Origin of the sequence: Methylobacterium fujisawaense, assembly GCF_014138435.1 — a bacterium.
GTDB classification, from domain to species: Bacteria; Pseudomonadota; Alphaproteobacteria; order Rhizobiales; family Beijerinckiaceae; genus Methylobacterium; species Methylobacterium fujisawaense.
In genome coordinates this window covers 560,960-615,903 of sequence record NZ_JACJIM010000005.1, presented here as the reverse complement: position 1 = coordinate 615,903, position 54,944 = coordinate 560,960, and the positions used below count along the sequence as shown (strand labels likewise).

Sequence of the window (54,944 nt, the reverse complement as noted above, 5' to 3'; positions counted from 1 at the left end):
AGGACCCTCCGCGTATATGCCATCCCGCCCTTCGAGCGTCCCGCGACGGTGGTAACGGTCAGTCGTCCCTCGGGCTGCGCCTGGGCGAGCGCCTGATCACCGTTGACCGGCGAGACGGTCGTGTCCCTGTCTCCGTGGAAAACGATGGTCGGCACGGGATGCGCGGCCTGTACCGGCCGGAGCAAGGCACCCCGCCGCATCGTGGCGATGGCGGCCGACATCGAGCCGGCCGAACCGCACGCCAATCCAGAATGGATGCCGACCGCCGCGTAGAGGTCCGGGTACATCATCGCCATCACCGCGGCGGCCGCACCGCCCGAGGACAGGCCGGCGACATAGACCCGCGACGGATCGACGGAGAACTCGGCCATGATTGCGCATGTCAGACCGGCGATGATCGACGGCTCGCCCCGGCCACGTCTCTGGTCCTCATCCCGGAACCAGTTCCAGCTCTTGGCGAAGTTGGCCGACCGTGGCTGGTCGGGATAGGCGACGAGGAAGCCCTGCGCCTCCGCCAAAGCGTCCATTCCCGTACCGATGGCGAAGTCGCGCGACGTCTGCGAACAACCGTGCAGCATCACCACCAGCGGAAGCGGTGTCCCTGCATATCCGGACGGAACGAACAGGTCGTAGGCCCGGCTTCCGGCGGCGTTTCCGAACCGGCGCGCCAGCGCGCGCGGCCGGTCGATGGCCAGCCCCGACGGGCGTGTCAGGGCTGTCCCAAGGGACTGATTCATTGGGGTGCTCTCGTGGGTGACTGAACCTGCGGCAATCGGGTCGGGCTACGACAGCGTACCGATCATGCCCTTCACGGCGCGCCTGGTGTTCTCGCAGGACCGCCTGTCACCGAGCCGATCCGCGTCGGCGGCACGGACGATGAGGGTGTCGGCGTGCCCGACGCCCTCGGCCGTCGAGACCCGGGCGGGATCGTTCGGGGCATCGTGGCGGGTAGCCCGCATGCCCCCGGCTGATCCGGTCCGAAGGGTGAGTCCTGCTTGCAGGCCGAACACTTGGACGGCACCGGCGCGATCGAGACGCTGTTCGATGGTACCGATCCGCTCGGCGCCGGACGATGCCAGCGCCGGCAAAGGCGCGAAGGCGGCGGTCAGGATGGTGAGGGTGGCCAGGACGAGGCGCATCGGCGAACGGACTTTCCAAGGGTCGGCAGCATCCGGGATCCGCTCGGCGAGCGCATAATCCGATGCCATCCCTCACCGATCGAAGCGAGGGTAGCATCGAGACAATCCTCGCCTCGTCGTCTTGTTGCCTTGCGGCATGAAACGCGGGACAGGCCTGCGTCTGAGGGTGTAAGCAGCCAAAAATTTAGCCTTCGGACCACGTTATTATCGGCAGATCTGAGGAACAGATCGAAGATTGTCCAAATCATGGTCGAGTGCGAGTTCGATGAGCTTGTTTTTTGCGCGGTGTGACGGATTTAATCTATCGTCGTTCCATCATTTGATGGTGCGCTTGTCGATAGCAGCATCGTAATTATTCGATTGCTTCTGCGATCCGCCGGTTCAGGGTCGGCTTCGCCCCGGGGGCATAGCCATCACCCGCGTCCCGGCCTCGGCTCGCAAGCCTCGACACATGGAACGTCCTCTGGTGCGCGCGTTGGACGAGGTCGCGGAGACAGGGCGGCCGACCTGAGGCATTCGGGCGAGGCGCCCGTCACAGGACATTCCATGCAGACGGATCCGCCGTGCGGCGAGAGCCCGGCGCCGTGCCGAAAGATGGTTTCGGCTTGCCGTATTAATATTGCTCATCTGAATATGGACATAATGTAGCATGACCTATTTGCCCGACGGCGCGTTGTCGGATCGGAAGAAATATTTATCTTCGATTGGCAGGGCACGATGAAACAGACAATCCTGACGGCCGCCGTCGTCCTCGGGACGCTGGTGATACTTCCGGCGAGCGCCGATGCGCGCGGCGGCTTCGGTGGGGGCGGGTTCCACGGCGGCGGCTTCGGAGGCGGTGGGTTCCACGGGGGCGGGTTCGGCGGTGGCGGCTTCCGGGGTGGCGTAGCAGGTCGCGGCTTCGGCGGCGGGCTCGGCGGCAATCGCTTCGGCGGCGGTGCTCTCGCGGGTGGCGGCTTCGGTGGACGCGGGGGCCTCGGAGGCGGTGGGATCCGCGGAACAGGCTTCGCTGGCAACCGAGGGTTCGGCGGACGAGGCTACGGCCGACGCGGCTATGGCTATGGCTATGGCTATGGCGGCCTGGGGCTGGGCGTCGGTCTCGGCCTAGCTGGAGCTGGATTGGGCTATGGTTACGGCGGATTCGACGACGGATATTATGGCGGGGACTACGCGCCTGCCGGTTACGGCGGTTACGGGGGTGGCTATGCCCCAGCCGGATACGGGCAGGGTTACGGTGCCGTCGAGACGGAGGTGGCACCTGCCGGCGACTCGGTCAGCTACTGCGTTCAGCGTTTCCGGTCGTACGACCGTCGGAGCGGCACGTATCTGGGCAACGATGGTCAGCGCCATTCCTGCCCGTAACGATCTGCGCGGCCTCTGACGGGACCGCGGCACGACAGGCCCCCAGCCGCACGGCTGCGGGGCCATCTGCCCCACCGGGTTCCCGCTGCGGTCAGGTGAGAGAGCGGGGCATGCGCCCTTCGTGACGAAGGTCTTGCCGACCAGCCGGACGTGTCGCCCGAGTCTGCTTCTGCGAGGAACGGGCAGCGTTCACGCTCACTGTCGCAGTCCGCTGCCGATCTCCCGTTGCGGCGTCTGAACGCCCCCGCCCGAGCTCCCGCCTTCGGGCGGCGCCGGTCGTATGGCGAAGCGCGGACAGGCAATGCTCAATACTGCGGGCTTCCGACCGCTGGCCAGGGCCGTCCGCGGAAGCCATCCGTGTCCCCGCCGCCATCAGGGCGGCTGCTCACCCGTCGCGGTATCCCAGGCGGTTCAGGCGTGCCGGAGAGCGTACGAACGATCTCCTGGGCGCTTCCGCACCGGTCGACGCTTCAGCGCATCCGGCGTGAGGTCGCTCGCGTCTCCGAGCAGTCGTCGGCCGGAGGTGATCACCTGGAGGGTCTGGCGATCGGCGCCCGTTGTCCACGCGGCCTGTTCCAGGTGCTGTAACCGAGCAATCATATCCAAATGGCCTGCGGTCGCGTGACCGAGTTGTTTTGTCACCAAGTCTGTCACCAGGCGCTGTAGGATGCTCAATTCGTTCTGATCAAGCTGAGGAATGGTTGTCACGTCGCGCCTCCTTGGGGTTCGGCGATGCAACATGGCTCACGGCCACAGGTCGATGCTTCAACATAAATTGGATTGGATCGTCTTTTTGATCTGTCTTTTGATAGAAACTAGCAATACAGAGGCGGGATTTAGCGAAAAACGAAAGCAATCTGCATCGAAAGCCTCCGCGGCGCGGAACCTTGCGGCATGGGAGAGCTTCATCAAGAGCGGGAATTCGCACGGTCGGCCCGCTGCAGTCTCCGGCAAAAGAGTCCGCGGACTCGTCAACCCTACCGCCTCTACCGGATCTGTCCGCCCGCCGTTCGGATGGGGCGGCCGCTGCCGGTGCTTCCTGAATCGATAGGATCTCCCATGAAGCGACTGCTCCTCGCGATCGCGGCCATGACCGCGGCAGGACCGGCTTTGGCGCAAGACTCGTCTTATCGCGATCCTGGGGCGACGGGATCCATCATCTCGAATCAGCCCAACAACACGGGTGGCGGGGACGATTTCACGGAATCTCCAGGTGGGACCGGCGTAGACGCGTTCAGCAGCAGTTCGGCCGCGGGCGGCAACGCCAGCCGACCCGAGGTTGGTGCGCCCAACAGCAGCGGCGGCTCCAGCGGCAGCGGCGGCTAGACGGTTCGCTGCCGAAGAGGGCCGCTGATCCAGCGCCAGTGAGCACAACAGATCAAGACCTGGGGCTGTTCCTGCAAGCAATGCGATCGGGAGCAGCCCTGGCCTGCCGCGGTCAAAGCCTCAGTTCCGAGCACCAATATTCGGTGAAGTCATTGGAACTCACGCATGGGCGTGGCCCATGAAGCAAACAGAGCTTTTCCCGAGAGGCGAGTGTCATGCTGTTTCGATCCGAGGCCCCGCCGCCGCCCGGCAACCTGCGTGTGTCGGAGCTGGGCGCCTCCGACCGGCCGACCACGGCGATGCTGAAAGCCGATATCGACAGCGGCGCCACGGGGGACAAGATCGCCGTCTACGACCCGGGCCTGTCGTCGCTCGGGACCGATGACGAGGCGGCCGGCTCCGCACCGTCGCATCAGCGTATCGCGCTGGCGCGCGAGACCGAGGCGGCGTCCGCAAAGGTCAGGCGCGCCGCACGGTCGCCCAGCCTGGACACCTGGATCGTGCTGGGGTTCAGCGGGTTCATCGGTGCGATCGGGATCGTGCTGAGTGCCGCCATCTGGATGGGACACTGAGTTCGCTGGCGCGATCCATCGGACCAACGCGGCACGACCATCCTGAACCAGACCTTGTATGTCTTGCGCCGGCGGTGCGGAATGGCTCCCCCGAAGGATCCGGGCTTGGTCGCGACAAGCCACGCGCGCCGACGGCTGCGCGATCCGAGATACGGTGCCACCACGGTCGGCGAATTCAGGCCGGGCGGACCTATCCACCGGTCCCGGGGTTGCCTTCCGAAGTTTCGGCGCGGTCCGCGCGGTCTCCTGAACTGCGTGCGGGACCATGCAAGCGTAGACCGTCAGCGACGGGGTGCCGGCCTCAAGATCGTGGCTCCTCGCGGCGGCCCGCACCGGCGCGGACGGGGCCTCATCCGACCGCCCGATTCTCAAGCTGCAGGTATGTAGAGTCGAACTCGGAGACCCGCAGAAGCTCGTCCCATGCCTCGATCACCAGTGCGTTGCTGCGGAGCGTGATCAGGGTCTGACCGCGCATCTCCTTCAACACACGGTTGATGTGCACGGGTGTCAGTCCGAGTGCGTCGGCGAGATCGGTCTGGGTCATCGGGAGCGGGCAGCGGAAATTACCTGCCAGGCCCACCGCCTGCAGCTTCAGGTACAGCTCGCAGAACAGGTGCGCGACGTGCTCGAAGGCCGAGCGGCGGCCCATGCTGACGAGCCATTCGCGGAAGATGCCCGAATCGATCAGCGTGTCGCGCCAGAAGACCGCCGCGAGCCCGGGATGGCGCGCCGTCAGTTCCCGCAGGCTCTCGTGGGGGATGAAGGCAACGACGGCCTTGGTCAGAGTGGCGAGGCTGTGATCCATCGTGCGGACGTGCAGGCTCTGCAGATCCGGGATGTCGCCCGGAATGTGGAACGACATGATCTGCCGCTTGCCCTGACGGAGGAGCTTGTACCGGCAGGCCCATCCTTCGAGGACGAGGCAGCAATGCGTGGGCTGGTCGCCATCGCGTACGATGTCTTGCCGGGCGTTGAGATGGTGGATCCGCACCGGCAGGCCCTGGATGGCCTGACGTTCGGTGTCGGAAAGGGTGGCGATGCTCTCCAGCTTGCGGATGAGCATGCCCAGGGCATGCTGGTCGGGCGCTGATCTCATATTGTTCCACCATGGCATTGCAGGCGGAAGCGCGCGGCTCTCCCAGTCACCAGAGCCTGTACCAAATCGGCTGATGATATTCGCGAGACTAAACCAATGTCAGTTTCGTGTTCTGTCATAAGACAGATTCGCGAGTTGATTGATCATCGGTACCGCGCAGTTTCTGCCGGTCGACGCGGCTGCCGCTCTGCGACGACCCGAACGGCTGGCCTCTGACCGGCTGACCGAGAAAATCGGACCGGAGGCGGGTCATGACCGGAGCCGCCGGCCTCGAGGCTTGCGCCGGAGCGGGGCTCAGACCCGGCCCGGCGTCCGTTCAGCCTTCGGCGTATTCCAGCAGGGGAGCGATCACCCGGTCGCCGTCGGACCGGATCGTGACGGGGATGCCCTTGGCGGCCGGCGTCTTGCTGCCGATGGCATAGTGCCAGATCGGCATCAGGACGTTGCATTCCGGGTAATAGCCGCCGATGCAGCCGATCGGGATGTCGTAGGCCACCACCAGCAGGCCCGAGAGCGCCCGGTCGACGCCGTCCTTCGCCACGGTCCGCAGCGTCACCGCCTGGCCGACCTTCAGGCCCAGGCGGTCGATATCCGAGCGGTTCATCAGCACCACCTTCCGGGTGTTCTTGATGCCCCGGAAGCGGTCGTCGTAGCCGTAGACCGTGGTGTTGAACTGGTCGTTGCTGCGCAAAGTCATCAGGCGCAGGAAATCGTGCCCGACCTCGGGCATGTCGGCATCCTCGTCGAGGCCGGTCGGCGTGACGAAATTGGCCCGGCCCGTCTCCGTGTGCCAGTCCCGGCGCTTGGCCGGCAGGTCGCGCTGGAAGCCGCCCGGCTCCCACATGCGCCGCTCGTAGTCCCAGAAGGACTCCGGCAGCGTCTCGCCGATCTCCTTCCGGATCTCCGCGTAGTCGGTCCTGTAATCCTCCCAGCGGACCCGCGGGTTGGGCTCGAGCACCCGCTGCGCCAGTTCGCAGATCAGCCGGATCTCGCTGATCAGGTGCGGCGAGGCCGGGCGCCGCAGGCCGCGGTTGCCGTGCACGCAGGCCGAGGTGTCCTCCATGGACAGGACCTGCTGGCCCTTCGTGGTCTCGTCGATCTCCAGGCGGCCGATCACCGGCAGGATGTAGCTGACCGCGCCCGGCAGCAACGCGCTGCGGTTGAGCTTGGTGATCACGTTCACGGTCAGCCGCAGCCGCCGCCAGGCCGGCTCCATCTGGCCGTGGTCGGGAATGGCGCGGACGAAGTTGCCGCCCAGCATGAAGAAGGCCCGAACCTCGTCCCTGAGGATCGCCTCGCAGGCCTCCACGGTGTTGTAGCCGGCCTCCCGCGGCGGCTCGAAGCCGAACTGCGCGCCGAGCCGGTTCAGGGGGAACAGCTCGGGCTTTTCGGTGATGCCCACCGTGCGCTGGCCCTGCACGTTGGAATGGCCGCGCACCGGGCAGATGCCAGAGCCGCTGCGGCCGATATTGCCGCGCATCAGCAGCAGGTTGACCAGCATCTGCACGGTCTCGACCCCGGCCTGGTGCTGGGTCAGGCCCATCCCGTAGACCGCGACGGTCGCCTTCGCCGCGCCGTAAACCTTCGCGGTCGCCTCCATGTCGGCCCGGTGCAGTCCGGAGCGGCGCTCCAGCGCGTCCCAGTCCTGGCCGCGCAACCAGTCGGCGAAGGTCTCAAAGCCGTGGGTGTGCTCCCGGATGAAGGCCTCGTCGAGTATCGCCGGGCCGCCGGCCGCCAGCGAAGCGTCGTGCGCGTCCAGCACGGACTTGCAGATTCCCGCCAAAGCCGCGAGGTCGCCACCCGCCTTGACCTGATGGTACTGCGAGCTGATCCGGGTCTCCGTGCGGCTCAGCATCTCGGCGGGCGATTGCGGGTTCAGGAACCGCTCCAGCCCGCGCTCGCGCAGCGGGTTGTAGGTGATGATCGGCACGCCGCGCTGGCTGGCCTCCTGCAGCGGGTGGAGCATGCGGGGCGAGTTGCTCCCCGGGTTCTGGCCGAAGAACAGGATGCAGTCGGACTTGGCGAAATCGTCCAGCGAGACGGTGCCGATGCCCTGGCCGATGCTGACCGGCAGCGCCACCGAGGTCGTCTCGTGGCACATGTTGGACGAGTCCGGCAGGTTGTTGTTGCCGTAGAGCCGGGCGAAGAGCTGGTAGAGGTAACTGCCCTCGTTCGAGAGGCGGCCCGAGCTGTAGAAGACGGTGCCGGTCTTCCGGTCCTCCACGGCCAGGAGTTCGCGGGCGATCTCCTCGATGGCGTGGCCCCAGGAGACCGGCACGTACCTGTCGGTCGCCGCATCGTAGCGCAGCGGATGGGTGAGGCGGCCGGTCTGCTCGAGCTCGTACTCGTCCCAGTCCAGCAGCTCGGTGACCGTGTGCTTGGCGAAGAAGTCCGGCGTGCAGCGGTGGGCGGTGAGTTCCCAGGCCATGGCTTTCACGCCGTTCTCGCAGAACTCGAACGGCAGCGGGTTCGCGGGCTTCACCCAGGCGCAGCTGTTGCACTGGTAGCCGTCGACCTTGTTGTGGCGGGTCAGCGCGATCGGCCCGCTCGCCAGCACGCCTTCCTGCCGGAGGATGTTGCCGACCGAGCGCGCCGAGCCCCATCCGCCGGAGGGAAGGCGGTAGGGCCTGAATACGGGCTTGTCCAAGGGTAGAACTCCTGGCCTGAAAAACTTTGGGAAACACCGGCGCTCGGGACGCGTTTACATTTCAACACGCCGACGTATTAAATTGATCGCGAAAATAGTGTTCTTTAACGGAGGTTCGTTTGACCGTCACGAGAGATTACATGCTCAAGAAGTCCGAGGGGCCTTCGGAAGCGAAGCTGTTCTTCGACACCAGGGCGGTGCCGCTGGCGGCCAATCTCGCCGGCAGCCTCGAAGTCGCTCTGGAGCGCGCCTCCGTCCGCAGCGGCATCCGGCCCTCGCTGATCCTGGCGGCCTGCCTGGGCGCCGGCGTCCTGGGGGTGCTCGGTCTCGTCCGCAACGCGAGGACGGCGCAAAAACGCGTACCCTGACTCCCCTGCGCCGGGGCGCCGGAGCCGGTTGCCACCCAGATGTCCGCCCCGGATCAGCGACGTCCGCCGACCTCGTCCAGATGGTCCAGCAGATCGGCCGGATCCTCGTAGACGCGTATGGCCCCGGACCGCTCCAGCTCCTCGGTGCCGTAGCCGCCCGAGAGGAGGCCGACGCCGAGACCCCGGCAGCGGCGTGCGGCCAGCATGTCCCAGATCGAATCGCCGACGATCACCGCCGTCTCGATCGGCTTGCCCAGGCGGTCGGCGGCCGCCAGGAACAGGTCCGGGTCGGGCTTGGCGTATTTGACCATGTCGCGCGTCACGACCGGGACCCGGTCCGGATCGACGCCCAGCGCATCGAGATTGACCCGGGCCGTCTCCATCCGGCCGCTCGTGGCGATCGCCCAGGGGATCCCGGCCGCCGTCAGGGTGTCGAGCAGTGCCTTCGCCCCGGGTAGCGGCCGGATCTGCCCCGAGAGCCGTCCGTAGGCTTCTGCATGCAGCCGGCCCAGCTTGGCGACATGTGCGTCGCTGATCTCCCGCCCCGTCTCCCGCAGGAGCTGGTTCGTGAACAGGCCGCCGCTCATGCCGATCTTCCGGTGGATGCGCCAGACCGAGAGGGAGATCCCCTCCGCGTCGAGCGCCTGATTCCAGGCGAGGACGTGCTGGTAGACGCTGTCGACGAGCGTGCCGTCGAGGTCGAACAGGAAGCAGGTTTCGATCCGCATGGCTGCGTGCTCCTTCAGGCCGCCGGACGGATCCGCTCCGACGCGCGCTCTACGGCCGCGACGACACGCTCGGGTGCGAGATGATGGATCATGTGGCCCATGCCGGGCACGATCACGAGCTCGCTGCCGGGCACGTCGTGGTGGAGCCGCCGCGACTGGCGGCCGACATCGGCGATCTGGTCGTCCCCACCGGTGATGATCACGACGGGCAGGTCCAGATCCCCGTAATGCGCCTGCAGCTCGACCGTGACGGGCGTCATCATCGCGGCATCTTCCGCCGAGGCGCGCAATTGCAGCGGGCGCAGCATCATGGCCGTCGGAAAGCTGCGCGCGAAGCGCTCGGGGATGGCGGCCGGGGCGAACAGCCCCTTGATCATGGCCGGCATCATGAGGCGTCCTGCGAGCGGCGAGACCGTGTGGCGCAGCAGGTCGCCGATGCCGGGGATCGCCACCGGCGAAGCCAGGATCACGTCGGCGCGCAGCGTCGGATAGTAGTAGCCCGAGGCCAGCACGAGGCTGCGCACGAGCCGCGGTGCCTGAAGCGCGAGAGCGACCGCGACCAACGTGCCCCAGGAATGGCCGAGGACGACGGCCTGCGTGACGCCGAGCTGTTGCAGCGCCTTCTGGAAGAGCGTGGCGTGGGCGCGGGGCGTCCAGAAGCCGCGCGGCCGGTCGCTGTAGCCGTAGCCGGGGCGATCGAACACGATGACCCGGTGGCGCTTGGCGAGGTCGTCGACGATGCCGCTGACCAGGAAGTCCTGGATCAGGGTGCCGTTGCCGTGGATGAGCACCAGCGGCTCGCCTTGGCCGCGCTCCAGGTAGTGGAGGCGGACACCATCGACGGTCAGGAATGAGCCGACGGGTGGCGTTTCCCGTTCCGCCCGGCGTGTCATCGTCGCCGCGTAGAGCGCGGACGCGCCCAGGGCCGCGGCCGATCCGAGCAGCGCCGGAACGAGCCATGTGCGGGAGTCGGTGCGTCGCGTCATGCTGTGAGCCTTACGAGTGAGAGGACGTGCGCCGCGATCAGCGGGATCGATCGGAAGCGGCGCGGCCCGTGTCGCGGGGCGAGTCGGTTCCGAGTGGAAGGCGCGCCGCGCGCGGGTCCTCGGCGCATGCGTCGTGATGGCGTCGGATCGCAGGGGGATGACGCACTGCAATATGCCAACACCGGAGTTCAGCGTTCGATCCCGATCCTATGAATAAATAATCGGCAACGTAACTTGCCGGAATGAGGTGCGGAATTATCCGGATCATTCGACGTGAAATGGCGGTTGATTTCAGAACGCCGCTGTTTGGCGATGGAGATATTTGCGATGAAAGCACTCACCTGGCAGAGCCGCGGAACGATCACCTGCGAGACCGTGCCCGACCCGAAGATCGAGGAGGGGCGGGACGTCATCATCAAGGTGACCGCCTGCGCCATCTGCGGCTCGGACCTGCACCTCATGGGCGGGTTCATGCCGACCATGGAATGCGGCGACATTCTCGGCCATGAGACGATGGGCGAGGTCATCGAGGTCGGGCGTGACAACCGGAAGCTGAGGGTCGGCGACCGCATCGTCGTGCCGTTCACGATCTGCTGCGGCGAGTGCCGGCAGTGCAAATGGGGCAACTGGAGCTGCTGCGAGCGCACAAACCCGAACGGCAAGCTCCAGGCGCAGACCTACGGCTATCCGCTCGCCGGCCTGTTCGGCTTCTCGCACATCACCGGCGGCTTCGCGGGCGGCCAGGCCGAGTATCTCCGCGTGCCCTACGCGGATGTCGGCCCCATCGTGGTTCCCGAGGGCCTCAGCGACGAGCAGGTCCTGTTCCTCAGCGACATCTTCCCGACGGCCTACCAGGCCGCGGAACACTGCGACATCGGCCCGGAGGACACGGTCGCGATCTGGGGCTGCGGCCCGGTCGGCGTGCTCGCCGTGAAGTGCTGCTACCTGCTCGGCGCCAAGCGCGTCATCGCCATCGACAGCGTGCCCGAGCGGCTGGCGCTGGCCCGTGAGGCCGGTGCCGAGACCATCGACCTCGGCCATCAGAACGTGCAGGACACGCTGATGGAGATGACCCACGGCCTGGGGCCCGATTCCGTGATCGAGGCCGTCGGGATGGAATCCCACGGGGCAGACACGACCCTCCAGAAAGTGTCCTCCGCCATCATGGAGCACACGGTGAGCCTGGAGCGGCCCTTCGCGCTCAATCAGGCGATCCTGGCGTGCCGTCCCGGCGGCAACGTCTCGATGCCGGGTGTCTTCGCCGGTCCCGTCGGACCGGTGGCGCTCGGCGTCCTGATGAACAAGGGTCTCACCCTCAAGACGGGCCAGACCCACATGGTCCGCTACATGAAGCCCCTGCTGGATCACATCCAGAACGGGGATATCGATCCGTCCTTCATCATCAGCCACCGTTCCACCAATTTGGAGGAAGGTCCGGCGCTCTACAAAGCGTTCCGGGACAAGACCGACAACTGCACGAAGGTCGTGTTCAAGCCGCACGGCTGACATCGGGCGCGGCGGCCGCACCGCCGCGCCTGTTCCCCGAGACACGGGCGGGCGGCCCTCTTGTGCGTGTCGGGCGACCGAAGCCGGCCGCGCAGACCGGGTCCGCCCGGCGCGCGGCATCGGCGCGAGCGTCAACCGGTCACCATCGAGACCAACGCGGCCGATCCGCCGAGCGCCACAGCGCCGATGCCTCCGAAGAAGGCGAGATTCGAACCCGCGACCTGCTCGGAGACCGAAGCGCCGGAATCCGTCACCAGGGATAGGGCGCCCCCGGCGGCTGCCACGGCCAGGGCGACGGACATCATGAGCGACATGGTTCGATCCTCAAGTTCCGGCCATCACGACGGAGGCCTCTCCGCAGTATGAGGTCAAATGAATACCCGATAATGATCATTTGACATTTTATGCAGTAAATACTTGAAATAACAGGCTCATAACGTCACACGGCTAGAACTTCGGTCACACATCGCACGTTGTTCGCCCAGGCTCGACAGATTCGAGCCAGCGAGGTTCACGTGTGTCAGACAATATTTCCGGACAGGACAGCCGCCAGGGCAAGCGCGGTCGGCCCGCCCTCTACGTCCTGATCGTCAGTGTCGGCCTGATGCTGACGTCCCTGGCGGGGCTGATGATCTGGCAGGGGGCGACCGCACCGCCGGACTATGCCAGCCAAAGCCAAGCGGCCTCGCGCAAGCAGATCACCGGCACCGAATCCGGCAAAGCCGACACTCCGTCATCGGCCAACAGCACGGGCGTGCCGGGCGGGAATCCGGCGTACCCGCAGCCTGCCCTGCGCAGCGTCAATCCATGACCGCGGCTGAGAAGGCGAACGACGATCCGGTCGAGGCTGCGGTGCTCGAACGCGCGCAGCGCAACTTCCTCGACAACGGGCCGGGCGACCGGATGTGGTCGGATCCTGATCCTATGGCGGGATCCACGATGAGCGCCGGTTTCGCGCTGAGCGTGGACCAGCAGGCCGCGTTCATCGCCGCGGCGCGGACGGAGATCGCGTCCGAGGGCCATTCGGCCGCTCAGCCGGAGGAGCCCCTCCCCTCGCGGGAAGATGCGACCGCGAAGTTGGGAATTTTCGCGCTCTATGAGAGCCGGAGAAAGGCACAGGCCGCGACAGCCACGCTCGTCGCGGCCGGCATCCCCGAGCAGGCGATCCGGCTCGTGGTCGATCCTCCCGATCCGGATGCCGACCATGCCGAGGCGGACGCGCCGGATACCGGCGGGGGCCAGGCCCTCCAGGATCGGCTCGAGACGTATGGCGTGCCTCCTGAGGCGCTGGACGCCTGCTGCGCGCAGCTGAGGTTGGGCGCGGCGATGCTGAACCTCGTGGTCGCGGACGCTCAGCGTGACCGCGTCATGGGCATCCTGAAGGACCTTGGCTCGGTCGATACGACGCTGCGCCTCGCGACGTGGGGTGCCGAGGGCTGGGGCGGCACGTCGCCCGTCTCGACAGAGGGGTGGGGCGGCTATTCCGCCACCGCGACCGGTGCAACCGAGATCACGACGAGACGGGAATAAGCCGATGGCCCTGTTCGCTCCGGTCCGGTCCGAGACGACTGACCTCCACGCCGTGCGGCGCTACGCGGTGCGCGTCATCGCGCAATCCGAAGCCGAGGACCTGCAGATGAAGGCGGTCACCCTGGCGCTGCTCGGCGGGATCATGTGGCGCGCCGCGCCGGGATCGACCGAGATGATGCAGGACGCAGGGGGCGCTAAAGCCATCCTGTCGACCACCCTCGGTGGCCGCCATCTGACCTTCGCCTACGACCAGAACACCGAGTCGATCGAGATGCGCGAGGGAACGACGGACGGCCCCGTCCTGCACCGCTTCTGCAACCGGACCTTGATCGGGGATTTCGAACGCACCTTCAGCGCCTTGTGGGGTTGAGGGCGCAAGGTCCGATTCCGGTCATCGACGTCAGTCGGATCATCGCTAACGCGATCCCAAGAGGTGTTATTTTTAAATTAAACCACCAATAGAGTGCGCTGAGATCGGAAAATCTCGCGCAATCCTGCTTTTTGACCGAATGGGTCTCCACGATTCCTGGCACAAGCATCTGGCTGTTGCCCGGTGACGTGAGTGCAGCGAACACCGCGAGCGTTCCTTGCTTCCTCATCGCCCGCACGGCTTCTTCCGACCCGAACTCACTCAGGCCCTGCAGCCCCCTCCGGGCCGCGGGGCTTCTTTTCGATCTGGCCGGCCCTCGCCGCTTTGGGCGCAAAGGTCCGGGTTCGAACTTCCGATCTTCGCCGGGGATCACTCAGACCGGGCAGCGCGTTTCTCCCATGGGCCGCGCCCCGACGGTCGCGCCGTCCGCTCACTTGGGAGGGCGGTCCGATGCAGCATGCGTTGACACGCAAGCTCGAGAGTTTCGAGCCCCTCTCCGATCAGGCCCGTTGGGCCCTGAACGGTTTGGTGATCAAGGTCCGGCAGGTCGGGGCTCGCCAGGATCTGATTCAGGAGGGCGACAAGCCCGAGAACGTCCTCCTTATCCTCGACGGCTTCGCGTGCCGCTACAAGGTCCTGCCGGACTGCCAGCGCCAGATCATGGCGCTGCTCGTGCCCGGCGACTTCTGCGACCTGAACGTCTTCATCCTCGACGAGATGGACCACGCCATCGGCACGATCTCGACATGCCAGGTCGTGGACATCCCGCGCCAGGCGATCGACGAGACCGCGACGCACCACGCGAGCATCGCGCGCGCCTTCTGGTGGTGCTCGCTGGTCGACGGCGCCGTCCTGCGCGAGTGGCTCGTCAACATCGGCGGGCGCCTTCCGGCTCCGCGCATCGCGCACCTCTTCTGCGAACTTCTGATGCGCCTGGAGGCGGTGGGACGGGTCACCGACAACAGCTACGCGTTCCCGCTCACGCAGACCGAGATTGCCGAGACAATGGGCCTGTCCGACGTGCACGTGAACCGGACATTGGGCGATCTGCGCGCCCTCGGCCTGATCCATCTCAAGCAGCGGGTGCTGACCATCCTCGACGTCGAGCGGCTCAAGGCCTTCTGCGACTTCACGCCGAACTACCTGCACCTGCGCAACACGCGCTGGGGCGAGCGGCGTGACCTGAGTTGGCCCGGCCGCGCCGAAGGAGGATAGGAATGGCCAGGCGGGGCAACGTCGAGACGCTGCTCGTGCTAAAGCTTCAGCCGATCGCGGTGGACACTGGCAGCCTTGACCGCGACGGCATGCTGATAATCGCCAACGGCCTGCTGGTTGGCGTGCTGGTGCGCCTCGATGCACCCGAGCATGCGCATCCGGGCTATTGGTTCCTGGAGGCGGGGTTCGGACCGCTCCAGGGCGTGCGGGTGGATGCCTTCCCCACCCTCGAGCACGCCACGCGCTGGGTGCGTCATCATCTGAACCGGTGACGCTCACCGCCGAATGGCCATGGCGATCCCGCGGACAGGATGACGGCAGTCGCGCCGGCCACGATCCGAGGCGGCCGCTTGTCGACGGGGACCAGCAGGTCCGGTGTCGAGATTGGCCAGCGCCACGTCGGTGCAGCGGCATCGGTATCCCCAAAAACCGCTACGAGGGTGCGGACGGCGAGGCCAGAGCCGGCCCCCCTCCCCGCGCCCAGCGTCTGCGCTGGGGGTGGCGAGGGTCTCGCAGGGGCCCTGGATATGCCGAGCCCAGGAATTCGCGAACCTGGGCGACGCGCGCTCCTCCGCTCGCGTCGCCCGGGCGAAAACAGGGTGCCGTGGTCCCGTCCTCAGCAATCGTCGTCGCCGGGCTTGATCACCTTGCCCTCCGGCGCCTTGGCCTGGTTCGTGGACGGCTTCGCTTGCGCGCCCACGTTGTTCATCGCGCCGACCGTGCCGGGGGATTCGGCCTTGGCGCCCGGTGTCACATTCGCGGTCGAGCCACCATCGACGTTCGAGGAGGCATCTCCGGCTTGGTGACTGGTGCTGTTCGTGGTGGTTCCGGTTGTGCACGGGGCGGCCGCGGCGAGGCCGGCTGAGAGGAGCAGTGCGGCGATTGCGCCGGTCAGTGTGGAGACGGTCTTCATGGTGGACTCCTTGGAAGTCTGGCGGGCGGTGGATCCGCGGCGGGGATGCCGTGGCGGACGGGTCGATGGCGTCTCGGCCCGCACGCCGAGCGGCTTGCATGAGGCCGTCGCGAGCAGGATGGCGAGATGGAGCTCGGTCACGCCGCCGGGCGGTGCCGGAGAGGTCTGATCTGGGACGCCCAGGGCCGGCACCGGTTCGGATCGGGTCCGGGACGTGAAAGGCCGGTCGAGGCGCGGTCGGCCTCGACCGTCGGTGCTCATGCGCGGCGCGGCGTCAGCGGCTGACCTGCCGCTCGGGCGTCTGTCCGATCGACGGCGGCGCTGCGGCCGGCGAAGAAGGCGGCCAGCGCTCCGAAGATCAGGGCAAGGGCCCCGAACAGCGCCCCCTGGGACACCCGGCGGGCCGCGGCGTCGGCGATCTGCTTCGATTGCTCCTTGGCCGAAGCGAGGGTTTCCTTGAACTGCTGGGTGTATTGGCCGACCTGGGTCCGGGCCTGCTCGACCGGGATGTTCTGTGCCTTGGCGAGGGCGACGGCCGCCTTCTCCTGGGCGGCGGCCTGCTGGGCGCCGTCACCCGAGACGGCGGCGCGCATCGCGGTCACCGCAGCGTCCTTCAGCGCGGCCGGATCGGAGCCGGTGTTGCTGCGGACGCCGGCTTCGATCTCCGAGAACGGATCGGTGACCCTCGTCAGCGACGGGGCGGCCGCCTGCGCCAGGGTCGAGACGGATCCGCCCGCGGCGTTGCTCATCCCACCGATGGCCGTCGAAGCCGTCCCGAGGGCGCCGCCGACGAGGCCGCTCGCCGCCGACGAGAGCATGTACAGCACGACGAGGGTTGAGACCGCCCAGGCGAGAAGGCCGTGATACCCGGCGGTTGCGGCCGACGGCTTGCCCGAAAGCCGGCCGGCCAGAGCGCCACCCGCCACCGCGGCGAGGACGCCGGAGACGACGAACCAGAGACCCGCTCCGATGCCGATCGCGCTCGCCGCCGGGGTGCCGTCGCCGAGGGGATCCACCGTCGACAGGCCGATGCCGAGGCCGAGCATGTTCAGGATGACCTGGGCGATCAGCCCGACCGTGGCGCCGGCGAGGACCGCCCCCCACGAGACCGAGTGCAGCATCATCGTGCGGATGTCCTCGGACGGTGTGACGGCGCTGCCCTGAGGCGGGCCACGGTCGAGCACGGGCCGGTCCGGGATGCCGCGGCCGGTCGCCGCGAGGGTGGTATCGGTGACGGTAGCCATTGTGGTTTCTCCGGGATCTGTGATTTGCGAGGGAACGGGCGGCTGAAGCGGATCAGACGATCCGGCCGCGTCGCACGAGGGCGTGGTAGAGCCACAGCACGACCACGGCCCCGACGACCGCGACGAGCAGGCTGTAGAGGTTGAGGCCCGAAACGCCGGGTTGCCCGAACTGCTCGAACAGGAATCCGCCGACCACGGCACCGATGACGCCGAGCAAGATGTCGACGAGCACACCCTGGCCGGTGTTATTGACGATCTTGCTGCCGATGAAGCCGGCGATCAGGCCGAGGATGATCCAGGCAAGGAGGGACATGGGCGGCTCCGGTTCGCGGCGCGCTTCAGGGTTCCGGCACCGGAGCGGCGCCGATGGGGGCAGGCGTTCGACGCGCTGCGAGGCCGACCGCCTCGTGCAGGACGGTGAGCCTGTCTCTGCGTCGTCTTCGTCCCGGCGCACCGCGCCTCGATCGGGGCCGCGGCTCCCGGCTGGATGTCCCCGCTGATCGTGCCGACAGTCAGCTCGATCAGGTCACGGCGTGATTACGCGACAGAACTTTCTCACCTCGGTTGCCGGCTGGGCCGCCACCGAGATGCCAAAATCGAGCGGGGTACTCCTGTTCAATGACCGCGCCTGGCGAGATGTTCCGAAGTTCTATTTAAAAACTTCGGGATCCAGCTTGAGTGATCTGCGCTTGTTGTTTTAGTCTCAGAATTTTTACAAATCTATCAAATGAATGATTTTGTTCGATCCGGCGTCTCACGGCGTATAGAGCGACGACGCCGTTTCGTTTGACGCCGGTCACATCGTACCTGCGCGCGATGTGGCTGCGCACGGTGCCGGACCAGAACCCGAGCCGCGTTTTTGGGGGCGCTACGGGCTGGGTACCCTCCGGAGCTGCCGAGCTCTGGCCCTGGTCGCCCTTCGTTTCGGCGTGTCGGAGTGCTCCGGCGCCAACCCTGCGACCGAAAGGTCGAAAGCCGTGATGCACGGACGGCAGCGCCATCCTCCTACGCCAAGCCGCCATGAGGTGCATGGCCGATACGACGGGTCAGGACGCCCTTTGGTGACATCCGCGAAACGTGGATGAACCGCGCCGGCGTTCCAATTCTGCGCAAGTCTTTGACGTGGAGCCGTAAATCAGTTTTTGGAATTGGTTGTCAGACTCGCCAGATCCCGGCGAGAACGGCGTACCGATCGCTACACCGACGCAACCCAGGATCGTCAATTCGACGATCCTGCTTCTGTAGATGTAGATAAAGATCCGTATAGCGCCTCGCGATGGTGTTGCGCCCTGAGTCTGCAAACCTTATGCGTATTCCGCGTACAAATTCGCGTATCAAACGCGCTGTGCCTTCGACAGTATAGGGTGCTGGCGCGCGTATGTCGGCTCAGAGACCGAATTAAGCGATGAAAGGCCTATTTCGTTCGCCGGGTCCTTCAGCGCGACAAGATGCGTTATAACGATCACCCGAAGCCCTCTCGCGACTGCCGGCATGCCTTCGTGATCAGAGCCCGGTGTCGGCGGAGATCCGCTGGAGCGCCCAGGAGCTCGGACGTCCTCCCGGCCCGCAACCGCTACGCTCCGTGGCCGCTGCTCAGCCACGGCACCTGCCGGCGGGCGCTCCACCGCGTGTTTCTGAGGTGAAGATAATTTGGGTTGAATCCGCAATACGCCTTGAGTTGCTCAACGTCCAAGATCGTCAGGACCCGGCGCTTCAGCGTGATGAATTGAAGGCGACGCAACTCCCTCAGCGTGCGGCTCACGTGCACGTCCGACAGGCCCATCGTGTCCGCGATGTCGGTCTGTGTGAACGGGAACGCGTAACTGTTGTCGCTGACGCGCCCGACGGCTTCCAAGCGCAACAACAGCTCGCAGAACAGATGTGCGATCCGCTGATGGGCCTGCCGGCTGCCGATGTTGACCAGCCACTCGCGCAGGATCGCCTCGTCCACGAGGGCGCACCACCATAACGCGCGGGTCACCTGAGGGTAATGCGCCGTAACCTCCTCGATGGCGTTCCGGGAGATCTCGACCACTTGGCAAGGGGAGATCGTGCCGATGGCATGGTCCATCTGATCGAGGATGAAGACGTTCAGGTCACAGAAGTCGCCCGGCACCAAGTAGGCCATGATCTGGCGCTGACCGTCCGGCAAGACCTTGTAACGGCAGGCATAGCCGTCAAGGATGAGATGAATCCGCTCGGGAACATGGCCTTCCTCGATGAGGTCCGTACGTGCGGGCACTTGGCGCACGCGGGGAACGAGGGCTCTCAGCGCAGCTCGATCGCCGTCGGTGAGGTCCTCGAAGCTCTCAAGCTTGCGGATCAAGGCATCTTGCATCGGGCCACGGTGGCAAAGGACAACATAGTACCTTAGGTCCATTATCAGACACCCGCTCCTTCATAGGACGGATATTTTTCCGCGTCCGGCGGTCGATCGCGAGGCCCGCGTCACGTCGCCCGAGGCAGCTACGTCGCCGGACCATTCGGCGAGAACTGGGTCTCCGGCCTGATGAAGGGCTTTCCGGATGGTCGGCGGCACCTCGCGTCTTTTCACGTCGCGCTGTCCGTGCGGAGCCTGACGCGCTGCCTGCTGCCGGTCATCGATCCGTGTCGGGTGATCCGTCGGATGCGCTGTCCACGCCTGCGCAGGGCCTCGACGATCCAGATCAGGATCAGAAGCTCACAGGGTGACTCGCCTGCCTACGCGGCCAGAGTCCGATCGACGTGATCTCGCCGACGCGCGGCGGCGCCGCTGCCGGCAGACAGCACCGGGGTCTCTGCCCTCACCTCGTCCGGCGGCACAGGCCTCTGGCGACGAGGCGGCCGCTCCCCTCCGGCACGACGCTCAAGGAGAAGGTCGTCGCTCCGGGACGATCGACCAGAAGGTCGCGGCCGAGGAACGCATCGACCTCCCCGGCGGCGATAGCGGTGGCATGCGCCTCGATATGCGCGTTGGCCGGCCATTCGAGCTCGACCAGTACGTTCGGGGCGGCTTCCTGCCGGGGGACACGATTGGACGGGCAACCCTCCGCGCTTCGGGTGGAAGCTTCATCATGCCGGGGCATGGCACCCAAACACAGGTTGTAACCGCTTCCGGGGCCTGCGCATCGGTCCGGATTGGAAATGTCAGGCATCGGCCGCTTCGACGTCCGCTCGCTCGCCGTGTACGCTGCCGCCGAGAATCCGTGGGGGGAACCCCAGCCTGAACCTCTGCAATTTTCGCACCTTTAAGTTGTAGTTAATATTTTCTTTGCCACAACATCGGTGGCGGGCAGGCGCCGCGAACGGATCTGGCCCAGGCGACTCCGCGATGCGCAGTGGCTTCGAATGTGTCGTAAGCGATGGGGACGTGGATGCCGGCTCGGAGATCCCGAGTCGCGGCCGCTGCGATGACGATCGGACTTCTCGTCATCCCTGTGACGCGACCGGCTGTCGGTGGTGAAAAGCTCGATTCAGCCGCGGCCGCGCTCGTGGAAAGCTTTACCCTTCGAGCGGAGAATGCACGGCAGGAGGGTGCCGAAGCGCGGCTCCGGGGCGCGAAGGACGCCTTCATGCCGACCGTCGCAGTGCTGGCCGACGCGCCGCTGAGCAGCCGGATCCGCTACAGCCCCGAGATCGCTCCGACGGTCGTGGGCCTCGACGTGACGCCGCGCGCAGCGCCCTACCAACTCGGACTCGTGGCCGACTTGCCGCTTTTCGACGGGTTTCGACGACTGAACACGCTCCGTGCCGTCGATGCACAGACGGATGCCGGACGCGCCCTCGTCGCGGGGAAGCGTCAGCAGGTGCTCCTCGACGCGGCGATCGCCGTCCTATCGGTCATGCGGGACACGCAGATCCTGGAATTCAGGGATGCCCAATGCGCAGCGATCGGCCGGATCCTCGACGCCACGGAGCGCCAGCTCGCGGTCGGGGACGCGACGCGCACCGATGCCGCGCTGGCCCGATCCCGGCTCCAGGCGGCGGAGGCTGAGCGCGAGCGGGCGCGCTCGGATCTCGCGGCATCCCGGGCGACGGTGGTCCGTCTCACCGGGATGGATCCAGAGCGGGTTGCCCCGCCGCGCCTGCCCGGCACGCTGCCCCGCACGCCGGAAGCCTACGAGGCGCTCGTCCGTACCAACAATCCAGGGCTGATCGCGGCGCGTCTCGGCGTACAGTCGGATGCGGCGCGGGCCGACGCCGTGACCGCCGATCTGCTGCCGAGCGTGAATCTGCAGGTCTCGCGGATCTCTCAATTCGGCTACAGCGCAGCCCTGGATCGGATCACCGACACCACGACGCGCCTGCTCGCCCGGATCCCCCTCTACGAGCCCGGCGCATTCCCGCGCGTCGCGGAGGCTTCCGCGGCGGCGCGCCAGCGGGGCTATGAGGTCCAGGATATCGAGCGCACGACGCTCAGCACGGCGCGCGTCGACTTCCTCCGGCACAAAACCGTCGCCGAGCAGGCGGCGCGGCTTTACGCCCGGGTGGTTGCCCTGCGTCAGTCCGTCAAGGGCATGGAGATTGAGCGTGTCGCCGGCTTTCGGACGATCTTCGACGCGCTGAACCTCCGGGCCGAGCTGGGTGACGCGGAGGCCGGCGCGGCGGCCGTCGCGGCGGAGCGGGACGCCCTGTCGCTCGCGCTCGCAGCCGCCGCCGGCTTGCTCGACGTCGACCATCCGGGCGCCGTCGGCAAACGGGCGCGGGTGCTGCCGCGGGCCGCGTCTCGGGTTGCGGAATCGCCGCTGGTCCGATCCGGCGTCCCTCCGCTGCGGGGAAGCCACACGGAGCTCAAGCCGGCTCCGGAACCGGTGCTGCGTCTGTCGCGGATCGATCCAGATGACGCTCCGTGACGAGGCGCCCGTCGTGGATCCGCATCACCCGATCGACGCCGGCGAGGACCTGCCGGCTGTGGGTGACGTAGACCTTTGCGGCCTCCACACGCCGCAGACTGTCGATCAGCGACCGCTCGGTGTCCGGGTCGAGGTTGGCGGTCACCTCGTCGAGGAGCAGGAGGCGCGGCTGCCGGCACAGGGCCCGGGCGATGAGCAGACGCCGCCGCTGGCCGGTCGACAGCAGGCCGCTCTCCTCCGCGATCAGGGTGGCGAAATCTTGGGGCAAGGCTTCGACCGCCTCGCGCAGGCCGACCTGATCGAGGGCCCGCTCCATCTGCGCCCGCGTGACGGACGGGTCGAACAAGGCGAGATTATCGGCCACGGTCCCGGCGAACACGCCATCGTCGGCGAAGACGACGCCGAGATTGGCCCGGAATTCCCGCCGCCCGAATTGCTGCAGCGCGGCTCCGTCCACACTGAGACGGCCCGCCGCCGGCTCGTGGAGGCTCGCCAGGATCTTGAGCAGGGACGATTTGCCCGAGCCGGAGGCACCCACGATCGCGATGCTCTCGCCAGCCGCGACGTCGATCGTCAGGTCGACGTCGCGCAAGAGCGGGGCATCCGCCCGACCGAATTGCACGCGGACGCCTTCGAGCGCCACCGTCCGGCGCACTTTCCGGTGGATGCAGACATCGTCCGCGCCCGGCTCCGCCTCCTGGCCGACGAGATCGTCCAGACGCTGGAAGTGAACCCGCATCACCGAGAGATGCATCAGGTTGACCGTCAGCCGGTTCACCCGTTCGAAAAAGTCGCCGCGCAGGGCAAAGAAGGCGTAGAGCGAGCCGATCGTCAGGGTGTTCCCGATGACGCCGGTCACACCCATGTACAGCGTCGTCACGGTGCTCGTCGCGATGACGAGATGCATGAAGAGTTCGGCATCGATGGTCGCGTGGCGGGCGCGGAAATCCGTGTTGGCGAAGCGCGCGAAGCTTTCGAACCATCGCATCGCGAACAGGTCCGCGGCGTTATGGGCCTTCAGGGTGTCGACCCGGCGCAGACCGTCCAGGAGCCGACCCTGCTCTTCGGAGCGGGCCTCCAGGGAGGTCGCGGTGTACCGGTTCAGGGCCGGAAACGTCACGGCCCGGACCAGCAGAACGGCCGCGAGAGTCAGCAAGGTCAAGCCGGCCATGAGTGGCGCGTAGTAGTACATCAGGCCGACGAGCAGCACGGACGTGAGCGTGTCCGCGATGGCGGTGACGAGACCGCCGACCAGGAAGGTCTTGATGTGGTCGATGGAATCGACCCGCACGACGAAATCCCCGGGATGGCGCCGCTCGAAATAGCCGAGCGGCAGCCGGAAGGCGTGCCCCACGACGTTGCGCGTGAACTGCAACTGCATCAGCGTCGATGAGCGCAGCACGATGGCGTCCCGCAGCCAGCGGCCCACGGCCTCGAAGGCCATCATCGCCGCCAGCCCGATGGCGAGCACGCGCAGCAGATCGAGATCGACCTGCGGGATGACCACGTCGAGGGCGATCTCCAGCAGGATCGGCATGCCGAGGCCCAGCAGGGCGATGGCGAGCGAGACCAGGCAGATCTGCCAGACGGTGCCGCCGAGCCCCCGGGTCGCGCGGAACACCTCCATGAAGCCGAGGCGGCGCTCGGCCGTCAGGCGCGCAAAATCCATGCGCGGTTGGAATTCGAGGACCACCCCGGAGAAGAGGCGTTCCATATCGGCGCGGTCGTAGATCCGCAGCCCGAATTCAGGGTCCTGGATCCGGTAGCCGTCGCGCCCGATGCGCTCCAGGACGACGAAGTGGTTGCCATTCCAGTGCAGGATCGCCGGGAGCGCCACCCCGGACAACTCGCCGACATTCGACAGCGCGAAGCCGTTTGCATCGAATCCCAGCCCGTCGGCGACCTCGACGATGTCGGCGAGGGACATGCCGGACTGCGACAGGGGGAAAAGCGCACGCAGGTAGCTCAGGTCGATCTGGTGCCGGTGGGAATTGGCCACCATCGCCAAGCAGGCGAGGCCACATTCCTTGGCCTCGCTCTGGGCCATCCAGCGGATCCTGCGCCGCCGCGCCAGGATACGGCTCAGCCAACCCGTCATGATGTCAGCCCCTGCCGCGCATGGCCCGGATCGGATCGAGCACCCAGTCGATCAGCCGCCGCCGCTCCACGACGATGTCGGCGCTCAGGGTCGAACCGATCCGGATCGGCTCGTCGACGCCGTAGGCGCGGATGGTCCGGGATTCCGGGAGGACCTCGATCCGGTAGGTGGATTGCCGGTTCGATTCCCGCGCGTCCTGGGCAGGCGGCAGGTCGGCGGCCGGACGCAGGGGCGATTCCGAGATCGACGTGATGGTCCCGTGGCCGATGCCGAAGGTCTTGAACGGGAAGGCATCGTATTTGAGCACCACCCTCTGTCCGACCTTGGCGAGGCCGACCGCTCGCGCGGGCACGCCGAGCACGATCACCGGGTCGGCGCGGATGTCGCCGACGACGGCAAGAACCTGATCGGCCGCCACGGACGCGCCCGTCTCCACGAACAGGCCGGCAACCTGCCCATCGACCGGGGCGACGATGTCGAGTTGGGATTGCGCCGCCTGCCCGGCGATCCGAGCCACGATTCCGCTCAGCTCGTTGCGCACGGCGGCGAGCTGTCCAGTCTTCTCGGCCAAGCCGAAGCGCTGGGTGCGTTTGCGTTCGTCCGCCTGTTGCCGCAGCTCGGCGCGCCGGGCCTGCAACTCGGCCATCTGCCGTCCGTAATCGAGGAGCGTCCGGCGTTGCAGATTGAGCGCGTCTCGGGTGGCGTAACCTTGGTCGAGATAGGTCTGGACGCGCGCTACGATTGCCCCCTGCTCCCGGAGGCCCATGCGCAGGATCGTCTCGTGTTGGGCAAAGGCCGCGCTCACGGCCTCGACATTGGCGTCGATCTCCGCTGTCTCCCGGTCGGCCCGCGCGAGGAAGGTCGTCAGGCGGTCGCGTTCACGCTCCAGGACGGCCCGGCGCTCGGTCAGGCTCGTCAGATCCGCCGCGACCGTGGAGACGCCTCCCACCGTCGGCTCGCGCAGCTTCACCTGCATCAGCCGCTGGCCGCGCCGCACCGTCTCGCCCTGGCGCACGTCGATCGTAGCGACGATGCCGGGTGCGCGGGCATCCAGACGCGACATCCCGGAGACCGCCGAGACATAGCCCCGCACGGACTCGGTTCGCGCGAAACGGCCGAAGAAGAGGGCGCTGATCACCAGCACGATCATCAGGCCGAAGAACCACGCCATGGCCGAGGCGCCACGATCACGATGGAGGTGGAGGGCACCCGTTCGGCGCTGCAGAAAGCCGAGTTGCGTCCGTCCGGGCGCGGCGAGGGTGTCGCTCACGCGGCCCTCTCGATGGGCATCAGGGGATCCTCGGCCGCCAGGTACTCCTGGAGCGACGGCCAGAAGTGCCATTGTTCGGGACGTTCCCGGATCGTCGTCTCGATATGCCGGCGCATCAGGTCCGCGACGCGCCCGCGTTCGAGCGCATCGTTTGCCTGCACGGCGAAGGGATAGCGCGGTACCACAACGGCACCGCCCGCCTCGGCGCCGATCGCCAAGGGCACCACCGTCGCGCCGGTCAGGTGCGCCAAGCTGTCGATGCCGAAGGCGAACGCGGTCGGTAGGCCGAAGATCGGCATCGGTGCCGGCTTGCCGTAGCGCGGCGGCAGATCGGCGAACACGACGATGACCGCGCCCCGTCGGGCATAGCGAATGGCGGGGAGATAGCCGGCCCGATCCGTGACGGTGAGGAAGCGCACCGGCATCCCGAACTCGGTGATGCGTTCCATCACCCGGGTCTCCAGCGGCCTGTCGTCCCGGCGTCTCAGGATCAGCACGGAGCGGCCGGGGAAGAAGGTGACCAGGATGCTGAGGAGCCCGATCACGTAGGGACCCATGTGCAGGGGCGCGAGAATGACCGGCTCACCGCTCGCCGCGATCCGCCTCAGGACCTCGGGCGACTGGGTCACCACATGGGCGAGGTCCCGCTGGATCGCGGCCCGGCTGCGGGTCAGGAGCGCGAGCCATTCCAGCTCGGCCAGCGCGTCATGGAAGGCCGCCTCGCGGTCGAGGCGCCGCGCCTCCCGCCGCGGCAGACGGAGCACGCGTTCGAACCGGTCCGCGAGGCCGGAACGCGGGCTGCGGCCGACCGCTGCGTACACGCGGAACACGGTTCGCAAAGCCAGGCGGCGCAGGGGGAGCGGCAGTCCGGCGATGAGCGCCGCCTTCCTGGAGACACCCGAGATCGGCTCCATTGCCCGACGCCCCTGGAAGTCGCTGACTGACCGGCGCGGGAGCCGCCGCGGAACGATCGATGTTAGGCTGCCTGTGTGCCGGCGCGCGGGACGGAGCCCCGCGCGCCGGTCGCTTGGATCAGCGAGACTTGCCGGAGGACGATCCGAGCCCAAGTCCAACGCCGACGCTGAGGCCGCCGAGATTCAAGCCGACAGCAAGGCCCTGCTGGGAGCCATGACCGCCGGACACAGTCTTCAAGGTCTTCAGGTCGAGTTTCTTCATGATTCTCAGGCCTCGTTAACCAGCGACGCCGTCGTCGCCTCCGACTCACTTATAGTTGTGGTGGCTCGGAGTCGATACCACTCAGTAGTTGCATCGGATCGCTTGCGTAAGTGTTAAGGCCTGCGCTGTTCGGCGTAAGGTCCGCCTCCTCCGTGGAACCGGCTGTGGCCCGGGATCGTCGATCCGTGCCCCGCGGCCATGAATACCTGTGCGGCCCAGGACGCGGCGAAGCGCGAAGCCTCCAGAGGTGTCGGGCTCCGCATTCTGCCCGGTGCACAGACGCAGTGCAGCCACCGGACCGGTGGCGTTCAAGCCCGTCACGCCGAACGCCGACCGGCCACGGCCACCACCGTCGAGGCGGTCGCACGCGAAGGGATCGCAGCGCTGCGGCAGCTTCGAGCGGCGTGAGCACCCATCTCGACCATCCTGCGGATCCGAAGATCCACCCTGAGGCGGCCACGGGCTCCGCCTTCGCAGCCGATCGGGCCGGGTGCCCGACCAACCGGCGGCTTCCGGGGGCGCTCAGGTGCGATGAGCCAGCTCGCCATCGCGTGCTGGTGAACCGTGCTCCGCCGGCCCCTTGCGCAGCGACACGGAGGGTGGTTGCCGGCAACGCTCATCGGTGAGATATCCCGACCCGGGTGCATGATCCGAAGGTCGGATCGGCAGGCTTCAGCGTTGGTCGGGCCGCCAGCGGCGGAAGGCCTGTGCGCGTGCCGACACTCACCTATCGTCCCCGGTCGTCCCTGCGCGGCCTGCTCACGAGCGGAGCGGGTGGCGGCCTCGTGCTCATGGCGAGCGCTGCGCTGGCCTTGGTCGTCGCCAACTCGCCGCTGGCCGACGTCTATTTCGCGGGGCTCAAGACCCATCTCGGCCCACTCTCGGTCCTGCACTGGATCAACGACGGCCTGATGGCCGTGTTCTTCCTGCTCGTCGGCCTGGAGATCAAACGCGAGCTGCTGGACGGGCGGCTGCGTACGTGGCCGGACCGCATCCTGCCGGGTGTGGCCGCACTCGGCGGCATGATCCTCCCGGCGCTCGTCTACGCCGCCGTCAATTGGCGCACGCCCGAGACCCTGCGCGGTTGGGCGATCCCGGCGGCCACCGACATCGCTTTCGCCCTCGGCGTGCTGGCGCTGCTGGGCTCGCGCGTGCCGGTTTCGCTCAAGGTGTTCCTCACCGCGCTCGCCATCCTCGACGACCTCGGCGCGGTGATCGTCATCGCCGTGTTCTACACCGCCGACCTGACATTGCCGATGCTCGGCGGTGCGGCCGCGACGCTCGCCGCGCTGTACGGGCTGAACAAGGCCGGCGTCAGCCGCCTGTGGCCCTACCTTGCCCTCGGCGCGGTGCTGTGGGTGTTCACGCTCCTGTCGGGCGTGCATGCGACCGTCGCGGGCGTCCTGCTGGCCCTCACGGTGCCGCTCCGGCTGAGCGTCGGCAGGCCGGACGACCCGACCTCGCCGCTGCACATCCTCGAACATGCCGTCAGCCCGTGGTCGGCATTCCTGATCCTGCCGGTGTTCGGCTTCGCCAACGCCGGCGTGTCCTTCGCCGGGGTCAGGCCGGCGATGCTGCTCGACCCGGTGACGCTGGGCGTGGCGCTGGGCCTGTTCTTCGGCAAGCAAGTCGGCGTCTTCGGCTTCGTGCTCGCGACCGTAAAGCTCGGCTGGGCGCAGCGCCCGCGCGGTGCGAGCTGGGCTCAGGTCTATGGCGTCGCCGTGCTCTGCGGGGTCGGCTTCACGATGAGCCTGTTTATCGGCCTGCTGGCCTTTGCGACGCAGCCGGATCTGGAAGCCGAGACCAAGATCGGCGTGCTGCTCGGGTCGCTCGCCTGCATGGCCGCCGGGGCTCTGGTTCTGCGGTTTGCCCCGGCCCGTCCGTCTCACCGCTGAGCCGAAGCCGCCGCCGCGCGGCGACGGGGCGCGACAGCCTCGATCCGTCGATCTCCCGCGAAACCTGGTGGAGCACCATGCGCCGTCACCTTCCAAAGCGTCGTCCCGGCACCATCGAGGGCCGGCTGTCCGATTTCGTGCTGGCGCTCACTGGGGTCATGCTCCTCGGGGCGATGATCCTGCTGCTGCTCTCCTGGCTGGGCGGCGGTGCAGAGGGAGCCGCGGTCGGGTACGCGGGGATGCAGGATTCTTGAGCTCTGGCCCCGAAGCCCGACGACCGATGACGACACTGACCGCGACGCTGCGTGAACTGTACGAGGGGGACACGCGGCGCGCGCACCGCTTCCGCTACGTCCTGCTCGTGTTCGACGTGGCGACGATCGCCTTCGTCATCGTCACCTCGTTCCTGCCGCTGATACCCTGGATCATCGCCTGCGATGTGGCGCTGGGCGTGTTCGTCCTGCTCGACTTCGCCGCCCGCCTCGGCATCAGCCGCACCCCGCTCCGCGAATTCCGGCATCTCAGCACCTGGACGGACCTCGTGGCCGTCGCCTCGTTCCTGGCCCCGGTGCTCGTCGAGGGCGTCGGCTTCCTGCGGATCCTGCGCACGCTCCGTCTGCTGCGCACCTATCATCTGCTGGAGCGGCTGCGGCAGGACAGCGAACTGTTCCGCCGGAACGAAGATGCGATCCTGGCCGCGACCAACTTGGTGGTGTTCGTGTTCACGATGACGGGCATCGTCTACGCCACGCAGCACAACACCAATCCGGCCATCCAGACGCCCATCGACGCTCTGTACTTCACGGTCACGTCGCTGACGACCACGGGCTACGGCGACATCACACTGCCGGGACCGACGGGCCGGCTGCTCTCGGTCTTCGTGATGATTTGCGGCGTGACGCTGTTCTTCCGCCTCGCGCAGGTGGTGTTCCGGCCGTACAAGGTGCGCTTCCCCTGCGACGCCTGCGGGCTGCAACGCCACGAGCCGGACGCGGTGCACTGCAAGGCCTGCGGCAACCTCCTGAACATCCCCGATGAGGGAGCCGACTGACGCTCTTGCGGGCGTCAGGGTCCGGTTCCGAGGCCGTCACACGGCGGCGGCCTTGGACACCACGACGCGCTGCTCCAGGGCGGCGATGATCGTCGACGACAGCAGCTCGGCAGCCGGCGTGACATGTCCGGGAGCCCGGTAAAGGACGATCTCCGTATCGGGCAGTTTCGGAAGCTGAAGCCGAGCAGACACCGAGACCATGTCCGCCGGTATCATTTCCGTCGGCAGAACCGTTACGCCGAGCCCGGCTTGGACGGCGGCCTGAAGCCCGGCCAAACTTGGGCTGGTGTAGACGATGCGCCAGTCGCGTCCGGCCGCGTCGAGGGCTGACAGCGCACGCTTGCGATAGACATCGGGCGCCGGTGCGAGGATGAGGGGGATCGGGCCCTCGGTTTCCGTGACGAGGCGCGGCGACGCGACCCAGTCGAGCACCTCCCGCCAGACCTTGGTCCCGCCGCTCGGCCCCTGCGGTTCGCGCTTGAACAAGATCAGGTCGTAGCGACCCTTCGCGAAATCAGCGAGGAGGTTGACGGTGAAGTCGCACTGCACCTGAAGCGCGACCTGCGGATGGGTCCTCGCGAAACACGCCAGAACCTCCGACAGGTGCGTCGTCGCAAAATCCTCGGGCGTTCCAAGCCTGACGACGCCCGATACATCCGTCTCGCGCAGGCGCGAGAGCGCCTCGGCTCCCAGCTGCAAGATCTGCCGCGCATAGGTGAGCAGGATCTCGCCCTCGGGCGTCAGCTGCAAGTCCCGGCCGTCCCGGTCGAACAAGCGGCGTGCGAGCCCATCTTCCAGGCGCTTGATCTGCAGCGACACGGTCGATTGCGTCAGGCTCAGGCGTTGAGCGGCACGCGTGAAACTGCCGTTGTCGACGATCGCGACGAAGGTGCGCAACAAATCGAGGTCGAACGGAAGGGGCGGACCCGGCATCGTCCCGACATCAAATCTCTCCGGGCGCCCTGCAAGCACCCGGGCCGCATTCCTGTCGCCTCAATGTCAAAATCGACGCCGCTGCGTGATGAAACGCACATGACCATAAGCTTGCACGAGGTGTCGCAGGATTAAAAATTATCCCTGCCATGCCCAATCCTGTGTCCATTTATTTTCACAATGATCATCATTGGCTCCGTAGCGTTGTTCTGCGGCCCGGTCGTTTCCAGATCATTTGCGTGGATGAGGCGAGAATGTCGGTCACGCATTGGCGGGCCGGTGCGCCTCAGCCGCGAACAGGTCGATATGACCGTGATCTTGAGTGGAGACGAACCATGAAGACTTCGCTGAAGACAGCCCGTGTGGCGCTCGTGACGGCCCTCTGTGCGATCGCGCCGATCTCTGCGGCCGTCGCCGACTACCGCGTCGGATCTCAAATGCGGCCCCTGCCCCAGACGACCTGGGACGGACTGTCGACCGGCGCGATCGACATGTCGGACGCCCCGCGGTTTTCCACTGGTGGCTGCCGGAGAAGCTCGGCGCAGGAAGGCAATGCTGATCAGCAGCACTTTCCGGTGCAGCAATACGGACAGACGGCGGGCGGCTACCGCTGCTGAACGGGGCCAGCGTCCTCGGCCCGACAGCCGGCCGTGTCTCACGTGAGGGCCGGCAACGTATCGGTCCGCCACGCCATCGTGTCATGGCGGACCGCTCTCCCGATTCTCGCCTCACAGGGCGTGTCCCGGCGGTCTCCTCCGGGAGTCCTCCCGCAAATCGTCCGCCGCGTCCTCTGCGAGACCGCAGCGCGATCGCGCCCCGACCCGGAAAGGTGCCTCGCGGGTGCCGATCCGCGGCGTGATCCGGACGCCGGGAGACAGCAATTGACCAATGACTGGCGAGCAACGCACTGCATCCGATCGAAATCGTGATGCAGAACGCACAAATCGAACCTGTTCTGGAAAGTCATCGATCGATGGATGCGATCAGACACACCCCTTTGACTGTCGTGGAAGCCTGCAGGCTCATCGCGCGCCTCTTGAACCCGGAGGCGCGTTTTGTCTGGCTGGCGATCGTCTACGGAGGTGCCATCGCGCTCCTGGGTCTCGCGGCACCCGTTTCCGTCCAGCTCCTGATCAATTCCGTGGCGAACACGGGGCTGCCGGCGCCCTTGTTCGTCCTGTCGGGTCTCTTGCTCGGATTGCTGCTGGTCGTCGCCGCCCTGAGTGCGGCCCGCATCTACGTGATGGCCCTATTCGAACGGCGCGTCTTCGCCAGGATCGTCGCGGATATCACCGTGCGCGCCGTTTACGCCAGGGATCCGCAGTTCGACGATGCTCGGCGCAGCGCTCTGTTCAATCGCTTCTTCGATCTCGTGACGGTTCAGAAGGCGGTCCCGCATCTCCTGATCGGTGGATTTGCAATCCTTCTGCAATCCGGGATTGGCCTTGTTCTGACGAGCTTCTATCACCCCTTCTTTCTCGCCTTCAATCTCGTGGTCGCCTCTCTGCTGCTCGGGATCTGGCTCCTCTGGGTGGGACCGGCGCTCCGGTCGGCCGCGGCCCTGAGCCACGCGAAGCACGAGACGGCGTCCTGGCTCGAGAGCGTCGGCCGCTCGAACGGCTTCTACAAGGACGACCGTCGCCTCGACTTTGCCATGGGGCGTTCCGAGACGATGACCGCGGCCTATGTGCGGGCGCATCGCCGCCATTTCCGCCACACCTTCGCGCAGACCATCGGATTTCTCCTGATCTACGCTGTCGCCAGCGCCGGACTGCTTGCGTTGGGCGGATGGCTGATCCTGCAGGGCCAGCTGTCGCTCGGACAGCTCGTGGCCGCGGAACTCGTCCTGTCCGGGGCGTTCTATGGTCTCTCGCAACTGGGCTCCCACGTGGAAACCTTCTACGGGCTGGTCGCGTCACTCCACGAACTGGCGCAGTTTGACGGGATCGAGCAGGAGGACCGGGCGGGACGATCCAGTGCGGTCCCGGTCGATGGATCCCTGCGCCTGCGTGAGGTCGAGGCCGAAGGCTACCGGTTCGACGTTGCGATCCAGAGCGGTGAAATCCTGTCCGTGACGGCCGACGAGACTGTCGAGCGGACGATCGCGGCGCTGCTCAGGCAGGAGCTCCGTCCGCGGCGGGGATCGGTGATGATCGGCGGTGCCGATATCGCTGCGTTCGACCCGGACAGCCTACGTTCCGGGCTCCTCGTCCTGGATCGACCGACGCTCCCCGAGATGACGATCCGCGCCTACCTGTCGATGGACCCAGGCCGGAACGCCGCGACGATCCACGATAGCCTTGAGCGCGTCGGATTGTCCGAGCGCGTCCTGCACCTGCCCCAGGGGCTCGATACGCTGCTCTCGTCGTCCGGCGGGCCGCTCACGACGGTCGAGTCCATGGCTCTCAAGCTCGCCGCCGCCCTTTCGCATCCGCCGAAGCTGGTCGTCTTGTCGACGCTCTACGATCTGCTGCCCCCGGATCGGATCGCAGCGGCGTTCGCGCGGTTCCGGGAGGCGGGCACGACGGTGCTGCATGTCACGCAGCGCCCGGCCCAGCCGATCCACGATCGCCACCTCCGGCTCGGCCTGCCTGAGCAGAAGCGCACCGTCGATCACGACGGCCGCACCGATCAAGTGACGCTACGGGAGAGGTCTCATGCTGTCGCGGCCTGAACACCTGCATCACTTCCCGACTCTGACATCGATCCAGGCGCCTCGCGCAGCTGTCGCGGTCGGCTGGATGCTCGGGATCGGGACCCTTCTTGCGGTCCTGATCCTCCTGTACGTCCCCTGGGTACAGACCTCGGCCGGCACGGGCCGCGTCATGGCCCCGAATCCAGCCGACCGCGTGCAGGCAATCACCGCCCTGGTCCAGGGCCGAGTCGAGCACTGGTACGTGGAGGATGGCCAGCGGGTCCGCGCCGGAGATCCGATCGCGCGCCTCGTCGACAACGATCCGTTCCTGCTGCAGCGGCTCGCCGCCGAGCGCGAGCAGATCGAGGCCGAGATCGCGGCAGCCGAGCAGGCGCTGAAGGTTGCGGAAAGTCAGGTCAGCCAGACCCGTGAGGCCGCCGAGAAGGGCTTCGTGACGCGGCGCAACTTCGAGGCGGCACAGATCCTGGTCGCTGAGCGGCGCGCGCGCCTGGCCGAGGCCAAGGCCAAACTGAGCCGGCTCGAAGTGACCGTAAACCGCCAATCGGCGCAGCTGGTTCGCGCGCCGCGGGACGGCCGGATCCTCCACATCAACGCGGCCACCGGCGGCACCTTGGTGAACGCAGGGGACACCCTGGCCACTCTGGCGCCGCACGCACCGGCCCGTGTGGTGGAGCTGATGGTCGACGGGCGCGATGTCGCCTTGATCAGGCCCGGCCAGCCCGTGCGCCTGGCCTTCGAAGGCTGGCCAGCCATTCAGTTCAGCGGCTGGCCCTCCGTGGCTCATGGCATGTTTGACGGGCGCGTGCGTGCGGTCGATCCCTCTGCGCAACAAACTGGCCGGTTCCGCGTGCTGGTCGAGCAGGATCCCGGCAAGCCCGCATGGCCCGACGCTGAGTTCATTCCGCTGGGTGCGAAAGTGCGCGGCTTTATCCAGATGGAAACGGTGTCGATCGGCTACGAGCTTTGGCGGATCCTGAACAACTTTCCGCTGGAATTCCGTGCGCCGAATCCGGGCACGACTTAAGAGCCTGGAATTCCGCAGTCACACTGCGCGTATGGACTTGCATCGCTTGCCCAGGTGCGAAGCAGCCGCGGGCTGCATGAACGCGGCGGCTCACATGCCCCGTATCCGCCTGTCCGGGGGGCCTCATCTGACGCGGATCGGTGGCACTCGGCCAGATCCGGCCGGCCGCTACACGCCGATATCGGCCGCGCAGCCGAAGATGTCGGCGCTCTGGACGCAGATCTTACAAAGTCGTGGCGAGGACTGTGTTGCGAGCAGATCCGTCGCAAAAATCGCGCGTGAAATTCATCGCCTTCGGTTGCCGGCCGGCTCAGCCGACCCCGAGGCCGCGGATGAGCAGGACGGCGATGGCCAGGAGCACGAGGAGCGAGGCGGTAACCCCGAGCGTCACCCGGCCGCCGACCTGGGCCAGGATGCGCACATCGACGCCCAGGCCCAAGGCGGCCATCGAGACGATCGTGAGGAAGCCGGCGATCCGTGAGAGCGGCTGCAGCCAGTCCTCCGGGATGAAGCCGAGCGCGCGCAGCGTGGCGAGCGCCAGGAAGCCCAGGATGAACCAGGGCACCAGCTTGAAGAAGCCGAGCCGGCCCGGAGCACCGGCCTTTGCCCCCTCCGCGGGCATGCGCGGCGCGATCAGCGACAGGACCACCACGACGGGTCCGAGCATCAGCACCCGCACCAGCTTGACCAGCGTACCCACCTGCGTCGCGAGCGCGCCCACCGGCACGGTCGCGGCCAGCACCTGTGGGACTGCGTAGACCGTAAGCCCCGCCAGCACGCCGTACTGATGTTCACCGAATCCGGCGAGCGGTACGAACAGCGGCAAGCCGAGCACCATCAGGACGCCCAGCACTGCCGTGAACGCGATGGCGGCTGCCACGTCGCGGCTGTCGGCACCGATGACGGGCGCCACCGCGGCGATGGCCGAGTTCCCGCAGATGGCATTGCCGCAGGCGATCAGCAGCGCCATGCGCACCGGCAGGCCCAGAGCGCGGCAGATGGCGCAACTCGCCAGGATGGTGAGCGCCACTGCGCCGACGATGCCGGCCAAAAGCGCCGGGCCCGACGCAACGATGGCCCCGAGACTCACCGAGGCTCCGAGCAGGACGACGGCCACCTCCAGCACCTGCTTGGCCGAGAAGGCGATTCCGGCCTTGAAGCGCGCTCCCGGCACCCAGGCGGTGCGCAGGGCCGTCCCGAGCAGGATGGCGAGCACCAGGGCCTCGACATAGGGGTGGCCGGTCAGGTGCTCCTCGCCGGCCTGCAGCGCCTGCGCCATGACGGTCAGGATGAGGCACAGGAAAAGCCCCGGCATCAGCCGGCCCGCTGCACCGGCCCGAAGGGATCTGCCGGCTCGGACCGCGGGCACACTGTCTGGTGCGACGCGATTGGCCATCCTGGCGGTCATGGCATCACCTTCCTGTCCGGCTCTCTAATGGTTGCGCCGAGACATGCGGCGCTGGCCTTGGCCTGCCGCCCCTCGATCATCGCCTGGTCGACCACCTGCTTGAGCGGCATGCCGATCCACCCGGCGCAGCCCGTCGCGCGCGCGTCGGATCCGGCAAACGGCGTCACCCGTTGCGGCAGGCGCAGGGGCATCTGCCGGAGCGGGCGCTTGCCCGGATACGCCACCCGCGGACGCTGCCCGGTGCCGAAGGTCGGCGACGCGGAGTCGGCCGCCCCGCTGCGAAGCGGCGCGACGACCCGGCCGCCCGCGCCGAGGGCCGACGTCATCAGACGACTTCGCCTGCCCATCACGGTTCGCAGCCCTCCCGGGGGCGCACCGTTCCGATCCGCGCTCAGGCCGGCGTGACGGCCGCCGTCCCGCGTCGCGCGATGTCGGCGTTGCGATAGAGCGTCAGCGTGCCCACGATCGAGAACAGCGCCGCGCAGGCGAGCCAGAGGCCCGGCATGGCACGGTTCCCCGTTTCGTGGATCAGATAGGTGCAGACCGCCGGTGTGAATCCGCCGAAGATCGCCTGCGCAAGACTGTAGGCCAGCGAGAAGCCGGTGGCGCGCACCTCGGCCGGCATGATCTCGGTCAACGTGACGACCATTACGCCCTGATAGCCACCGTAGAGGAACGACATCCACATCAGGGCGGCCAGGAGCCGGCCGAAGGACGGGTCCGACACGAGCCACGCCATAACCGGGTAGGCCGTGAGGCCGATCAGCACCGAGAAGGTCAGCAGCACCGGCAGGCGTCCCACGCGGTCCGACACCGCCCCCATGACGGGAACCCAGATGAAATTCGCGATGCCGACGCAGACGGTGACGACGAAGCTGTCATGGGCGCTCAAGCCGAGCACCTGACGCGCATAGGTCGGTGTATACGCCGTGATCATGTAGAAGAAGACGCTCGTCAGCGTGACGAGCAGCACGGCCCTGAGAACGATGGCCCAGTTCTGGAGGAGTGACCGGTAGATCTCGCCGAGTGTCGCGCGGCGATGCTTGGCCCGGTGCGCGAAATCGGCGCTCTCCTGCATCGAGCGCCGGATCCAGAACAGGACCGGAATGATCAGGCAGCCGATCAGGAACGGGATGCGCCAGCCCCAGGCGAGCATCTGCTCCTCGGAGAGGAAACCGCGCAGGGACACGCCGATGATGGCGGCGAAGACAACGGCGACCTGCTGGCTGGCCGATTGCCAGCTCACGTAGAAGCCACGGTTGCCCGGCGTGGCGATCTCGGACAGGTAGACCGACACGCCGCCCGATTCCGCGCCAGCGGAGAACCCCTGCAGCAGGCGGCCGATCAGAACGAGAATGGGCGCGGCGATGCCGATCGAGGCGTAGGTCGGCGTGAAGGCGATCAGGGCGACGCCGATCGACATGATGGCGAGGCTCATGACCAAGCCGGCCCGTCGGCCGTGCCGGTCGATATAGGCGCCCAGCACGATGGCGCCGAGCGGGCGCATCAGGAAACCGATCCCGAAGGTGGCCAGCGACAGCATCAACGAGACGTACTCGTTGTCGTTGGGAAAGACCGCTTTCGCCACGGCAGCCGCATAGAAGCCGTAGACCATGAAATCGTACATCTCGAGGAAGTTGCCGCTGACGACGCGGAAGACATCCTTCTTGGAAGGTGGGCGTTGTGCCGAGGCGTCCATGGTTTCTCTCCCGTCAGCGGAGCGGTCACTTCCGCAGAAGTCTACCGCTGGTTCGAGAAGCGACGCAGGTTGTTCTATTATTTAGAACGCCGTCTCATGATTTATTAGGCTATGAAGGTCGTTGCCCGCCGTCAATGTCGAATCTGTTGCTTGCGCGATCATTGAACCGAATGCCTCGGCGCAACCACTTACATTCTGCAGCAATCCGGATCACGCCCTTGACGGGTCCGGATGAGAGGCGATAGCGTTTAGCAGAACGCTGTATCGGATATTAGAACGATGGACAGCACACTCCTCAAAGGTTTGACTCTCCTGGAGCACCTCGCCGGAAGCGATGCGCCCCGTGGCGTCAGCGAACTGGCGCGCGCCCTGAACCTGACGAAGAGCAATGTGCATCGCACGCTGCAGACCCTGGTGGCCGCCGGCTACGTGCACGCCAACCCGGGCGGCACCTACGCCTGCACCCTGAAGCTGTTCGAACTCGCCAGCCCGGTGGTGGCGCGGATCGACGTCCGGCAGGTCGCGGAGCCCTTCATGCGGGTCCTGGCCGAGCAGACGCAGGAGACGATCCACCTGTCGCTGCTCGACAGGGCTGACGTCATCTACCTGCACAAGATCGAGAGCCCGCAGCCGGTCCGCGCCTACTCGTCGATCGGCGGCCGCGCCCCGGCCTACTGCGTGGCCTCCGGCAAGGCGCTGCTGGCTTACCAGGAAGAGGCGCTGGCCCATCTGCCGGAGGCGCTCCCGCTTCACACGCCGCGCACGATCCCGACGCTGGACCTGCTGCGGCGGGAGCTGGAGCAGGTCCGGATCCAGGGCTTTGCGGTCAATCGCGGGGAGTGGCGCGAAGGCGTCTGCGGGCTCGCCGCCATCGTTCACGATGCCATGGGCCGTCCCGTGGCCGCGATCGGCATCTCCGGTCCGGCCGACCGCCTGAACCCGACGGCTCTGCGCCGCTTCAGCGACGTCGTTGTCGACGCGGCGCGCAGCCTGTCGCGTGCCCTCGGCTACAACCCCATCACCGTCTCATCCCATCCGGCGCCGCGCCACGCCCGAGGCCTCGCGCCCGAGCCTGCGTCGGCGACGGTTGTCTGATCGAGGAGTAGGCCCGTGCGACCGCTGTCCGGTATCCGCGTGATCGAGTTCTGCAGTGTTGCGGCCGGGCCATTCTGCGCCATGCTGCTCGCCGACATGGGGGCCGACGTCGTCAAGGTCGAGAACCCGGACGGCGGCGACACGATGCGGGCTTGGCCACCCCTCAACGAGGGCTTCAGCGAGAACTTCGCCTCGCTGAACCGCAACAAGCGCTCCGTGACGCTGGACCTCAAGGATCCGGCCGACAAGGCGCGGGCCCTTGAGCTCATTTCCTCCGCCGACGTGGTGCTGGAGAATAACCGCCCCGGCGTGATGAAGCGGCTCGGCCTCGATTACACCAGCGTCAGCGCCGGGCGCCCGAGCCTCGTCTACTGCTCGATCTCGGCTTTCGGCCAGGAGGGGCCGCGCTCGTCCGAGGCCGGGTTCGACCTGACGCTCCAGGCGATGAGCGGCGTGATGAGCGTCACGGGCGAGCCCGGTGCGCCGCCCGTGAAGTGCGGCGTGCCGATCTCGGATTTCGGCACCGGGCTCTACGCGGCCTACGCCATCGCGGCGGCGCTGCTCCAGGTGCGGGCGGGCGGCACCGGCGTGCACATCGACGCCTCGATGTTCGGGGCCTCCCTGGCGATGGCAGCCCTCCAGACCAGCGAGTATTTCGGCAGCGGCCGCGACCCGAAGCGGCTGGGCTCGGCCCACCCGCGCAACGCGCCCTATCAGGCCTTCCGCGCCAAAGACGGCTACTTCGCCATGGCGGCGGGCAACAACGCCCTCTACCGCGCCGCCTGCGCGGCGATCGGGCGGAGCGATCTCGCCGAGGACCCGCGCTTCGCCACCACCGCCCTGCGGGCGCAGAACCAGAAGGACCTCCTCGGGATCCTGGAGTGCGACTTCGCCGACCGCACCTGCGCCGACCTGCTCGCCCGGTTCCGCGCCGCGGGCGTGCCCTGCGCGCCGATCAACGGCTACGCCGACGCGCTCGCCGATCCGCAGGTCGAGCACATGGGCTGGGTCCAGCCACTCACCCTGCCGTCCGGGTCCGAGACGCGCACCTTCGTGTCGCCGCTGAAATTCTCCGGCGAGGGCTTCCCGATCTACCGGGAGCCGCCGGCGCTCGGCCAGCACAACGCCGAGCTGTTCGGCGACGGCGCTCCGGCCCGCGCCCGCACGGCTTGAGGGCAGCGTTATGGACGAACTCCTGAAGGCGCGCAGCGGCGAGACGCTGACCCTGACACTCAACCGCCCCGACAAGATGAACGCCCTGTCGGCCGCCCTGGTCGATGCGCTCCTTGACGCCGTGGGAGAGGCGGCCGGCGACGGGACCCGGCTCCTCGTGCTCAAGGGAGCGGGCCGGAACTTCAGCGCCGGGTTCGATTTCGGCGGCTACGAGGATCAGTCGGAGGGCGACCTGCTGCTCCGCTTCGTGCGGATCGAGCAGCTTCTCCAGGCGCTCGCCCACGCGCCCTTCGACACCCTGGCGCTGGCGCACGGGCGGAATTTCGGCGCCGGGGTCGATGTGGTCTGCGCCTGCGGCCGGCGGGTCGGCGATCCGGCCGCCACCTTCCGCATGCCGGGTCTGTCTTTCGGGCTGGTTCTCGGCACGCGGCGCTACGCTGATCGCGTCGGGGGCTCCAAGGCCCGGCTCGTCCTGCAGGAGGGCCGGGTGTTCGATGCCCCGGAGGCCCTGACCGACGGTTTTCTCACCGCCATCGCGGCGACCGAGTCCTGGTCCGACACCGTCGCGGCCGCGTCGGAGGCGGCGACGCGGCTGTCCCCCTGGGCCGGCGCTGCCCTCAACCGCGCTGCCGCCCGCGACACCCGCGCGGACGACCTCGCCGATCTCGTCGCCTCGGCCGCGCGCCCGGGTCTCAAGGATCGCATCCGCGCCTACCGCGCGGCCTGACACGTTTCCGATCGGAGGACGCCCCGTGAGCGCCGGACCTCAGAAGATCATCCCCCTCGCGGATCTCGCCGCCCGGGTGCCGGACGGAAGCTCCCTCGCGCTGGGCGGCAGTTTCCTGCATCGCGGCCCCTTCGCGTTCGTGCGCGAATTGATCCGTCAGGGACGTCGCGACCTCGAAGTCGTCAAGCAATCGCCGGGCTACGACATCGACATCCTGTGCCGCGCCGGCGCCCTGTCCCGGGCCAGGGCCGGCATCGTCGCCATGGAGGGCAATTTCGGCCTAGCCCCCTGGTACCGCCGCGCAATCGAATCCGGCGCCGTCCGCCTGGAGGAGCATGCCTGCGCCAGCCTGACCGCGGGCCTGCGGGCGGCGGCCTTCGGCGTGCCGTTCATGCCCTGCGGCGGCATCCACGGCTCGGACTTGGCCGCCCTGAACGGCTGGAAGACGATCGAGGACCCCTACGGCAGCGGCGAGGCGGTCTACGCCATCCCGCGGATCCAGCCGGACTTCGCGGTGATCCAGGCCAACGAGGTCAGCGAGTCGGGAGACGTGCGCGTCTTCGGGACCTCCCACTGGGACCGGATCATGAGCCGCTCGGCCAAGCGCGTGCTCGTGGTGGCTGAGCGGATCGCGCCGGACGCCTCCTTCCGCGACCAGCCCGAACTGACGCTGGTGCCCCACTTCCTCGTCGAGGCGGTGAGCATCGTGCCGAACGGGGCGTGGCCCGGTTCGCTCTGGCCGGATTACGCGATCGATTACCCGGCCGTGGAGGCCTACATGACCGACGCCCCGGGCGTGCTCGCCGACCACCTCGCCGCCGGTCCCGAAGTGCGGGAGGCCGCCCATGTCTGAGGCGGCGTCCAACGTGACCGGGGCTTGGTCGGGCTTCTCCTACATCGTCACGAACCTCGCCCGGTTCGTGCGGCCGAACGAGATCACCTTCAGCGGCGTGAACTCGGCCCTGCCGATGCTGGCCTGTCTCCTGGCCAAGCAGGCCTATCCGTTCGCGTTCACCTACATCAACGTCGCCGGTGGGGTCGATCCGAACCCGTCGGAGGTGCCGATCTCCTCCTCCGACCCCGTGCTCGCCGAGGGCTCGCGGGCGATCTTCGCCAACGAGGATTTCTACGATCTCTGCACCCGCGGCCTGATGGACCTGTGCTTCCTGGGCGCCGCCCAGGTCGATGGCCTTGGCCGCACGAACGTCTCCTGCATCGGCGACTGGCACGCCCCGCGGGTGCGGTTGCCGGGCGGCGGTGGGGGGGCCGTGATGCTGCCCACCGCCCGCCGGGCGGTCACATGGCGCACGGAGCATTCCCGGCGCACCCTGGTGGAGACCCTCGACTTCGTCACCGCGGCCGGCGGCATGCACGGCGTGGTCACGCCGATCGCCGTCTTCACGAAGCGCGAGGGCCGGCTCGCGCTGGCCTCCTGGCATCCGGAGGCGAGCCTCGACGAGGTCCGCGACCGTACCGGCTTCGCCTTCTCGGCGGAGGATGCCGGGCCGACGCCGCCGCCGACCCCGGAGGAGCGGGCGGCGCTGGCTTCCCTCGACCCGGCGGGCCGTTTCGCGGTCGATGCGGGCATCCGCCTGCGCTGAAGCGCGGGACAGACCAAGGGAAGAGGAGATCGCCGCCATGCCGGACTCGCTCAGCGCGCGGCTGCGCGCGGCCATCGCGCATCACGCCGAGGCGGGCCGCACGGCCCTCGCGGCCCCGGACCCCATCACCTACGCCGATCTCGGGGCACGCATCGACGCCGCCGCGGGGGCGGTCCGGGACTGGGGCGTCGAGAAAGGCGACCGGGTCGGGCTGATCGCACCCAAGAGCGCGGCGGCCATCGCGACCTATTTCGGGGCCCTGCAGGCCGGCGCCTGCGTCTGCTTCCTCGAGCCCGGGCTCGCGCCGGAGGTTGTGGCCGAGCAGGCGGCTCTTGTCGGCATGCGGCACCTCATCGTCGCCGAGGCTTACGCGGCGCAGGTGACCGGGCGCGCCCTGGCCGGCCTGGACGTCCGGGCGCTTGACGGTTTCAGCGGCGGGGCGGCCTTCGCGGCGGAGATCGGCCCGCGGGACGAGGCCATGCTGCTCTTCACCTCGGGGAGCACCGGCCGGCCGAAGGGCGTGCTGCTGCGCCACGAAGGGCTCATCTGCAACGCCACAGGCGTGCTCCGCCACACCGGCACGGGGCCCGAAGACCGGCTTCTCCACGTCATGCCGCTCCACCACACGAACGGCGTCAACAACCAGCTGATCGTGCCGCTCCTGGCCGGGGCCGAGATCGTGCTGATGGAGCGCTTCCAGGCCGAGGCCGCCCTCGACCATCTGCGCACCGGCGGCATCACCTACATGACCGGAGTGCCGACGATTTACGCGCGGATGCTGCCCCTGCTGCGCCAGGGCGAGCGCTTCCCGGGCCTGCGCTTCCTGCGCTGCGGCTCGGCGCCGATCACGCCGACCCTGCACCGGCAGATCGAGGACACCTTCGGCGTGCCGCTCCTCGTCTCCTACGGCCTGTCGGAGGCAACCTGCACCTCGACCATGAATCCGCCGGGCCGGCGCCGCATCGGCACGATCGGAACCGTGCTGGAGGGGCAGAATGTCGGCCTGTTCGATCCCGTTACGGGTCGCCCGGTCGAGACCGGTCGGGAGGGGGAGATCCGCATCTCCGGCCCCGCCCTGATGGCCGGCTATCTCGGCAGCACGGACCAGCCGATCGTGGATGGCTGGCTGCGCACGGGCGATCTCGGCCGCTTCGATTCCGACGGCTTCCTGTCCATCACCGGGCGCATCAAGGACGTGATCATTCGCGGCGGCGAGAACATCTCGCCCGCGCTGATCGAGCGACAGCTCGCCGCCCATCCCGCCATCCGCGATTGCTGCGTGGTCGGCGCTCCCGACGCGGATCTCGGCGAGGTGCCGGTGGCCTTCGTGGTGCTGCGGGAGGGCCAGGGCCTCGACGAGCCGGGCCTCAAGGATTTCGTGCGCGGCTCCCTCGCGCGGATCTATGTGCCGGCGCAGATCCACAAACTCGATGTGCTGCCGGTCAACGGCGTCGGGAAGACCGATCGCAAGGCGCTGCGTAGCCTGCTGGCCGTTCCTTGACCCGCGCACGCAGGTGACGATCCCCTCTCCTGGGCATCACGACGCCCCGGACGCGCGACGGCTCTCTCAGAACCCCGCGGGAGACCGCCCCCGCCGCCGGGTGGGCACCGTCGGCCTTCAGGCCGCCGCGTCGGCGCCCGGCAACGACAGGACCAGGGCCGCGGCGATCAGGAGCACGGCCGCCGCGGCGAGGGACGGCACGGTGAAGCTTCCGGTCGCATCGGCCAAGACGCCCGCCGCCATGGGACCGATGACCTGCCCGGTTCCGAATGCCGCCATCATCACTGCGACGATCCGCTGACGATTTCCGGCATGCAGCCGCCGCGCCCCGTCGATGCCGAGCGACGTCAGGGCCACGAACGTCCCGCCAAGGGCGACGGCCGCGTAGAGGATGGCCGGCACATGGGCCGCCAGGACGCTGGCCATCACACCCGACGCCTCGACGAGGCACGCGAGGGCGAAGCTGGTCCGAAAGCCCAAGCGCCGCTCGACCCAGCCCCAGATCGCGACGGACGGCGCCGCGGCGAGACCGACGCACAGCCAGACATAGGCCTCGGCCGTCGCGAGTTGCGGCAACGTCCGGACGATCGCGACCAGGAAGGTGGCGGTGATCACGTAACCGAAGCCGAACAGACCGTAGGCGATCACGAGCCGGGCGATCGACGCGGAGGTCGCGGTCCCCGCCTGCGCCCGGGAGGCGGCCGGGGCGGATCCCTGGAGCAGCCAGAGGATCGGTCCCGCGAGCCCCAGGGCCAGCACGCCGCTGATTATCCAGAGACCACGCCACTCACATCCGGCCTCCTGCGCGATGGACACGACCGCCGCGGACAGCGCGATCCCGCTCCCGACACCGGCGTAATGGAGCGCGGCCAGATCGGAGCGCCCGGTCCGCGTCAGCCGGTCCATGACCAGGGCCGTGGCGAGGACGAAGCCGAGGGCGCTCGCCGCGCCGCCGACGAAGCGCAGGGCGACGAAGGCGGCGAGCGTCGAACACGCGCTCATGGCGACGAGTGTGGCGACGCAGGTCCCCAGGGCGCTGGCGAGCCAGAGCCTGCGTGCCCGGAGCAGAAGCGGGTGCGCCGAGGCCAGGGCGCCGGCGAGGTAGCCGGCGAAGTTGGCGGAGCCGATCAGGCCCGTTTCTGCCCGGGTGAGGCCGAGCCCGTCCGCCATGGCGGGCAGGATCGGCGTGTAGACGAAGCGACCAATGCCGATCGCGACGGCGAGCGCGAGGAAGCCGGCGGCAAGGGCCGGGAACGGCAGCCGGCCTCCTGCCTCCCCCGCGGCCGGGACAGGCGCAGCGGCGCCGCTCACCGGCACCGACCGCCGCAGTTCATGTCCGCAGACCCGCCTGCTTCATCATCGGGATGACCGCCTCGCCGAAATAGGCGAGGTCCGGCAGGTAGTCGAAGAAGTTGACCTGGACGCCGTCGCAGCCGGCCGCCTGCAGCTTCACGAAGCCTTCGACGATCTGCTCGGGCGTGCCGACGAGGTGGACGTTTCCGCCGATCACCCACTGGGCGCGGCTGTGACCGCGCCAGGACTTGGTGTCCCCGCCCACGAAGGTCTGGACGAAGTTGTCGGCCGCGACGGGATCCTCATGCTCCAGGATGCGGCGGTAGGCCTCCTGCGCCTCCTTCTCGGTGGGGCGGCAGATCACGTGCGGGTTGATGATCGTCTTGACCTGCCGACCCAAGGAGGCGGCGAGGTCCTTGATCCGGGCGTTGACCGGCGGCAGGGTCTCGTAGGCCTTGGCGGGCTCGGCGCCGCCGGGGCTCGTGATGAAGATCAGGTCCGAGTGCTTGGCCGCGTAGGCCAGCCCGGCGCCGGACGAGGCCGCGTTGACCAGGAAGGGCCGGCGGGCCCCCGGACGCGGCGCCAGGAAGGCGTTCTCGGTCTTCCACCAGCGCCCCGCGAAGGTCAGGTTCTCGTCTTCGGCCCAGAGGCGCTCCAGGAGCGTCGTGAACTCATCGGCCATGTCGTAGCGCAGGTCGTGCTCGATCATGTCGAGGCCGAACATCTGGTACTCGCTCGGCTTGTAGCCCGTGACGACGTTCACGCCCCAGCGGCCGCCGCTGATGTGATCGAGGGCGGCCCCGAACTTGGCGAGATGCAGGGGGTGCCACGCGTAGAGGATGTGCACCGTGTTGATGAGGACGATCCGCTTCGTCATCGCCGCCAGAGCGGTGTTGACGATGATCGGATCAAGCTCGTGCTCGCGGAAATGCATCTCGCCGCCGTAGCCGCCCTTGCCCATCCATTGGGCGAGGCCGAAGGCGAGGTCGAAGCCGAGATCCTCGGCCTGCCGCGTACACTGGGCGAGGTAGTCGAAGGTCCAGGAAGTCGAGCGCGGGGCCCGCGACGGGCTCCAGGCGCCCTCCTGCATCGGCAGGAACAGCCCGAGGATGAGCTTGTTCGGCGCGAGGCGCTCCAGGGGCGAGACCGGCGCGTCGTGGGCGTGCGGCGTGAGGGGGTTCTGGGTGAGCATGCTCGTCACCTTCACGGGTCAGGCGGTGGTCAGGAGAGCGTGGGCTTGGCGCTGGACGCGACGAGGGGTTGGCCAGCGTCCGGATCGGGCGCGCGCGGCGCGACCGAGATGTAGTCCTCCTGCGAGCGGTCCTTGAGGAGCGCCGCCGAGATCAGGCTGATCGCCGCGATGATCGCGAGGTAGCAGCTGATCGCCGTGGAGGTGCCGTAGGTGTGCATCAGCCACGTCGCGATGATCGGCGCCGGGCCGCCCGAGGTGAGGGAGGCGAGCTGGTAGCCGATCGAGGCGCCGCTGTAGCGCACGTTCGGCGGGAAGCTCTCGGCGATGAAGGCGGCCTGCGGCCCGTACTGCATGTCGTGGACGACGAGAGAGGCGACCACCGTCAGGGCGATCACGGCCGGGATCGCACTGTTGATCAACCAGTAATAGGGGAAGGCGAAGACCAGCATCGTGAAGGCGCCGATCAGGTACATCCGCTTCCGGCCGATGCGGTCGGACAGGTAGCCGAACAGCGGCGTCGTGATCAGCGAGGTTGCGGCGGCCGCCAGCACGCAGTTGAACAGGAACGACCGTTCGAGCTTCAGCACGCCGGTGCCGTAGGAGAGCAGGTAGGTGGTGAAGAGGACGAACGGCGCCTGCTGTCCGGTGCGGATCAGACAGGTGAGCAGGATGTCCTTCCAGTACAGCCGCACGGCGTCGAGGACCGGTGCCTTGGCGACCTGCTTCTTGGCCTTCATCTCCTCGAAGACCGGGGTCTCCAGCACGCCCAGGCGGATGTAGAGGCCGACGGCGATCAGGACGGCGCTCAGCAGGAAGGGGATGCGCCAGCCGATCGTCTCGAACCACTCGGGCGAGCCGGCATGGGTGACGACGGTGAGGACGAGGACGGCCAGCAGCATGCCCAGCGGCGAGCCGAATTGCGGCCAGCTCCCGGCCAGGCCGCGCCGCTTGTTGAACTGCCCCCACTCGGTCGCGACCGCGATGGCCCCGCCCCACTCACCGCCGACCCCGACGCCCTGCAGGATCCGCAGGGTGGTCAGGGCGACGGCGCCCCAGATGCCGATCGAGTCGTAGGTCGGGATCAGGCCGATGAGGACGGTGCTCACCCCCATCAGCATCAGCGTGACCACGAGCGTGGCCTTGCGGCCGATCCGGTCGCCGAAATGTCCGAAGATCGCCGCCCCGAAGGGACGGGCCACGAAGCCGAGAAAGAAGGTCGAGAAGGAGAGGAGCGTCGCGGCGAACGGGTCATGCGACGGGAAGTAGAGCTTCCCGAAGACGAGCGCGGCGACGAGACCGTAGAGGTAGAAGTCGTACCACTCGATCATGGTGCCGATCGTGGCGGCGATCACGGCGCGACGCGCGTGCTTCGCCTGACCCGGATCCAATCCGGGCCGGCTGTCTTCTGCAGAGGCCATCGTTTCCACCCTCGTGTTGGCGTCTTGAGCGATTGCGCTCTCTTTTTCTTGGTGCAGATCCTTTTGGGGCCACACTGCTCTCCGGCCGGTTCCCGTTGGCGTCACGGGCCGGCTGCGTCGGGAGAGGATCGGGTCGCCGTCAGGCGTAGTGCAGGGCCATGTCCTCCAGACGGCAGAAGCGACCCTCGTGGTAGAGGAGCGGAGACTTGCTCGCGACCGCACAGGTCACGATGCGCCCGATGAAGATCGTATGCGTGCCGAAATCCGTCTCCTGCACGACGGCGCATTCGAGCGTCGCGTCGGCGTCGCGGATCAGGGGACAGCCGGTCTGGCCGATCCGATGGTCGATGTCGGCGAACGGATCCGGCTTCTTGGCGGCGAAGTGCCCCGCCAGCTCCTCCTGATCGCTCGACAGCACGTTGACGGCGAAGGTGCCGGATCGACTGATCACCGGATGCGAGCGATTGGACTTGTTGACGATGACGAGCAGGCTCGGCGGATCGGCCGAGACGCTGCAGACGGCGGTAGCGGTCATGCCGTTCATCACAGCCCCGTCGGCGGAGGTGATGACGTTCACGGAGGCCGCGAACCGCCGCATCACCGACTTGAACTGATCTCCCGATATGCTCTGGGACGGGATCATCACAACACATCCTTCCTGCGGTCACGGCGCGCGCAGCATTCGGCCGGTCCCGCAATCCACGCGACAGGCCGGGCAAGCGGTGGAGCGGTTGCTCTGACCGGCGATCATCTCGACGAACGACACGATAGCGCTGGCAGCACACGAAAAAAGCGAATTATTCCGCAGGCAAACGTTCGAAAATGTCGAACCGTCGTGTCATCGTTGACGCCCGATCGATGTTTTGCAGGACTGGGATCAGGTTGCTAGGCCTGATCCGGCCCGTCCCGCGCGCCTCCAGATTGGCGGGCTCTCTCCCCGTAGATCCCGAAGAGACTACACGGTCATCAAGGCTGCTCGGTCGTGAACATCAAACAGCTCGAGACCTTCCTCGAGATCGCGCGGTGCGGAAGCTTTACGGCCGCCGCGGACCGTCTGAACGCGACGCCGTCGACGATCTCGGCCCGGATCCAGGACCTGGAGCTGGATCTTGGCGTCTCCCTCTTCGACCGCTCGCAGCGGCGGGTCCGGCTGACCGCCAAAGGCCGGGAACTGCAGGTCTATGCCGAGCGCGCCATCGCAGCCTGCGCTGAAATTCGGACGCGGGTCGGCAGCGGCGACGCCCTGTCCGGCCTCGTCCGGCTCGGCGTCGCCGAACTGGTCGCGGTGACGTGGCTCCCGCATTTCGTGGACCTCATCCATCGATCCTATCCGCGCCTGACCCTGGAATTGCAGGTCGCCCTGACGGCCGACCTCCAGACCCTGATGGCGAATGGCGAGATCGACATGGCGCTGATGCCGGGCACGCGCTTCGACCCGCACCTCGCCACGCGCTCCCTCGGACAGGTGCGCTTCGCTTGGATGGCGGGCTGCGGCCTCGATCTTCCGAACCGCAGAATCGAGCCTGCGGACTTCCGGGCGATCCGCATCCTGTCGCTCGGCAAGAACAGCTTCCATCATCGAACCGTGGAGCATTGGCTCAACGAACGGGGCGACGCGCCGCGCGTCGTCGATCTCTGCAACAGCATGGGCGCCGTCGCCTCCCTGACGCAGGCCGGCGTGGGCGTCAGCCTTCTCCCGATCCAATGCTACCGGGCGGAGATCGCATCCGGTGCCCTGCGGGTTTTGGAGACCTGCCCGGAGGGGCCGCTGGTAGAATTCTTCGCCGTCTACGCGGCGGACGCGACCACGACCATTCCGCGCCTGCTCACCGACCTTGCGGCGGCGTCGAGCACGTTCGAGGACGCTCTTGGCTAAATGCGTAGCTTCAAGAGATTGTCCGTCCGGCCTGACCCGAGGAGGCTGAAGCTGCGAGGCCTCAGCGGTTCGATGAGCCCGGATGAAAAGCCCTCGGAATGCGCGTCGGGGCCGTCGGTCGGTCGCCTGGAGGGGCGCGGCGCTGAACGTGTCCGCGCCGAGCGGGCGACCCGGCGCGGACCCATTGCATGCGGGACGAGGCGCAGGTGGACGTCTTCGATGATATCGGGCCCGTCTACGACGCAACGCGGCGTCGTAGACGCTCGGCGAGCCTGGCCCGGTCGAGCTGGAGAACCGAGCTCGCTTCGATTAGACTTGCCTGCACCAGTCCAGCAGCAGGACAATCACCGATTTCGTCGGCGTCATGCCCAGATCAGGATCCCCGACGCGCCGCAAGTTCATAGCGGCCCGTCTGCAATTATCCCGGGGCGCTCGGTCTCAGCTCTTTGTGAACGGATTGTTCGACTTGTAGTTTTTGCCCTTCGGCTCGGCCTTTCGCGGGTCGGGCTTGTCGGCGAAAAGACGCTTGACGCGCTCGTTGAAGTCCTCGGGCGTAACAGCCTGCGCTTTGCCGGTCGTAAATTCGCGTGCCATCTCGGCCTCCGCTTCGTCGCCCAGGGCACGGGATTGCGCGGAGGGATGCCGAAGCTATGCGCCGTCCGAAGCCAAAACGCCACTCCCAACGCAGGGTGTCGACGGTGGGACGACTATCGGAGGGCGGCTGAGCGCGGGTTTCGCCAGTTCGGAGATCCGCGGCGGCTGCGTTGCACATCCGGAACGCGCATCAAAAGGGCCCCGTGTCCGATTTTCGCGCGGACGGTCATCGCCGCTCTGCGATGAGGGGCGTTAGGCTCCCGGGACGACCGGCCTGCCCGTAAAGGTGCGCGAAGGCGCCGGACTCCTCACCCGCCGCCAAGCCGCGATCGCGCTGCGTCTGTCTTCGAAGGTCGACCGCAGGCGTGTTCCAGGCGCGCCCTGACGGTCCTCCCCGAAGCCGTGGAGCAGCACCGCGTCGGGACCGAAGATCCGATGCATCTCGGCACGCCAGAGACGGTCGGTGACCGCAAGCACGCGCTCGGTTTCTACCAAGCGGTCGATTTCCTTGGCGGAGGTTCCCCGTTCACTGCCTGTCGCCGCACCGCCGGGCTGGCGACACGAGATCCCGCTCGACGACCGGGGCAGCCCTGGAAGACGCGTCAGAGTGCTCTTGCGAGACCCGCCTCCAGGTTGAGGGCGCTGGCCGTCTGTTGAGCGAGGCGGACGCCCGTTGGCTCGACCACCGCATCCGCTTTCACGGCCTGGCGCACGACCGCAAGCGCCTCGTCTTCGGAGGTCGTGATCACGGCGTAGAACATCACCAAGGAACCGGATAGTTCCGCCTCGTCGGGGCGCGTCACCTTGAGGATATAGGCGGTCTGATTGGGCTCGATCATGGCCGCCTCGGGGGAATGGGCGCCGGCCGGGGGCATGAAACATCCTCTTGTCTGAACATGTCGGGTTCGCAGCAGCGATCGATGATGGTTTGGCTCCGGGACCCGGTTCCCGCGCGGGAACACTCGCCGTGAGCCGACGGGCAGCCGAAGGCCGAGCGAGAGGATGCGCGCCTGTGCATCGCAAACTCCATCGCTCGTGCCGTCGCGACGGATGATCGGTACGGGCATGGCAGAGCATCCGAGATGCCCTGCTCGAAACAATCGTCGCAGCTTTGCCGATCTTTGGAAGAAACGAGATCGGACGCCGTAGCTCTGCTCGCAGCAGATCGCGCGGCGCTCCGATGATCGCACCGTGTGGCCGCCAATCTCCCTCGGCTTGCGCCGCGGCAGGCGAGGCCGGGACGGATCATCGTCCCTGTCGGTCCTGAGAGTGGCGCTCGGCTCGCCGCGTCGATCGCGGCCACAGCCGCGGCGGCTTCAGCAGCGTTCCCTCAGGGCGTTCTTCTCTGGCCCGATCGCCCCCCGCAGCGTTGCCGGACGCAACGGCCGTGCGGAAGCCCGGTCGGGCCGGATGGATCAAGAGGCCGGAACGAGTTCGCCTTCCCGTGCCGCGCGCTCACCGCCGTCGGACCGGATCCGGTAGGTGGGTTCGCCGGAGCGGTCATCCGGTGTCAGGCGGACCACTTCGAACAGGCCGTCGACGATACCCTTGTTGCCCGTATAGCTGGTCCCCAGCTGTCGCACGTGCTGGCCGATCTTGAACTTGTGAGACATGTTTCGTCCTCCAAAGAAGCGCTGAGCGGGGAGCGACCGGCTTACCGGCGGGCTCTGGCCTTGCGAGCGGCGAAGCGCGCGTCGCGGGCGGCCTTCTGCTCAGCGGCGCGGGCCGTCTGCAAAGCCGCTGCCTCGGCGACCAACCGAATCCGGTCGGCTTCGGCCTGCGCGCTGGCAGCGAGACTCTCAGCCTCGCGTGCGGCTTCGTCGGCGAGGCGGGCGACCACACGCTCGGTGTTGCGTGCGGTCCGCGCCGCGACCACAGCCTGGCGGGCTGCCTGCCGGGCGCGAAGGGCCGGATCGTCGGCTGACGGGCGGGCCCGGAACCGGGCCAGGGTGTCCTGTCGCGACTTGGCGATCGCCGCCAGATGGTCAACAAGCTGACTTGCTTTGTATGGTCCCACGAATATTCCTTGTGCGCGCCAGAGCTAAGCTTTGGCTGCGAAATACAGATGAAGCCGCCCCCGGGGGAACGGCTTCGAGACGCGTCTTGGAAGACGGAGTGTGGCTCAGACGGCCTGAAGGCTGCCGGCGGACTGCTTGCCGCTGCGGCGATCGGTTTCCATTTCGTAGGAGACCTTCTGGCCTTCGGTCAGACCCTGCATGCCGGCACGCTCGACGGCGGAGATGTGCACGAACACGTCCTTGCCGCCGTCATCCGGCTGGATGAAGCCGAAGCCCTTGGTGTCGTTGAACCACTTAACGGTGCCGATGCTCATAGATATTCCATATCGTTATAGGTAGTTAAATAGGTCGAGCGCACGCCATGCACGCGCTCGGTCGCGAATTTTCGAAAATGGGAGAGATGCAGAGCGCTCGCCCTGTTGAGGCGATGCGGCCGAATATCTGGCCAAAAGTCGATTTATCATCTGTACGGCATCGGAGAGATAATCACAAGCACTAAGTCAAAATGCAGGATGTTTGACACGCGGCGCAGAAGATTTTGGCGGTGCAAATCAGCGGCGCGAAGCTAGGCGGCGGTTTCCATACCGACCGCGCCATGAATTCCCAATCCGGGTCCCCGGTTACCCGAACGAAGCTGCACGCTGCCTTCAGATCCTCACACTCGCCGCCCCAGCGGCCGCGGCTTGTTCCACGGAAGCACCGCCGCGCAGGGCCATGGCGATGGCCGTCGATATGGTGTCGATCGCCAGCGCGCGATCCTGACCATAATCGTAAGAGCTGTTTCTGTCGGAACTCAGCCTGGCATAGTAGCTGTCCGGAAAGCGCTCATCGATCCGCAGCTTGAGCATTCGCGTTGCTGCATTGTAATCGCTTTCGAACTGTCGGGATTTCGTGGAATACCCGCCTTCGAAGGTGCCGGCTTCGCGCTCTTTGGACATCGTATTCGCCCTGCGACTTTGAGTTTCGCCAAGGAAAAGACCGATGATTTTGCTGGTCAACCAGCGCATGACGTGCATTCTGTCCTCCTGACTTAAGGGCCGTTGAGCGATGCTCGGTGCTGTCGCGCCGTCTAGCGGATCCGGGTATCCGGCTCGGTATCCGCCCTCCCCGGTTCGACGGGCGCTTGAAGAGCAGTCCTGAATGGCCGCGCATGCGACCGTCTGCGGATAGATCAGTGCCTGTTCTAGGCCGAAGCCATCGGTAAAAGGCTCTCGATGCGGAGCTTCAGCCGCGTCGCCCGGATCGCGTCCAGGGTGCGCCGATGCGCATCTGCGGCGATACCTTCGGCTTCGAGGTCCGTGAGCTGATCGATCAGCCACCCACGCTCCTGAAGACCAGGCAGCTGCGATGAACGTGCAACCATCCTGATCAATCTTTGCATCACCGGGCAAGGCGGTGCTGAGTACGGCTCGACCACGATTGTCATCTCCCGATTTCCGCCATCGTGTCAGCCACGACCGCGGGGCTCGGCGAGGCCCACAATCGACGGAGCCGCCCTGTTGACGGTCACCGGCGGCTCTTCCGCTTTCTTTGACTCGCTGGGCCCGCGGCTCGATTCGGTTGCCATGATCGCGCTCCGCGTCACGTTCGGAGGCAGGATAGGACCGGCTCCGGGATCTGTCGGACGGCCGGATGGCAAGCGGTCGAATCTCCGTTGGGCCGTCATGCGCGCCGTACCCGGTATAGGAACGGAGCGTCAGCACCCCACGCTCGGATGCAGGCCGATGCAGCCGATAGGCTTGGCGCACCTGATGAGAGCGGAACCGTCCTGAAACTGACGGGATGTTTGCCAAGCACGCCTGTCCATTGCAGGCGGGGGCGCAGGCCCTCCGTCACCGGCGCCTGGATCAGTCGATCCGATGATGGTCTCACTCTGCGCCTTCGAGCGCGATAAAGATAGTCCTCTGGCGTCGGGGCACCCGCCGCCCATGCAGCGGCCCTGCAGTCGCCTCTCCCTCGGCCCGGTCCGAATTACCGGTATTGCGTCGGGGCGCTTCTGACCGCGTACGCCCGCAGTGGCTGCCGCGGCGTCAGCCGACGGGGTCCGCGTCGAGCGATACGCGCAGGCGCATCCGCACCACCCCCATCTCGTCGCGGACAGCCGCCATGTAGTCCTGCCGGCCGGGCGCGTCGGAGAATCCCTGCGCGATACGTGTCATGATCTTCACAGCCTGAGACCGGGCGGCCTCAAGGCTCGGCAGGTCGTAGCCGTCTCTGTCGCGGACGATGTCGGTTCCGTCGTGCAGATCGATGAAATAACGCGGCATAGGCGGCTCGGCGAGGCTGATCCGTCCGCCACGCTAAGCCGTTTCCGCACTTGTCCGCTTACCCCTTTTCGGTAGCTTGCCCGGACCGCGGCGCCACACGCGTCGGTCGCGCCCTTCGGTCCGGGCAACAGGTCGAACGGGCGCCCCTAGCGAAAGTCGCCCGGCGTCAGGCCGTGACGCGCCATCTTGTCGTAAAGCGTCTTGCGGGGCAGTCCGAGCGCCTCGGCGGCCGCGCGGACATCGCCGCCGGCCATGATCAACTCGTCGCGGATCAACTGCCGCTCGAAACGATCCACCTGATCGGTGAGGCTGTCGGCCGCCGCCTCAGTGGCGGATTGCGGCACGGCTCCGAGCCCGAGGGCGCAACGCTCGGCGAAATGGCCGAGTTCGCGGACATTGCCCGGCCAGGGGTGACGGCGCAGATGATCGCGGATGGACGGCGTGACCGGCGGCACCGGCCGTCCGAACCGCTCGGCGGCGCGGCGCAGGAAGTGCTGGAAGAGCAGCATCACGTCCTCGCCCCGGTCACGCAGGGGCGGGATCGCGATCGTGATGACGTTGAGGCGGTGATAGAGGTCGTCCCGGAAGGTGCCCTGAGCGGCCGCCTGCCCGAGATCGACCTTCGTGGCAGCGACGACCCGCATGTCGACCGGCCGCACCTCGTTCGTGCCCAGCGGTTCCACGGTGCGCTCCTGAAGCACCCGAAGCAGCTTGACCTGCAGCGGCAGCGGCATGCTCTCGATCTCGTCGAGGAAGAGCGTTCCGCCCTGTGCGTGCTCGATCCGACCGATCCGGCGCTTCAGCGCCCCGGTGAAGGCCCCGGCCTCGTGGCCGAACAATTCGCTCTCGACGACGCTGTCCGGCAGCGCCCCGCAATTCATCGCCACGAGATTCCGCCCGGAGCGCCGGCTCCAGCGGTGCAGGGCGCTCGCCACCACCTCCTTGCCGGATCCCGTCTCACCGAAGACGAGCACATCGACATCGGCCTGCGCCACCTCGCGCACGAGGGCGCGCAGGTTCGCGATCTCCTGAGAGATCCCGAGGAACGCCGGATCCTCCTCGATCGCCGCGTCGAGCCGTGCCCGCAGCGCCCGGTTCTCCATCACGAGCCGCCGCCGCTCCAGCGCCCGGCGCACGGAGGCGAC

58 protein-coding genes (2 of these 58 running past the window's edge) are annotated in these 54,944 nt (G+C 67.4%); 24 read left to right on the top strand and 34 right to left on the bottom strand.

Annotated elements, in window-relative coordinates; translation table 11 throughout:
* On the bottom strand, positions 1-737 hold the 5' portion of the coding sequence (locus GGQ91_RS18700; RefSeq protein ID WP_182592592.1) for an extracellular catalytic domain type 1 short-chain-length polyhydroxyalkanoate depolymerase. The gene continues 178 nt to the left of window position 1, outside the view; only the first 737 of its 915 coding nucleotides appear in the window; it begins with the start codon at positions 735-737; its stop codon lies beyond the left edge, outside the window.
* Between the two features lie 45 nt (positions 738-782).
* The gene (locus GGQ91_RS18695; protein ID WP_244447728.1) at positions 783-1,208 is read right to left on the bottom strand and encodes a hypothetical protein; all 426 of its coding nucleotides are present in this window, start codon (positions 1,206-1,208) and stop codon (positions 783-785) included.
* Between the two features lie 648 nt (positions 1,209-1,856).
* Between GGQ91_RS18695 and GGQ91_RS18690 the strand changes: the two genes are divergently transcribed.
* A complete protein-coding gene (locus GGQ91_RS18690; protein ID WP_182592591.1) occupies positions 1,857-2,501 on the top strand; it encodes a BA14K family protein in 645 nt (214 codons plus the stop codon).
* A gap of 411 nt (positions 2,502-2,912) precedes the next feature.
* Here the strand turns inward: GGQ91_RS18690 and GGQ91_RS18685 are convergent, their stop codons facing one another.
* Positions 2,913-3,209 (bottom strand): hypothetical protein, encoded by a 297-nt coding sequence (locus GGQ91_RS18685; RefSeq protein WP_182592590.1) that lies wholly within the window; start codon positions 3,207-3,209, stop codon positions 2,913-2,915.
* Between the two features lie 351 nt (positions 3,210-3,560).
* On the opposite strand from GGQ91_RS18685, the gene GGQ91_RS18680 reads away from it, so the two are divergent.
* Both GGQ91_RS18680 and GGQ91_RS18675 read left to right on the top strand, forming a co-directional pair.
* Positions 3,561-3,827 carry a hypothetical protein gene (locus GGQ91_RS18680; RefSeq protein ID WP_124263045.1) on the top strand — a complete coding sequence of 89 codons (267 nt, stop codon included), beginning with the start codon at positions 3,561-3,563 and terminating at the stop codon, positions 3,825-3,827.
* Positions 3,828-4,126: 299 nt separating this feature from the next.
* The gene (locus GGQ91_RS18675; protein WP_343066815.1) at positions 4,127-4,399 is read left to right on the top strand and encodes a hypothetical protein; all 273 of its coding nucleotides are present in this window, start codon (positions 4,127-4,129) and stop codon (positions 4,397-4,399) included.
* A gap of 349 nt (positions 4,400-4,748) precedes the next feature.
* Here GGQ91_RS18675 and GGQ91_RS18670 read toward each other — a convergent pair whose 3' ends face one another.
* Together GGQ91_RS18670 and GGQ91_RS18665 are read right to left on the bottom strand one after the other, a co-directional pair.
* A complete protein-coding gene (locus GGQ91_RS18670) occupies positions 4,749-5,495 on the bottom strand; it encodes a Crp/Fnr family transcriptional regulator (protein WP_182592589.1) in 747 nt (248 codons plus the stop codon).
* A gap of 316 nt (positions 5,496-5,811) precedes the next feature.
* Positions 5,812-8,142, bottom strand: coding sequence for an FdhF/YdeP family oxidoreductase (locus GGQ91_RS18665; protein WP_182592588.1), 2,331 nt, complete (start codon positions 8,140-8,142; stop codon positions 5,812-5,814).
* A gap of 140 nt (positions 8,143-8,282) precedes the next feature.
* Here GGQ91_RS18665 and GGQ91_RS18660 point away from each other — a divergent pair, with 140 nt between their 5' ends.
* A complete protein-coding gene (locus GGQ91_RS18660) occupies positions 8,283-8,510 on the top strand; it encodes a hypothetical protein (protein ID WP_236952839.1) in 228 nt (75 codons plus the stop codon).
* Positions 8,511-8,563: 53 nt separating this feature from the next.
* Here the strand turns inward: GGQ91_RS18660 and GGQ91_RS18655 are convergent, their stop codons facing one another.
* Together GGQ91_RS18655 and GGQ91_RS18650 are read right to left on the bottom strand one after the other, a co-directional pair.
* A complete protein-coding gene (locus GGQ91_RS18655) occupies positions 8,564-9,238 on the bottom strand; it encodes an HAD family hydrolase (RefSeq protein WP_043755328.1) in 675 nt (224 codons plus the stop codon).
* 14 nt (positions 9,239-9,252) lie between these two features.
* Positions 9,253-10,224, bottom strand: a complete 972-nt coding sequence (locus tag GGQ91_RS18650; protein WP_182592587.1) for an alpha/beta fold hydrolase — start codon at positions 10,222-10,224, stop codon at positions 9,253-9,255.
* Between the two features lie 327 nt (positions 10,225-10,551).
* Between GGQ91_RS18650 and GGQ91_RS18645 the strand changes: the two genes are divergently transcribed.
* Positions 10,552-11,730, top strand: a complete 1,179-nt coding sequence (locus GGQ91_RS18645; protein WP_182592586.1) for a zinc-dependent alcohol dehydrogenase — start codon at positions 10,552-10,554, stop codon at positions 11,728-11,730.
* Positions 11,731-11,861: 131 nt separating this feature from the next.
* Here the strand turns inward: GGQ91_RS18645 and GGQ91_RS18640 are convergent, their stop codons facing one another.
* Positions 11,862-12,044 (bottom strand): hypothetical protein, encoded by a 183-nt coding sequence (locus GGQ91_RS18640; protein WP_043351806.1) that lies wholly within the window; start codon positions 12,042-12,044, stop codon positions 11,862-11,864.
* A 203-nt stretch (positions 12,045-12,247) separates the two neighbouring features.
* On the opposite strand from GGQ91_RS18640, the gene GGQ91_RS18635 reads away from it, so the two are divergent.
* From GGQ91_RS18635 to GGQ91_RS18615, 5 genes are all read left to right on the top strand, one after another.
* A complete protein-coding gene (locus GGQ91_RS18635) occupies positions 12,248-12,541 on the top strand; it encodes a hypothetical protein (protein WP_182592585.1) in 294 nt (97 codons plus the stop codon).
* The gene (locus tag GGQ91_RS18630) at positions 12,538-13,260 is read left to right on the top strand and encodes a hypothetical protein (protein ID WP_182592584.1); all 723 of its coding nucleotides are present in this window, start codon (positions 12,538-12,540) and stop codon (positions 13,258-13,260) included. The genes GGQ91_RS18635 and GGQ91_RS18630 overlap by 4 nt, the downstream gene beginning before the upstream one ends.
* Positions 13,261-13,264: 4 nt before the next feature.
* Entirely contained in the window at positions 13,265-13,630 is a 366-nt protein-coding gene (locus GGQ91_RS18625; protein ID WP_182592583.1) for a hypothetical protein, read from the top strand.
* A gap of 450 nt (positions 13,631-14,080) precedes the next feature.
* Positions 14,081-14,845 (top strand): Crp/Fnr family transcriptional regulator, encoded by a 765-nt coding sequence (locus tag GGQ91_RS18620; RefSeq protein ID WP_182592582.1) that lies wholly within the window; start codon positions 14,081-14,083, stop codon positions 14,843-14,845.
* A 2-nt stretch (positions 14,846-14,847) separates the two neighbouring features.
* The gene (locus GGQ91_RS18615) at positions 14,848-15,117 is read left to right on the top strand and encodes a hypothetical protein (protein ID WP_043755316.1); all 270 of its coding nucleotides are present in this window, start codon (positions 14,848-14,850) and stop codon (positions 15,115-15,117) included.
* Positions 15,118-15,461: 344 nt separating this feature from the next.
* Here GGQ91_RS18615 and GGQ91_RS18610 read toward each other — a convergent pair whose 3' ends face one another.
* The 5 genes from GGQ91_RS18610 to GGQ91_RS18590 form a co-directional block, all read right to left on the bottom strand.
* The gene (locus GGQ91_RS18610; RefSeq protein ID WP_043351817.1) at positions 15,462-15,758 is read right to left on the bottom strand and encodes a hypothetical protein; all 297 of its coding nucleotides are present in this window, start codon (positions 15,756-15,758) and stop codon (positions 15,462-15,464) included.
* Positions 15,759-16,015: 257 nt separating this feature from the next.
* The gene (locus GGQ91_RS18605; protein WP_182592581.1) at positions 16,016-17,002 is read right to left on the bottom strand and encodes a PhnA-like protein; all 987 of its coding nucleotides are present in this window, start codon (positions 17,000-17,002) and stop codon (positions 16,016-16,018) included.
* Positions 17,003-17,054: 52 nt separating this feature from the next.
* The gene (locus GGQ91_RS18600; RefSeq protein WP_043351821.1) at positions 17,055-17,315 is read right to left on the bottom strand and encodes a GlsB/YeaQ/YmgE family stress response membrane protein; all 261 of its coding nucleotides are present in this window, start codon (positions 17,313-17,315) and stop codon (positions 17,055-17,057) included.
* Between the two features lie 1,260 nt (positions 17,316-18,575).
* Positions 18,576-19,328 carry a Crp/Fnr family transcriptional regulator gene (locus GGQ91_RS18595; RefSeq protein ID WP_343066814.1) on the bottom strand — a complete coding sequence of 251 codons (753 nt, stop codon included), beginning with the start codon at positions 19,326-19,328 and terminating at the stop codon, positions 18,576-18,578.
* 457 nt (positions 19,329-19,785) lie between these two features.
* Positions 19,786-20,136: a hypothetical protein gene (locus GGQ91_RS18590; RefSeq protein WP_124263046.1), complete on the bottom strand. Its 351-nt coding sequence runs from the start codon at positions 20,134-20,136 to the stop codon at positions 19,786-19,788.
* 207 nt (positions 20,137-20,343) lie between these two features.
* Here GGQ91_RS18590 and GGQ91_RS18585 point away from each other — a divergent pair, with 207 nt between their 5' ends.
* A complete protein-coding gene (locus GGQ91_RS18585) occupies positions 20,344-21,834 on the top strand; it encodes a TolC family protein (protein ID WP_343066813.1) in 1,491 nt (496 codons plus the stop codon).
* Here the strand turns inward: GGQ91_RS18585 and GGQ91_RS18580 are convergent.
* From GGQ91_RS18580 to GGQ91_RS18565, 4 genes are all read right to left on the bottom strand, one after another.
* Complete coding sequence (locus GGQ91_RS18580; RefSeq protein WP_246410751.1) at positions 21,773-23,881, bottom strand: peptidase domain-containing ABC transporter; 2,109 nt, start codon at positions 23,879-23,881, stop codon at positions 21,773-21,775. The genes GGQ91_RS18585 and GGQ91_RS18580 overlap by 62 nt on opposite strands.
* Positions 23,882-23,936: 55 nt before the next feature.
* A complete protein-coding gene (locus GGQ91_RS28535) occupies positions 23,937-25,202 on the bottom strand; it encodes an HlyD family secretion protein (RefSeq protein WP_182592578.1) in 1,266 nt (421 codons plus the stop codon).
* Complete coding sequence (locus GGQ91_RS18570; RefSeq protein ID WP_182592577.1) at positions 25,199-26,116, bottom strand: LpxL/LpxP family acyltransferase; 918 nt, start codon at positions 26,114-26,116, stop codon at positions 25,199-25,201. The genes GGQ91_RS28535 and GGQ91_RS18570 overlap by 4 nt, the downstream gene beginning before the upstream one ends.
* Positions 26,117-26,234: 118 nt before the next feature.
* Positions 26,235-26,378, bottom strand: coding sequence for a hypothetical protein (locus GGQ91_RS18565; RefSeq protein WP_158498431.1), 144 nt, complete (start codon positions 26,376-26,378; stop codon positions 26,235-26,237).
* A gap of 707 nt (positions 26,379-27,085) precedes the next feature.
* On the opposite strand from GGQ91_RS18565, the gene nhaA reads away from it, so the two are divergent.
* From nhaA to GGQ91_RS18550, 3 genes are all read left to right on the top strand, one after another.
* Positions 27,086-28,273 carry a Na+/H+ antiporter NhaA gene (gene nhaA, locus GGQ91_RS18560; protein WP_403091397.1) on the top strand — a complete coding sequence of 396 codons (1,188 nt, stop codon included), beginning with the start codon at positions 27,086-27,088 and terminating at the stop codon, positions 28,271-28,273.
* Positions 28,274-28,350: 77 nt separating this feature from the next.
* Positions 28,351-28,527 (top strand): hypothetical protein, encoded by a 177-nt coding sequence (locus GGQ91_RS18555; protein ID WP_164706322.1) that lies wholly within the window; start codon positions 28,351-28,353, stop codon positions 28,525-28,527.
* Between the two features lie 26 nt (positions 28,528-28,553).
* Positions 28,554-29,324, top strand: a complete 771-nt coding sequence (locus GGQ91_RS18550; protein WP_043351828.1) for a potassium channel family protein — start codon at positions 28,554-28,556, stop codon at positions 29,322-29,324.
* Between the two features lie 36 nt (positions 29,325-29,360).
* On the opposite strand, the gene GGQ91_RS18545 is transcribed toward GGQ91_RS18550, so the two are convergent.
* A complete protein-coding gene (locus GGQ91_RS18545) occupies positions 29,361-30,257 on the bottom strand; it encodes a LysR substrate-binding domain-containing protein (protein WP_182592575.1) in 897 nt (298 codons plus the stop codon).
* A 335-nt stretch (positions 30,258-30,592) separates the two neighbouring features.
* Between GGQ91_RS18545 and GGQ91_RS18540 the strand changes: the two genes are divergently transcribed.
* The 3 genes from GGQ91_RS18540 to GGQ91_RS18530 all read left to right on the top strand — a co-directional run bounded on the left by GGQ91_RS18540 (position 30,593) and on the right by GGQ91_RS18530 (position 33,937).
* Positions 30,593-30,874 (top strand): hypothetical protein, encoded by a 282-nt coding sequence (locus GGQ91_RS18540; RefSeq protein ID WP_043386221.1) that lies wholly within the window; start codon positions 30,593-30,595, stop codon positions 30,872-30,874.
* A gap of 356 nt (positions 30,875-31,230) precedes the next feature.
* Entirely contained in the window at positions 31,231-32,931 is a 1,701-nt protein-coding gene (locus GGQ91_RS18535; protein ID WP_182592574.1) for an ATP-binding cassette domain-containing protein, read from the top strand.
* A complete protein-coding gene (locus GGQ91_RS18530; RefSeq protein ID WP_182592573.1) occupies positions 32,915-33,937 on the top strand; it encodes an efflux RND transporter periplasmic adaptor subunit in 1,023 nt (340 codons plus the stop codon). Before GGQ91_RS18535 ends, GGQ91_RS18530 begins: the two co-directional genes overlap by 17 nt.
* A gap of 310 nt (positions 33,938-34,247) precedes the next feature.
* Here GGQ91_RS18530 and GGQ91_RS18525 read toward each other — a convergent pair whose 3' ends face one another.
* From GGQ91_RS18525 to tcuC, 3 genes are all read right to left on the bottom strand, one after another.
* Positions 34,248-35,333, bottom strand: a complete 1,086-nt coding sequence (locus tag GGQ91_RS18525) for a YeiH family protein (protein ID WP_179698963.1) — start codon at positions 35,331-35,333, stop codon at positions 34,248-34,250.
* Positions 35,334-35,341: 8 nt separating this feature from the next.
* Positions 35,342-35,671 (bottom strand): hypothetical protein, encoded by a 330-nt coding sequence (locus GGQ91_RS18520; RefSeq protein ID WP_182592572.1) that lies wholly within the window; start codon positions 35,669-35,671, stop codon positions 35,342-35,344.
* A 65-nt stretch (positions 35,672-35,736) separates the two neighbouring features.
* Positions 35,737-37,044 carry an MFS transporter gene (gene tcuC, locus GGQ91_RS18515; RefSeq protein WP_182592571.1) on the bottom strand — a complete coding sequence of 436 codons (1,308 nt, stop codon included), beginning with the start codon at positions 37,042-37,044 and terminating at the stop codon, positions 35,737-35,739.
* A gap of 279 nt (positions 37,045-37,323) precedes the next feature.
* Between tcuC and GGQ91_RS18510 the strand changes: the two genes are divergently transcribed.
* From GGQ91_RS18510 to GGQ91_RS18485, 6 genes are read left to right on the top strand one after another with little or no spacing between them, the layout of a single operon-like run.
* Positions 37,324-38,139: an IclR family transcriptional regulator gene (locus tag GGQ91_RS18510; protein WP_053610395.1), complete on the top strand. Its 816-nt coding sequence runs from the start codon at positions 37,324-37,326 to the stop codon at positions 38,137-38,139.
* A gap of 15 nt (positions 38,140-38,154) precedes the next feature.
* Positions 38,155-39,312 carry a CoA transferase gene (locus GGQ91_RS18505; protein WP_182592570.1) on the top strand — a complete coding sequence of 386 codons (1,158 nt, stop codon included), beginning with the start codon at positions 38,155-38,157 and terminating at the stop codon, positions 39,310-39,312.
* 10 nt (positions 39,313-39,322) lie between these two features.
* A complete protein-coding gene (locus tag GGQ91_RS18500) occupies positions 39,323-40,039 on the top strand; it encodes an enoyl-CoA hydratase/isomerase family protein (protein WP_182592569.1) in 717 nt (238 codons plus the stop codon).
* Between the two features lie 25 nt (positions 40,040-40,064).
* A complete protein-coding gene (locus tag GGQ91_RS18495; protein WP_182592568.1) occupies positions 40,065-40,892 on the top strand; it encodes a CoA-transferase in 828 nt (275 codons plus the stop codon).
* Positions 40,885-41,640, top strand: a complete 756-nt coding sequence (locus tag GGQ91_RS18490) for a CoA-transferase subunit beta (protein ID WP_075381649.1) — start codon at positions 40,885-40,887, stop codon at positions 41,638-41,640. Before GGQ91_RS18495 ends, GGQ91_RS18490 begins: the two co-directional genes overlap by 8 nt.
* Before the next feature lie 37 nt (positions 41,641-41,677).
* Positions 41,678-43,141, top strand: coding sequence for a class I adenylate-forming enzyme family protein (locus GGQ91_RS18485; protein ID WP_182592567.1), 1,464 nt, complete (start codon positions 41,678-41,680; stop codon positions 43,139-43,141).
* Positions 43,142-43,258: 117 nt separating this feature from the next.
* Here the strand turns inward: GGQ91_RS18485 and GGQ91_RS18480 are convergent, their stop codons facing one another.
* The 4 genes from GGQ91_RS18480 to GGQ91_RS18465 form a co-directional block, all read right to left on the bottom strand.
* Positions 43,259-44,452, bottom strand: a complete 1,194-nt coding sequence (locus tag GGQ91_RS18480) for a YbfB/YjiJ family MFS transporter (protein WP_210281328.1) — start codon at positions 44,450-44,452, stop codon at positions 43,259-43,261.
* A gap of 19 nt (positions 44,453-44,471) precedes the next feature.
* Positions 44,472-45,626 (bottom strand): LLM class flavin-dependent oxidoreductase, encoded by a 1,155-nt coding sequence (locus GGQ91_RS18475; RefSeq protein WP_182592566.1) that lies wholly within the window; start codon positions 45,624-45,626, stop codon positions 44,472-44,474.
* A 29-nt stretch (positions 45,627-45,655) separates the two neighbouring features.
* A complete protein-coding gene (locus tag GGQ91_RS18470) occupies positions 45,656-47,044 on the bottom strand; it encodes an MFS transporter (RefSeq protein WP_081948734.1) in 1,389 nt (462 codons plus the stop codon).
* A 139-nt stretch (positions 47,045-47,183) separates the two neighbouring features.
* On the bottom strand, positions 47,184-47,687 hold the full coding sequence (locus tag GGQ91_RS18465; RefSeq protein WP_043346606.1) for a flavin reductase family protein: 504 nt from the start codon (positions 47,685-47,687) through the stop codon (positions 47,184-47,186).
* A gap of 339 nt (positions 47,688-48,026) precedes the next feature.
* Here GGQ91_RS18465 and GGQ91_RS18460 point away from each other — a divergent pair, with 339 nt between their 5' ends.
* On the top strand, positions 48,027-48,920 hold the full coding sequence (locus GGQ91_RS18460) for a LysR substrate-binding domain-containing protein (RefSeq protein ID WP_182592565.1): 894 nt from the start codon (positions 48,027-48,029) through the stop codon (positions 48,918-48,920).
* A 438-nt stretch (positions 48,921-49,358) separates the two neighbouring features.
* Here the strand turns inward: GGQ91_RS18460 and GGQ91_RS18455 are convergent, their stop codons facing one another.
* The 9 genes from GGQ91_RS18455 to GGQ91_RS18415 form a co-directional block, all read right to left on the bottom strand.
* A complete protein-coding gene (locus GGQ91_RS18455; protein ID WP_164706323.1) occupies positions 49,359-49,514 on the bottom strand; it encodes a hypothetical protein in 156 nt (51 codons plus the stop codon).
* Positions 49,515-50,116: 602 nt separating this feature from the next.
* Entirely contained in the window at positions 50,117-50,353 is a 237-nt protein-coding gene (locus tag GGQ91_RS18450; protein ID WP_051044647.1) for a hypothetical protein, read from the bottom strand.
* Positions 50,354-50,929: 576 nt separating this feature from the next.
* Positions 50,930-51,127, bottom strand: a complete 198-nt coding sequence (locus tag GGQ91_RS18445; RefSeq protein WP_043346614.1) for a hypothetical protein — start codon at positions 51,125-51,127, stop codon at positions 50,930-50,932.
* A 41-nt stretch (positions 51,128-51,168) separates the two neighbouring features.
* Positions 51,169-51,531: a DUF6481 family protein gene (locus tag GGQ91_RS18440; RefSeq protein WP_043755289.1), complete on the bottom strand. Its 363-nt coding sequence runs from the start codon at positions 51,529-51,531 to the stop codon at positions 51,169-51,171.
* A gap of 105 nt (positions 51,532-51,636) precedes the next feature.
* Positions 51,637-51,846, bottom strand: a complete 210-nt coding sequence (locus GGQ91_RS18435; protein ID WP_043346616.1) for a cold-shock protein — start codon at positions 51,844-51,846, stop codon at positions 51,637-51,639.
* Between the two features lie 333 nt (positions 51,847-52,179).
* Positions 52,180-52,548, bottom strand: coding sequence for a hypothetical protein (locus GGQ91_RS18430; protein WP_043346618.1), 369 nt, complete (start codon positions 52,546-52,548; stop codon positions 52,180-52,182).
* A 167-nt stretch (positions 52,549-52,715) separates the two neighbouring features.
* Positions 52,716-52,958 (bottom strand): hypothetical protein, encoded by a 243-nt coding sequence (locus GGQ91_RS18425; protein ID WP_236952835.1) that lies wholly within the window; start codon positions 52,956-52,958, stop codon positions 52,716-52,718.
* Positions 52,959-53,562: 604 nt separating this feature from the next.
* Positions 53,563-53,799: a DUF6894 family protein gene (locus GGQ91_RS18420; protein ID WP_043346619.1), complete on the bottom strand. Its 237-nt coding sequence runs from the start codon at positions 53,797-53,799 to the stop codon at positions 53,563-53,565.
* A 146-nt stretch (positions 53,800-53,945) separates the two neighbouring features.
* On the bottom strand, positions 53,946-54,944 hold the 3' portion of the coding sequence (locus tag GGQ91_RS18415) for a sigma 54-interacting transcriptional regulator (protein ID WP_182592564.1). 357 nt of this gene lie beyond the right edge of the window; only the last 999 of its 1,356 coding nucleotides appear in the window; its start codon lies off the right edge, out of view — the gene reads right to left on this strand; it ends in the stop codon at positions 53,946-53,948.

Excerpts from the sequence above, each read along its gene's own strand:
- GGQ91_RS18490 (WP_075381649.1), top strand. The coding sequence starts at position 40,885 with ATGTCTGAGGCGGCGTCCAACGTGACCGGGGCTTGGTCGGGCTTCTCC.
- GGQ91_RS18625 (WP_182592583.1), top strand. The coding sequence starts at position 13,265 with ATGGCCCTGTTCGCTCCGGTCCGGTCCGAGACGACTGACCTCCACGCC.
- GGQ91_RS18645 (WP_182592586.1), top strand. The coding sequence starts at position 10,552 with ATGAAAGCACTCACCTGGCAGAGCCGCGGAACGATCACCTGCGAGACC.
- GGQ91_RS18535 (WP_182592574.1), top strand. The coding sequence starts at position 31,231 with ATGGATGCGATCAGACACACCCCTTTGACTGTCGTGGAAGCCTGCAGG.
- GGQ91_RS18420 (WP_043346619.1), bottom strand. The coding sequence starts at position 53,799 with ATGCCGCGTTATTTCATCGATCTGCACGACGGAACCGACATCGTCCGC.
- GGQ91_RS18670 (WP_182592589.1), bottom strand. The coding sequence starts at position 5,495 with ATGAGATCAGCGCCCGACCAGCATGCCCTGGGCATGCTCATCCGCAAG.
- GGQ91_RS18610 (WP_043351817.1), bottom strand. The coding sequence starts at position 15,758 with ATGAAGACCGTCTCCACACTGACCGGCGCAATCGCCGCACTGCTCCTC.
- GGQ91_RS18520 (WP_182592572.1), bottom strand. The coding sequence starts at position 35,671 with ATGACGTCGGCCCTCGGCGCGGGCGGCCGGGTCGTCGCGCCGCTTCGC.
- GGQ91_RS18590 (WP_124263046.1), bottom strand. The coding sequence starts at position 20,136 with ATGCCTGACATTTCCAATCCGGACCGATGCGCAGGCCCCGGAAGCGGT.
- GGQ91_RS18615 (WP_043755316.1), top strand. The coding sequence starts at position 14,848 with ATGGCCAGGCGGGGCAACGTCGAGACGCTGCTCGTGCTAAAGCTTCAG.
- GGQ91_RS18545 (WP_182592575.1), bottom strand. The coding sequence starts at position 30,257 with ATGCCGGGTCCGCCCCTTCCGTTCGACCTCGATTTGTTGCGCACCTTC.
- GGQ91_RS18695 (WP_244447728.1), bottom strand. The coding sequence starts at position 1,208 with ATGGCATCGGATTATGCGCTCGCCGAGCGGATCCCGGATGCTGCCGAC.
- GGQ91_RS18580 (WP_246410751.1), bottom strand. The coding sequence starts at position 23,881 with ATGGCCCAGAGCGAGGCCAAGGAATGTGGCCTCGCCTGCTTGGCGATG.
- GGQ91_RS18465 (WP_043346606.1), bottom strand. The coding sequence starts at position 47,687 with ATGATCCCGTCCCAGAGCATATCGGGAGATCAGTTCAAGTCGGTGATG.
- GGQ91_RS18530 (WP_182592573.1), top strand. The coding sequence starts at position 32,915 with ATGCTGTCGCGGCCTGAACACCTGCATCACTTCCCGACTCTGACATCG.
- GGQ91_RS18555 (WP_164706322.1), top strand. The coding sequence starts at position 28,351 with ATGCGCCGTCACCTTCCAAAGCGTCGTCCCGGCACCATCGAGGGCCGG.
- GGQ91_RS18470 (WP_081948734.1), bottom strand. The coding sequence starts at position 47,044 with ATGGCCTCTGCAGAAGACAGCCGGCCCGGATTGGATCCGGGTCAGGCG.
- tcuC (WP_182592571.1), bottom strand. The coding sequence starts at position 37,044 with ATGGACGCCTCGGCACAACGCCCACCTTCCAAGAAGGATGTCTTCCGC.
- GGQ91_RS18500 (WP_182592569.1), top strand. The coding sequence starts at position 39,323 with ATGGACGAACTCCTGAAGGCGCGCAGCGGCGAGACGCTGACCCTGACA.
- GGQ91_RS18425 (WP_236952835.1), bottom strand. The coding sequence starts at position 52,958 with ATGACAATCGTGGTCGAGCCGTACTCAGCACCGCCTTGCCCGGTGATG.
- GGQ91_RS18640 (WP_043351806.1), bottom strand. The coding sequence starts at position 12,044 with ATGTCGCTCATGATGTCCGTCGCCCTGGCCGTGGCAGCCGCCGGGGGC.
- GGQ91_RS18565 (WP_158498431.1), bottom strand. The coding sequence starts at position 26,378 with ATGAAGAAACTCGACCTGAAGACCTTGAAGACTGTGTCCGGCGGTCAT.
- GGQ91_RS18485 (WP_182592567.1), top strand. The coding sequence starts at position 41,678 with ATGCCGGACTCGCTCAGCGCGCGGCTGCGCGCGGCCATCGCGCATCAC.
- GGQ91_RS18650 (WP_182592587.1), bottom strand. The coding sequence starts at position 10,224 with ATGACGCGACGCACCGACTCCCGCACATGGCTCGTTCCGGCGCTGCTC.
- GGQ91_RS18435 (WP_043346616.1), bottom strand. The coding sequence starts at position 51,846 with ATGAGCATCGGCACCGTTAAGTGGTTCAACGACACCAAGGGCTTCGGC.
- GGQ91_RS18655 (WP_043755328.1), bottom strand. The coding sequence starts at position 9,238 with ATGCGGATCGAAACCTGCTTCCTGTTCGACCTCGACGGCACGCTCGTC.
- GGQ91_RS18550 (WP_043351828.1), top strand. The coding sequence starts at position 28,554 with ATGACGACACTGACCGCGACGCTGCGTGAACTGTACGAGGGGGACACG.
- GGQ91_RS18510 (WP_053610395.1), top strand. The coding sequence starts at position 37,324 with ATGGACAGCACACTCCTCAAAGGTTTGACTCTCCTGGAGCACCTCGCC.
- GGQ91_RS18540 (WP_043386221.1), top strand. The coding sequence starts at position 30,593 with ATGAAGACTTCGCTGAAGACAGCCCGTGTGGCGCTCGTGACGGCCCTC.
- GGQ91_RS18660 (WP_236952839.1), top strand. The coding sequence starts at position 8,283 with ATGCTCAAGAAGTCCGAGGGGCCTTCGGAAGCGAAGCTGTTCTTCGAC.
- GGQ91_RS18605 (WP_182592581.1), bottom strand. The coding sequence starts at position 17,002 with ATGGCTACCGTCACCGATACCACCCTCGCGGCGACCGGCCGCGGCATC.
- GGQ91_RS18455 (WP_164706323.1), bottom strand. The coding sequence starts at position 49,514 with ATGGCACGCGAATTTACGACCGGCAAAGCGCAGGCTGTTACGCCCGAG.
- GGQ91_RS18570 (WP_182592577.1), bottom strand. The coding sequence starts at position 26,116 with ATGGAGCCGATCTCGGGTGTCTCCAGGAAGGCGGCGCTCATCGCCGGA.
- GGQ91_RS18445 (WP_043346614.1), bottom strand. The coding sequence starts at position 51,127 with ATGTCTCACAAGTTCAAGATCGGCCAGCACGTGCGACAGCTGGGGACC.
- GGQ91_RS18475 (WP_182592566.1), bottom strand. The coding sequence starts at position 45,626 with ATGCTCACCCAGAACCCCCTCACGCCGCACGCCCACGACGCGCCGGTC.
- GGQ91_RS18680 (WP_124263045.1), top strand. The coding sequence starts at position 3,561 with ATGAAGCGACTGCTCCTCGCGATCGCGGCCATGACCGCGGCAGGACCG.
- GGQ91_RS18430 (WP_043346618.1), bottom strand. The coding sequence starts at position 52,548 with ATGCACGTCATGCGCTGGTTGACCAGCAAAATCATCGGTCTTTTCCTT.
- GGQ91_RS18600 (WP_043351821.1), bottom strand. The coding sequence starts at position 17,315 with ATGTCCCTCCTTGCCTGGATCATCCTCGGCCTGATCGCCGGCTTCATC.
- GGQ91_RS18620 (WP_182592582.1), top strand. The coding sequence starts at position 14,081 with ATGCAGCATGCGTTGACACGCAAGCTCGAGAGTTTCGAGCCCCTCTCC.
- GGQ91_RS18525 (WP_179698963.1), bottom strand. The coding sequence starts at position 35,333 with ATGGCCAATCGCGTCGCACCAGACAGTGTGCCCGCGGTCCGAGCCGGC.
- GGQ91_RS18450 (WP_051044647.1), bottom strand. The coding sequence starts at position 50,353 with ATGATCGAGCCCAATCAGACCGCCTATATCCTCAAGGTGACGCGCCCC.
- GGQ91_RS18690 (WP_182592591.1), top strand. The coding sequence starts at position 1,857 with ATGAAACAGACAATCCTGACGGCCGCCGTCGTCCTCGGGACGCTGGTG.
- GGQ91_RS18585 (WP_343066813.1), top strand. The coding sequence starts at position 20,344 with ATGGGGACGTGGATGCCGGCTCGGAGATCCCGAGTCGCGGCCGCTGCG.
- GGQ91_RS18675 (WP_343066815.1), top strand. The coding sequence starts at position 4,127 with ATGCTGAAAGCCGATATCGACAGCGGCGCCACGGGGGACAAGATCGCC.
- GGQ91_RS18630 (WP_182592584.1), top strand. The coding sequence starts at position 12,538 with ATGACCGCGGCTGAGAAGGCGAACGACGATCCGGTCGAGGCTGCGGTG.